Origin of the sequence: Pseudomonas sp. NY15354 (genome assembly GCF_048068075.1) — a bacterium.
In the GTDB taxonomy this organism is placed as follows: domain Bacteria; phylum Pseudomonadota; class Gammaproteobacteria; order Pseudomonadales; family Pseudomonadaceae; genus Aquipseudomonas; species Aquipseudomonas guariconensis_C.
The window spans coordinates 1-54,706 of sequence record NZ_JBLUPV010000026.1 but is presented as its reverse complement, the minus strand read 5'-3'; the positions used below and the strand labels follow the sequence as shown (position 1 = coordinate 54,706).

The window sequence follows — 54,706 nt, the reverse complement described above, 5'->3', positions numbered from 1 at the left end:
GTTGCAGGAGCTGGATAACAACGCCAAGGCCACCGGCTACCAGGACCAGTTGGCGCTGCTACGTGAACGCCTGGCGGACCTCTACCCCTGCACCGTCCAGACCTACGAATGGAAAGCCGATTTCGTGCCTGATCGGCATATCTTCGGCAGTGTCGGCCGCACCCTGGCCACCCTCAGCCGCTACCCGATCGAAAAGGCCGAGCGTCTGCAATTGCCCAATGCCGCGAGCAACGCCCTGACCCGCCTGCAACACCCCCAGCCGGCACTGCTGGTCAGCTACCTGCCGCTTGCCGATGGCGGCCGCCTGGCAGTGCTCAACACCCGGCTCTCGCCCTATCAGCCCGGCAGGGACCTGCAACGGCGTCAGGTCGAGCACGTGGCAAAGGTTCTCGATCGCCTGGAAAGCCAGGGCACGCCCTGGTTGATCGGCGGCGATTTCAATCTCCTGCCCCTGGGCCAGTACCGTCGCCTGCCGCCGCAGCTGCGCGGCGACTACCCCTCCGACAGCGACCTGCACCTGTTGTGGGACAAATACCCGATGATCCCTAGCAACGCCGAAGCCAGTGGCGCTGAGCGCGGCGCCTGGCTCACCCACTTCCCCAACGACCCTGCGGCCATGGGGCCTGACCGCACCCTCGACTACGTGCTGCACAGCCCGCACCTGCAGCGCATTCAAGCCCAGGTACTGCAACAGGACACATTGCAGATCTCAGATCATCTTCCGCTCATGACTACCCTGAAAGTGCCTCATTGACGCGTCCAAAATGGTGAGCGTGAACGCACGGAAAGACCTCCAACTTCGCCCCAGACCGACGCCTGGGTAGTGTTCTGTCCATGGGCCAGGAGCCCATATTCACTCGTCATCACCCGGCAACAATGATGGCCGGATGGCTTGCTCACCGGCTCGACCGGATCACACACAGCGCCTCTAGACATCAGGTTCCTCTGGGCTTGGCCCTCGCCGTGGCTTCGGCAACGAGCGGGTCATCGGGCCAGTAATGCTTGGGATAGCGGCCTTTGAGGTCCTTCCTTACCTCGGCATAGGTGGTACGCCAGAAGTTGGCCAAATCCTGGGTCACCTGGACCGGGCGGCGCGCCGGAGACAGCAGGTGCAGTTTGACCTGCTGGCGGCCTTGGGCAATGCGCGGCGTATCGGCCAGGCCGAACAACTCCTGCAGGCGCACGGCAAGAATCGGCGGGTTCTCGCTGTAGTCCAGGCGAATGCTCGAGCCGGAAGGAACCGTCAGATGCGCAGGAGCAAGTTCCTCCAGGCGCTGGGGCAGCGGCCAGGGCAGCAGGTTGCGCAGAATCGACGGCAAGTCCAGCTGGGCGAAGTGGCCAAGGCGAGACACCTTGCCCAAATACGGCTGCAGCCAGTTTTCCAGGCTCGCGAGCAGGGCCTCGTCGCCCAGATCGGGCCACTCGCTGTGGCCGTCCTTGTCCATGTCCAGCTGACGCAGCAGCGCTACCCGTGCCTGCCATTGGCGCAGCTCGGGCGTCCAGCTCAGCAGGTTCAGGCCCTTGCGTCGCACCAGCCCCAGCAGCGCCTTGGCGCGGGCTTCGTCATCCAGGCCCGGCAACGGTTCGCGACTGAGCACCAGCTCGCCGACCTTGCGCTGGCGCTCGGCGCGCAGCACCTGCTCGCGCTCGTCCCAGTCGAGCACATCGAGCGTTTCCACCTGCTCGGCCAGCACCCCTTCGAACAGGCCCGGATCGAACTCGGTCGCCAAATAGATGCGCTCCTCGCGCTGCCCCTGGCGGCTGCCCAGGTCCGCGATCACCAGCCATGGGCACTTCATCAACGCATCCACCTCGGCGAACAGCGCCGCGCGTCCGTTGGCCAGCCGGTACTCGGCACCGCCCTCGCGGCGCTGCAGGGCGACCCGGTCGGGATAGGCCAGCGCCAGCAATGCCCCCAGCCAGCGTGGATGATCGGCATCGGCGACGGTTGTCCCCGCCTTGCCGCGCAGCAGGCCGCGGTACTGGCGCGCCAGTTGCCGAGCCCGCTGCACGCCCCCCTGACCGCCACGGGCAGCCTTGGTTTCGCCGCTGAGCAAGGCCATCCGGCTGTGCAGGTCGGCGCCGGCCCCGCGCAGAATGTCGCGCTCTCCAAGCAGCGCGGCGACATCGCAAGCCATGTCGGCCAGGCCCAGCGCCTGGCCACGCAACAACAGATGGGCGATGCGCGGGTGCGCAGGCAGTTCGGCCATGGCTTGGCCGTGTTCGCTTAAGTGCTCGCGGCTACCCGGCTTGAACGCGCCCAACCGGGCGAGCAGGTCGCAGGCCTGGGCGTGGGCAGCGCTCGGGGGAGGATCCAGCCAGCGCAGTTGATCGGGCCAGACGCCCCAACGCGCCAGTTGCAGGGCCAGGCCCGCCAAGTCGGCCTGGAGAATCTCAGCACTGCCGTGGGCCGCCAGCTGGTCGTGCTGGGCCTCGGACCACAGCCGGTAGCACACGCCAGGCTCCAGACGCCCGGCACGCCCGGCGCGCTGGGTAGCACTGGCGCGGGAAATGCGCTGGGTCTCCAGACGCGTCATGCCGCTGCCGGGATCGAAGCGCGGGACACGCGCCAGCCCAGCGTCGATGACCACGCGTACGCCGTCGATGGTGAGGCTGGTCTCGGCGATATTGGTGGCCAGCACGACCTTGCGCAGGCCCTGGGGTGCAGGCTCGATGGCGGCGCGCTGGGCATTGAGATCAAGTTCGCCATGCAATGGGCACAGCAACACATCAGAGCGCTCGCCCAACGCTTCTTGCAGAGCCTGGTGGACCCGCCGAATCTCGGCCTGGCCCGGCAGGAACACCAGCAGGCTGCCAGGCTGCTCCGCCAAAGCCTGAAGAACGCAGTCGACTACCCGCGGCTCGACGAACTCGCCTGGCTGATACGGCCGGCTCCAGCGGATATCCACCGGGTGCATGCGCCCTTCGCTGCTCACCACCGGGGCATCGTCGAGCAAGCACGACAACCGTTCGCCCTCGAGGGTGGCGGACATCAGCAGGATCTTCAGCGGCGGCTCGTCGCGCAACAACTCGCGCCCATTGAGGCTCAGCGCCAGCGCCAGGTCCGCATCCAGGCTGCGCTCGTGGAATTCGTCGAAGATCAGCAGACCCACACCCTCCAACGCCGGGTCGGCCTGCAGGCGCCGGGTGAGGATGCCTTCGGTGACCACCTCGATGCGGGTCTTGGGGCCGACCTTGCTGTCCAGGCGGATGCGATAGCCGACGGTTTCCCCGACCTTCTCGCCCAGCTCACTGGCCAGACGCTCGGCCGCCGCCCGGGCCGCCAAACGGCGGGGCTCGAGCATCAGGATGGTCTGCCCGGCCAGCCAAGGCTCATCGAGCAGGGCCAGCGGTACACGGGTGGTCTTGCCAGCGCCAGGCGGGGCTTCGAGCACGGTCTCGTCGCGCTCGCTCAAGGCTTGACGCAGAGCGGGCAGTACGGCATCGATTGGTAATGAAATCATGGTGGTCCTCGAACAATCGTCCGAGTATAACGGCGAACCGAGCCTGCCTTATCATGGTCTTAAACATCAGGCACAGGCGACCGGCCTGGTCCTCGTTGGTCACTTTGCGGAGATCCCAATGCGCATCCCTACCCGCGTCACCGGTGGCGCGCTCATCGTCACCCTGCTCACCCAGCTGACCGCCTGCGGCACGCTGTTCTACCCCGACCGTCGCGGCCAGATCGAAGGCAAGATCGACCCCGTGATCGCCGCCCTGGATGCGGTGGGTCTTCTGTTCTATGTCATCCCCGGCCTGATCGCCTTCGGCGTCGACTTCGCCAGCGGGGCCATCTATTATCCGCCCGGCGTCACCGCCCACATCGACCCGGTCAAGCTCAAACCGGCCATCAATGCCGATGGCCAGGTCGACAAGACCAAGCTGCAAGCTATTCTCGAAAGCGAACTGGGCCAACGCCTGCCGCTGAACGATCCTCGGCTGATCCAGCACCGGGGCAGCGTCGAGCAGTTGGCCGCCTATGGCCTGGTACCGGCCGCCTGATCCAAGGAACGCACCTGCGGCATGACTTCGAGCGCCGAACACCAACGCCTGCTGCGCCTGGCTACCCGGGCGTCCCTGGCAGTCGCCACGATTCTTGTCGTGAGCAAGGCGATCGCCTGGTGGCTGAGTGGGTCGGTGAGCCTGCTGGCCGGCCTGACCGATTCGGCCCTCGACGCTGTCGCCTCCTTCCTCAACTTGCTGGCCGTACACTACGCCCTGCGCCCGGCTGACGACGACCATCGCTTTGGCCACGGCAAGGCCGAGGCCCTGGCCGGCATGGCCCAGGCGCTGTTCATCGGTGTCAGTGCGGTGCTGATCGGCGTGCAGGCGGTCGAGCGCCTGCAATCGCCGCAACCGCTGGGCGGTACAGCGGCCGGTATTGCGGTGATGCTGCTTTCCCTGGTCCTGACCCTGGCCTTGCTCGCCTTCCAGCGCAAGGTCATCCGCGCCACCGGCTCGAACGCGGTGCGCGCCGACTCACTGCACTACCGCTCCGATCTGCTGCTCAACGGCAGCATTCTGCTCGCCTTGCTCCTGGCACGCTTCGGCTGGCCACAACTGGACGCCCTGTTCGGCTTGGGAATCGCCTTGTACATCCTCTGGAGCGCCGTGCAGATCGCCCGCGAGAGCACGGCGATCCTGATGGACAAGGAGCTGCCGGCCGACATCGGCGAGCGCATGCTCGAACTGGTGTGCGCCATCCCTGGGGTCGAGGGCGCCCACGATCTACGCACCCGGGTCTCGGGCAACCGCTGGTTCGTCCAACTGCACCTGGAACTGCCCGGCGATCTGAAGCTGCATGACGCCCATGAACTGTGCGTGCAGGCATCCGCTGCGATCCGCCAGCGCTACCCGCGAGCGGATGTGATGGTGCACGCCGATCCGGTGTAAACCCGTCCCCAGGGCCTTCAGTTCACGCTGTAGCCCCGGGCGCTCAGGCAATCGCCCAGTACGCGATGGTAGGCATCCGCCACATGGGCCGGTGGCGCGAAGGCTGCCGCCGCCGGATCGAAACCAGATTGCTGCACGGCCTGGCGATGACACTCATAGCGGTCCTGGTTTTGCTGCCGAGGCGTTTGCCCGGACAACGGATGGGCTATCACGTCGTAACCGGTACCCAACTGCGGGCCCGGCGCGGGCAGCAGGTTGGGGGGATTGACCACCACATACTCCTGGCTGTCGCTCAGGTATTGGTAATAGGTGTTCGAGACCTGGAAGAACAACGTGCCATCGAACCAGACCTCCTGGGCATAGACCGGCAGGTAGCCGACCCGCGCGCCATAGGGCGGCCTGACCAGCACATACGCGCCGCCTTGTGGGCGATACCAGTAGCCACTGGAGTAGTAATAGTCCTGCCCCTGGTATGGCACCTTCCAATAACGATCCGGGAAGTGGTCGATCCTGTGTCCGGGATGGTATTGCGGACCTGGTCCCCAGCCATCGCCCTGGCCGTCGGGACGCCCAGGCCAGTCGCCACCCGGTCGCTGCCCAGGTCCGCCTGCTTCCCAGTGGTAACCGCCATTGCGCCGGGGGATATCCTGGTAATAGCCCTGGCGCGGTGGCTGGGTCTGGCGCACCTCGTCACGCGCGTTGAGCGGCGAGCGGCCCATGGTCGCGCCGTTGGGGTCCTGCGACGCTGGGCCCTCTCCCGGCCCTTGGGCCCATGCGCCAAGGCTGATGCCCAGGCCCAGCAAACCAACACCTGCCCATTGCCAGATGCGCGACCTCATGTTGTCCTCTCGATGGTAAGAACTGCAGTGGAACTGCATGCAGTCTATCGCGGCCAAGGCCTATGCAGATGAAATTCCGGGCATGAAAAAAGGGAGGCCGTAGGGCCTCCCTTTGGGAATTGTCGTCCGTGCTCGGCGCTTGTGGCACCGGCTCACCTCACATCGTCTTCTGGACGGTGCGTAGCCCGGGGGCCTGGCGGATCCTGTTGGATGGCTGGCCGCGACGGCCTTCCTGAGGCCGGTCGCCGTGGACTGTTGTCCGGGCAGTGATTCTGTTGGTAAAGATACGGGAGGCGACGCGGCAGAGGATTGCGAATATTGCTCAGATAAATAGCACTTGCGCAATTTTTAACCCTGGATCGATAATTCGCAGCAATCCGAACAGAAAAGGCCTTTTCCATGAGCAAGCTCGACCGCTATGACCTGAGCATCCTTGCCGAATTGCAGCGCGACGCCCGCATCTCCAACCAGGAGTTGGCCGAGCGCATCGGCTTGTCCCCCTCCCCTTGCTCACGGCGGGTCAAGCAATTGGAAGACGACGGCTACATTTCGCGCCAGGTGGCCCTGCTGGATCGCAAGAAGCTCGGCCTGAGCCTGACCGCCTATGTACTGATCGGCATGGACCGCCATACCCCCGAGCGCTTCGAGACCTTCGAGGCCGCCATTCGCAGCCTGCCTCAGGTACTGGAATGCAGCCTGGTCACCGGGATGGACGCCGACTACCAATTGAAAGTCGTCGTCCCGGACATGGACCACTACCAGAAACTACTGCTCGGCAGCCTGACCCGCATCGAAGGCGTCACCAGTGTGCGCTCAAGCTTCGTGCTCAACCAGGTGCTGGCCAGCACTGAGCTGCCGTTGACGCATCTGCGCTGACCGTACGCTGTCGCCCCGCGTATAATCGTCGCTCAGCCTGCCTGGAGAACACTGATGGATCCCGCCGTATTCGAAGAGTGGATGATGATCGTCCTGGTGACCGTGCTGATCGGTTTCATGGGGTTCATCGTCTGGGACCTGGCGAAGAAGTCCAAGGCAGGCCGCTTCGGCACCTTGATTTTGTTCTTCGTCCTGGGCCTGGGCGTGCTTGCCTTCATCATCAAGAGCGTGGTGGTGGGGTTCCTCGAAGGGGTCTAGCCCTGCAATGAAGTGAGGGCGCTACGCGCCCATCTTCTAACGAAGTAACTTCGGCGCGACCTCTCGCCAGCATCCCTGCTCCAGCCCATCCAGCGCCCAATCCCCGATCCGTACCCGCACCAACCGCAACGTCGGCAGCCCCACCGCCGCCGTCATGCGCCGTACCTGGCGGTTGCGCCCTTCCCGAATCACCAGCTCCAGCCAATGGGTCGGCACGCTCTTGCGAAACCGCACCGGCGGGTTGCGCGGCCAAAGCGCAGGCTCTTCCAGCCGTCGTGCCTCGGCCGGTAGCGTCGGCCCGTCATTGAGCTCGACCCCATCGCGCAACTGTTGCAACTGCGCCTCGCTCGGCTCCCCCTCCACTTGCACCCAATAGGTCTTGGGCAATTTGTGCTTGGGGTCGGCGATGCGTGCCTGCAGGCGACCGTCGTTGGTCAACAGCAGCAGGCCTTCGCTGTCACGGTCCAGCCGCCCGGCCGGATAAATGCCAGGAATGTCGATGTAGTCCTTAAGGGTCGCGCGCCCCTCACCGTCGCTGAACTGGGTCAACACATCGAACGGCTTGTTGAACAGGATCAGGCGCGGTTCGGCCGGCGGCGCCTTGGGCTGGCGACGCGGGCCTGCGGGCCGCGCCTGTGGACGGCGCGGCTTGGAACGGGGTGGCAGGGACATGGATCCTCAGCGGAACGGCGGCTCATCGAAGCTGCGCAGTTTACGCGAGTGCAGCGAATTGAGCTCGGTGCGCAGCAGGTCCAGGGCCGCGATACCGATCTTCAGGTGCTGGCTGACTGCACGGTTATAGAAGGCATTGGCCGAGCCAGGCAGCTTGATCTCGCTGTGCAGCGGTTTGTCCGAGACGCACAGCAACGTGCCGTAAGGCACCCGCAGACGATACCCCTGGGCGGCGATGGTGCCGCTCTCCATGTCCACCGCCACGGCGCGGGACAGGTTGATCAGCGGTCGTTCCTGGGCCCAGCGCAGCTCCCAGTTGCGGTCGTCGTAGGTCAGCACGGTGCCGGTGCGCAGGCGTTTTTTCAATTGCTCGCCGCGCTCGCCGGTCACCTGCGCCGCGGCCTCCTGCAGCGCCAACTGCACTTCGGCCAAGGCCGGGATCGGAATATTCGGCGGCACCACCCGGTCGAGGATGCCATCGCGACGCATGTAGGCGTGGGCCAGCACGTAGTCGCCAATGGTCTGCGATTGGCGCAGGCCCCCACAGTGGCCAATCATCAGCCAGCAATGCGGACGCAACACGGCCAGGTGGTCGGTGATGTTCTTGGCATTGGACGGGCCGACGCCGATATTGACCAAAGTGATGCCATCGCCATCGGCGGCGATCAGGTGATAGGCCGGCATCTGGTAGCGGTGCCAGACCACGCTGGCCACCAGCGCCTGGGTCTCGTCGTCGTCCATGCCCTTTTCGATGATGACATTGCCCGGCAGGACCATGCGCACGAAGCGCGACTCCTGACGCAGTTGCTCCAGGCCATGGCCGATGAACTGGTCGACGTAGCGGTGGTAGTTGGTCAGCAGGATCCACGGCTGGACATGGCGCCAGTCGCTCCCGGTGTAATGCACCAGGCGGCGCAGGGAGAAGTCCACGCGGGCGGCATCGAACAGCGCCAGCGGCAGGGTTTCGGCGCTGCCCCAGTCGCACAGGCCGTCGGCGATGTTGTCGGTGGCTGCCGACAGGTCGGTGCTGGGGAATACCCGTGCAAGTTCGGCGGCAGTGATGCCGCTGCCCGCCAATTCATCGCCCTGGTCGACCACGTAGGGGTATGGAATGTTCTGTTCGCTGACACCCACTTCCAGGGTCACGGTGTAGTCGTGCATCAGCGGCCGCAGTTGCTCGAGCAGGTAACCGCGAAACGCCGCAGGCTGGGTGATGGTGACGCTGTAGGTACCTGCCACCTGCACCTTGGCATAGGCCCGCGTGGTGGCGGCCACTTCACCATGGCTGTAGTAGGTCAGGCGCAGGGCCGGATAACGAAACAGCGCACGCTGGTCGTCGTCCGGCTCGGTGCGGTCTTTGAGGTAGCGCTTGAGGGCCTGGCTGAGGGCGCCGGTGGCTTGTTCATGCAGGGCCGCCAGACGGTCGACGGCCTGTTCAGGTGTATCAACGACTACAAACGCTTGGCTCACGCTGGATTTCCTGTCTTCTGACATGCATGGCTTCCATCTTGCCTACCTTCTGTTGCAATTACATCCCTGACAATTGCATTCGGCCTCTTCACGGACAAGCCTGCTCCATACCCTCCGAGGAAACGGGTTTAGCTGCGAACAGCCACCCTCAGGCCGACCAGACCGGCGTCGCCCGCGCCACCAGCGCCGCAGCATCGATACCCCGGGGCAACGCCCCATAGACCCGCCCGCCAGCGCCCAACCGGCTGGCCATGAACGCATCGCTGACGGTCGCATTGCCCGCTTCCAGCAACAGCTTGGCCTGCAGGGCGACGGCGATGTCCTCGGTCAGTTGCCGGGCGCGGTACTGGATATCGCCGGTATCGGCGAACGCGCCCTTCAGATTGCCGATATGCGCCGCCAAGCGCGGATCGCCGTGACCGTCGCCAAGCTCGGTGAACAGTGCATCGAGCACGCCCGGCTCCTTGGACAGCGCACGCAGCACATCCAGGCACTGCACATTGCCCGAACCTTCCCAAGTAGAGTTGACCGGCGCCTCGCGGTACAGGCGCGGCAAAATGCTGTCTTCCACATAGCCCGCACCGCCCAGGCATTCGGCAGCTTCGTTGATCATTCCCGGGGCGCGCTTGCAGATCCAATACTTGCCCACGGCGGTCACCAGGCGGGCGAAATGCGCTTGTTGCGGGTCGTCCAGTTGGTCCAACGCCTGGCCCATGCGCAGACTCAACGCCAGTGCCGCCTCGCTTTCCAGCGCCAGGTCGGCCAGCACGTTCTGCATCAATGGCTGTTCGCTCAGCACCCGTCCACCGACCTTGCGATGGGCACAATGGTGCGCGGCCTGGGTCAGCGCCTGTCGCATCAAGGCGCTGGAGCCGACCATGCAATCGAAACGCGTCATGGCCACCATCTCGATGATGGTCGGCACTCCTCGGCCCTCTTCACCGATCATCCACGCCAGGGCACCGCGAAACTCCACTTCGCTGGAGGCATTGGAGCAGTTGCCGAGCTTGTTCTTCAGGCGCTGGATGTAGAACTGGTTGTGCGTGTCGTCGGGGCGATGACGTGGCAGCAGGAAGCAGCTCAACCCTTTGTCGGTCTGGGCGAGGGTCAGGAAGGCATCGCACATCGGCGCGGAGCAGAACCACTTGTGGCCCACCAGTTCATACGCCTGACCGGGGCCCGGCGCACCAACCGGGTAGGCCCGGGTGGTGTTGGCCCGCACATCGGTGCCACCCTGCTTTTCGGTCATGGCCATGCCGAGGGTCACCCCGGCTTTGTGTCGGTCGCCCACGTTACGCGGGTCGTACTCGCGCGCCAGGACCTTGGGCAGCCAGTATTCGGCCAATTCCGGTTGCAGCCGCAAGGCTGGCACCGCAGCGAAGGTCATGGTCAGCGGGCAACCAGTGCCGGCCTCTGCCTGGCTGTGCAGGTAGGTCATCGACGCTCGCGCCACGTGGGCGCCGGGACGCGGCTCGGCCCAGGGCAACGATGGCAATCCATGCTCGACCGCCGTGCGCATCAACTCGTGATAGGCCGGATGGAACGTCACCAGGTCGATGCGGTGGCCATAACGGTCATGGCTGCTGAATTCCGGCTTGTGGGCATTGGCCAGAAAACCCGCAGCCATCAGCGGGCCGCCGGCCAAGGCACCATAGGCGTCGATCCGCGACTCGGCCCAGCCGGCACCGAAGCGCCGGGACCACTCCTGCAGGGGCTGGTCGAGGCGGTACAGGTTGGCGCCGTCGAGCGACGGTGGCTGGTTGGTGACTTCGTGGGTTTCAGCGAACTGGTGCAGGTTCATCGGGGGCTCCCTGGATCCGGTCATGCCTGAAAGCCCCAGTGAAGCACTCCTTCGAAGTCAGTCAAAGTGTCAAAAACGACTAACTCGGCCGTCCTTAGCCGCCCATCGCACCCGAGGCCAACCGGCCGGACGGCCACTGCGCCTGGGCCACGGACAGGTTCAAGGACAACTCGAAGCGGCTGCCCAGCCCCCGGGTCGACTCATGGGCGAGTCGACCGCCGATCAACTCGCCCAACTGACGGCAGATCGAAAGCCCGATGCCCAGGCCGCCGTAACGGCGCGTCATGGAACCATCGACCTGGAAGAAACGCTGATAGAGGATGGCTTGATCCAAGTCGTCGAAACCGATACCGCTGTCGCTGACGGTGAAGGTCAATGCCAGGCTGTCCGGCCCGAGCCTGCGGCCACGCACCTGGATCATCACGCCGCCCTGGTGGGTGAATTTCAGGCCGTTGTCCACCAGACAGGCCAGGCAGCGCAGCAGTTTTTGCGCATCGCCGAGCAACTCGTCGGGCAGCTCCGCCGGGATATCCAGGCTCAGGTACAGGCCTTTGCCCAGGGCACGCCCGGCGAAACCTGCGCGCAGATCCTGCAGCTGCCGGCGCAGGCTGAAGGGCGCGGCATGGGCACGCAGACGACCCGCCTGCAGTTCGGTGAGCACGAGGATGTCATCGACCATGGCCATCATGTCCTGGGCGGACCCGGTGGCGGTGCGGTGATACTGGGCGTGCTCGGCGCTCATCGGCAGGGTATGCATCAACTCCAGCGAGCCGATCACACCGTTCATCGGTGTGCGCAGCTCATGGGTGACCGTCGCCAGGAACTCATCCTTCAGGCGATTGCTTCGGGCCAGTTGCTGGTTTAGCTGCTCCAGGGTGTGGCCGGTATCGCGCAGCGCCTGGGCCTGTTGCTCACGCAAGCTGTTGATGCGGTCGGCCAGGGCCAGGGACAACAACGCCACTTCCAACGCCGATCCCAGCTGGCTGGCATACATGGTCAGGAAGACGTTCGGCAGATAACCGAGCACCATCAGGGTATTGACCAGCCCACCCAAGAGGAACGCCGTCCAGGCGATGATGAACCAGCGCGCCACCCGCACCCCATGCCACCAGGCATAAAGCCCTGCCGTGAAGATGCTCACGGTGAACAGCAGTGCCAGCAGCGTCGCCATGCGCAACGCCAGGCCGTAGGGCATGGTCACAGCCAGCGCCATGACCAGCGCGCCACCGGCCATCAACACCAACAGCAGGCGGTCGAAGCCACGGCTGAGCTTGCCCAACTGCAGGAAATGCCGGGCGAACTGGCAACCGAACAGCCCTGCGGCGCCAATGAACAAAGGCGTGGCGGCATTGGCCCACCAGGGGTTGTCCGGCCAGAAGTACGCGACACCGGCACCGTTGACCGAGATCTGGTAGAGCCCGAACGAAGCGATATAGAGGATGTAATAGAGGTAGCTGACGTCGCGAACGCTGAGGTAGATGAACAGGTTGTACACCAACATCACCAGCAACACGCCGTAGATCATGCCCAGCACATAGAGGCGCGTGGGCTGCTCTTCCATGTAGGCCTCGGTTGACCACAAGGCCAGCGGCGCCTGGATCGAACCCTGGCTCTGCAAACGCAGGTAGGCCGTGATCGCCTGGCCCGGGTTCACAGGCAGCTCGAACAGGTAGTTGTTCTGGCGGATCTGCCGGCTGGCATAGGGCAAGGCGTCGCCGGTACGCTGGACCAGGCGGTAGCTGCCATGGCCATCGGGCAGGTAGAGATCCAGGTGGTCCAGTGGTGGATAGGCCAACTCCAGCAGCCACTGGCGCGAAGGTGCTGTGGGCGGGCTGATGTTGCGCAGGTCGACCTTCAGCCAGAACACCGAGGTGGAATAGCCCGCATTGAGCACGTCTTCATGGTGCTGTCGGAAACGGCTGGCAAAGGCCGGCGAGCTGACCTGGGCAATGCTGGCGCTGCCATCACGGTCCTCGAGGACCTGCATGACTTGGCCCAATGGCAGGTACCGGGTGGCGTTGTCGAAATCGACCGCTCCGGCGAACAAGGGCACACAGCCCAGAAGCATCATCAGCAAGTAGCGCATACAGCCCCAGCATGGCCTGTCCAGTCGCGTCGTGGTGGCCTCCCTTCCCTTTGAGACGACGAATTCCGGCAGCGCCCATTTGTCGAGTTATCCGAGCACTCTAGCATAGCCTTCAGGGAGGGCAATCAGCCACCTCAAATTTCAAAGAAACAGCTCTATTTCAATACTTACAGAGACACAGAACACAAAAAACTGACCACTTGATCAACAAAACCCATCGGCGGGGCGATCCGCCCCAACAGGTTTGGTGGTAAGCTCGCCGACCATGAATACGACCTACAGCTCCCGCCCCGTTGTCCTCTGTCTTTCCGGCCACGACCCCAGTGGCGGTGCCGGCCTGCAGGCAGATATCGAAGCCCTGATCGCCCAAGGCTGTCACGCCGCTCCTACCGTGACCGCCCTGACCGTCCAGGATACCGTCAACGTCTCCGACTTCCGCGTGCTGGACCGCGAGTGGGTCCTGGCACAGGCCAACGCCGTGCTGGCCGACTCCACCGTCGCAGCGGTCAAGCTCGGCATGCTCGGTTCGATCGAAATGGTCGATACCGTCGCCGAATTGCTGAGCGCCCATCCGCACCTGCCGTTGGTCTGCGACCCGGTCCTGCGTGCAGGTGGCGGTGGCCGCCTGGGCAAGGACGAAGTCGGCTATGCGCTGCGCGAACGCCTGCTGCCGCTGGCCACGATCGCCACGCCGAACCTGCCTGAAGCCCGGATCCTGGCCGAACTGCCCGACGGCACCGCGGACGAATGCGCCGAGAAACTTTTGCCGTTCTGTAGACATCTTCTGATTACCGGCGGTCACGGTGACGAGGTGCAAATTCATAACCGCCTTTATAGCCGCGACGGTCAACAGCACACCTGGACCTGCGAACGCCTGCCAGGCAGCTACCATGGCTCCGGTTGCACCCTGGCCAGCGCCCTGGCCGGCCGCCTGGCCCTTGGCGAGCAATTGCAAAGTGCCGTGCGCAGCGCCTTGGACTACACCTGGCGCACCCTGCGCGACGCCGAGCAACTGGGCAAAGGGCAGTTCGTCCCGCGCCGGTTGCCCCTGGACTTCTGCTCCTGATCCACGAGGCCTGACAGATGAAGTTACGCGGTCTGTACGCGATCACCGACAGCCAACTGCTCGCCGGTCGCTTGCTCTCCCACGTCGAGGCTGCCCTCGAAGGTGGCGTTTGCCTGCTGCAGTATCGTGACAAAAGCGACGATGCCACACGCCGCCTGCACGAGGCCGAAGGCCTGCAGAGGCTCTGCGAGCGCTATGGCACGCAACTGATCATCAACGACGACGTCCAACTGGCCGCACACCTGGGCGTTGGCGTGCACTTGGGCCAGACCGACGGCCCCTTGACCCCGGCTCGCACCTTGCTCGGCCGCGATGCCATCATCGGCTCCACCTGCCATGCCCAGCTCGCGCTGGCCGAGCAGGCCGCCAGCGAAGGCGCCAGCTACGTGGCCTTCGGTCGCTTCTTCAATTCGGTGACCAAGCCCGGCGCGCCAGCCGCCGACATCGACCTGCTCGGCCAGGCCCGTGCCCGCGTGCAACTGCCGATCGCAGTGATCGGCGGCATCACCCTCGACAACGCCGCCCCCCTGGTCGCCCATGGCGCCGACCTGCTGGCGGTGATCCACGGCTTGTTCGGTGTCGACAGCGCGCAGGAAGTCACCCGCCGCGCCCGCGCCTTCAACGCCCTGTTCGCTTCCTGATTCGAGAGAAATCCCATGTCCCGTTCCGAATCCCTGTTCGCCCAAGCCCAGAAGCACATCCCTGGTGGTGTGAACTCGCCGGTCCGCGCTTTCCGCAGCGTCGGCGGCACCCCGCTGTTCTTCAAGCACGCCGAAGGCGCCTACGTCGTCGACGAAGACGACAAGCGCTACGTTGACTACGTAGGGTCCTGGGGCCCGATGATCCTGGGTCACGGCCATCCGGACGTCCTGGCTTCGGTGCGCAAGCAACTGGAGCACGGCCTGTCCTACGGCGCCCCGACCGCGATGGAAACCGAGATGGCCGATCTGGTCTGCTCGATCGTGCCGTCCATGGAGATGGTCCGCATGGTCAGCTCCGGAACCGAGGCGACCATGAGCGCCATCCGCCTGGCCCGTGGCTACACCGGCCGCGATGCGATCATCAAGTTCGAAGGCTGCTACCACGGCCACTCCGACAGCCTGCTGGTCAAGGCTGGCTCCGGCCTGCTGACCCAGGGCGTACCCAGCTCGGCCGGTGTGCCGGCGGATTTTGCCAAGCACACCCTGACCCTGCCGTTCAACGACATCGCGGCCGTCGAGAAGACCCTGAGCGAAGTGGGCCAGACCGTCGCCTGCATCATTGTCGAACCCGTCGCCGGCAACATGAACTGCGTACCACCAGCGCCAGGTTTCCTCGAAGGCCTGCGCGAACAGTGCGACAAGCACGGCGTGGTGCTGATCTTCGACGAAGTGATGACCGGTTTCCGCGTTTCCCTGGGCGGCGCCCAAGGCCACTACGGCATCAAGCCGGACCTGTCGACCTTCGGCAAGATCGTCGGCGGCGGCATGCCGGTTGGCTGCTTCGGCGGCAAGCGCGAAATCATGGAGTGCATCGCTCCCCTGGGCCCGGTGTACCAGGCCGGCACCCTGTCGGGTAACCCGTTGGCCATGGCTGCGGGCCTGACCACCCTCAAGCTGATCAGCCGCCCAGGCTTCCACGACGAACTGACCGCCTTCACCACCCGCATGCTCGACGGCCTGCAACAGCGCGCCGATGCCGCGGGCGTACCGTTCGTCACCACCCAGGCGGGCGCCATGTTCGGCCTGTACTTCAGCGGCGCCGACGACATCGTCACCTTCGAGGACGTGATGGGCAGCGACGTGGAACGCTTCAAGCGCTTCTTCCACCTGATGCTCGAGGGCGGCGTGTACCTGGCGCCAAGCGCGTTCGAGGCGGGCTTCACCTCCATCGCCCACGGCGACAAGGAGCTGCAGATCACCCTGGATGCCGCCGAAAAGGCCTTCGCCGCGCTGAAGTGATCGTCAGCCTCTTCGCGGGCAATCCCGCTCCCACCCGTCATGCGTTGAACCTGTGGGAGCGGGGTCATCCCCGAAGACGCCGATCCGGCAATAAATGTGCTGTGCAATCAACCAAGGCTTCTCAATACAGAATTTCGAGTAAAACTTTGTAAGGTAGGCGCTGCTTATCCCATAATGTGCCACCAGAGACATTGGCCGCAGCTTTGCAGAGGTAAGTCGATCCCCATGAACCGCACCGGCCGCGCCCTTACCCTGGGCTGCCTGCTGCTTCTTCAGCCCCTGCTGGCCTTGGCAGAGGGCGGCAACTCGTTGCTGATTCCAGCGACGGGACGCTGCACCCTCAATACACAGCCCGAGGACCTGCAGAACGCCCTGAAGGCTTGCGAACGGACGGCGGAGTCGGGCGATGCCCAGGCGCAATACGAGCTGGGTGAGTTCTACTACAACGGCAACCAGGCCCCCAAGGACCTGAAAAAAGCCGTCAACTGGTTCGAGAAAGCCTCATTGCAAGGCCAGGCCCAGGCGCAATACCGTCTTGGCTCGATGTTCTTCCATGGCGAAGGCGTTCCGGCCAACAACGTGCAGGCCTACATTCTGCTGAAGATGGCGGCGGTCAACGGCGACGAAGACGCCCTGGACCTGGCCGACGAAGTCACCGAGCAGATGCCCCGCGACGAACTCGAACACGCCACCCAGGTGCTCGGCCAGATCTTCCGCAAATACCTGCTGGAACTGCAAAACGCCGAGGGGCGCACGCCCTTCTCCCCCCTGCCCTGACGGGCCGATCTACTTTTCCGGCATCGGCATCGGGAACGGCATCACATTGCCGCCACCCTTGGCCTCGCTGATCTTCGCCGTGCCCAGCCGCTCCACTTCGTCGATGCGCACGATCGAGTGCATCGGCACAAAACTGCGCACCACACCTTCGAACTGCGCCTTGAGCTTCTCCTCGCTGGGGTCGACCACCACCTGGGTGCGCTCGCCGAAGACGAACTCCTCGATTTCAAGAAAGCCCCACAGATCACTCTGGTAGATCTGCTTGGCATACATCTCGAAGACCTGGCCCTGGTTGAGGAAGATCACTTTGTAGATGGCGGGTTCGCGTTTGCTCATGATCGAAGAAGACGACACCTTGGTAGGAAAATGGCCGGCATCATAGCAGACCGTCTGCCCTGTTAAGCACCCGGTGCCGCCTCTATAATGTGCGGCCTTTCAGCACCTGCAGCAGACGATTTGCCATGGCCAAGAAGCTCTACATTGAAACCCACGGTTGCCAGATGAACGAGTACGACAGCTCGCGCATGGTCGACCTGTTGGGCGAACACCAGGCCCTGGAAGTCACCGAGCATCCCGATGATGCCGATGTCATCTTGCTCAACACCTGCTCAATCCGCGAAAAAGCGCAGGACCAGGTGTACTCCAAGCTCGGCCGCTGGCGCGCCCTGAAGGACCGCAACCCGCAGATGGTCATCGCCGTCGGCGGCTGCGTGGCCAGCCAGGAAGGCGAAGCCCTGCGCAAGCGTGCGCCCTACGTCGACGTGGTCTTCGGTCCGCAGACCCTGCACCGCCTGCCGGAAATGATCGACGCCGCGCGCACTACCCGTGAGCCGCAAGTCGATGTGTCGTTCCCGGAAATCGAAAAGTTCGATCACCTGCCCGAGCCCCGCATCGACGGCCCGACCGCCTTCGTCTCGGTCATGGAAGGTTGTAGCAAATACTGCACCTTCTGCGTCGTGCCCTATACCCGCGGCACCGAGGTCAGCCGCCCGTTCGACGACGTGCTGGCCGAGGTCATCCACCTGGCCGAGAACGGCGTACGCGAAATCACCCTGCTGGGCCAGAACGTCAACGGTTATCGCGGCCAGACCCACGATGGCCGCCTGGCGGACCTGGCCGAACTGATCCGCGTGGTGGCGGCGGTCGACGGGATCGAGCGGATCCGCTACACCACCTCGCACCCACTGGAGTTTTCCGACAGCCTGATCCAGGCCCACGCCGAGGTGCCGCAACTGGTCAAGCACCTGCACCTGCCGGTCCAGGCCGGCTCCGACCGCGTGCTGGCGGCCATGAAGCGCAACCACACGATCCTCGAGTACAAGTCCAAGCTGCGCAAACTCAAGGCCGCGGTGCCGGACATCTGCATCAGCTCGGACTTCATCGTCGGTTTCCCCGGCGAGACCGAGAAGGACTTCGAGCAGACCATGAAACTGGTGGCCGAGGTCGGTTTCGACTTTTCGTTCTCGTTCGTCTACAGCGCCCGTCCTGGCACCCCGGCCGCGGAGCTTGCAGACGATACGCCCGACGACATCAAGAAGCAGCGCCTGCAATTGCTGCAGCACCGCATCGACCAGCAGGGCTTCGAGATCAGCCGACGCATGGTCGGCAGCGTCCAGCGCATCCTGGTCACCGACTTCTCCAAGCGCGACCCAGGCAAGCTGCAAGGCCGCACGGAGAATAATCGAATCGTCAACTTCCACTGCGACAATCCCTCGCTGATCGGCCAGCTGGTGGATGTGCGCATCGAAGAGGCCAAGCCGCACTCGCTGGTCGGCTCGCTGATTCAATGACGATCGGTAGTGGTCTATTCGCGGCCCCTCCCGCAGGGGACGCCGCAAACCAGGTAGGCGCGGGCTTACCCGCGATTGGGCCAACACAGATACCCACCCCTTGATCGTTTCAGTGCTTTCGCCACTGCCCTTCAAGGGTTATTCTTGAGTTCACCTCCATTGCCGTCGAGCGGCTAAAAACGACCTTGAACGCACCCATACAACCTCATCGCTTCATCCTCGAACCCTTCGAGGCCCACCGCTTCGCCAACTTGTGCGGCCAGTTCGACGAGCACCTGCGCCTGATCGAACAGCGCCTGGCCATCGAGATCCGCAACCGCGGCAATCAGTTCGAATTGATTGGCGAACCCAAGACCACTTCGGCCGCTGAGCAACTGCTGCGCCGCCTCTATCGCGAAGCCAAGGCTTCCGAGCTCTCGCCGGAAACCGTCCACCTGTACCTGCAGGAATCGACCGTCGAGAACCTCGACAATCCGGCGGTGAACGAGGTCAGCGTCTCGCTGCGCACGCGCAAGGGCAACATCCGCCCGCGCGGGGTCAACCAGCAGCGCTACGTCAAGGAAATCCTGGCCAACGACATCAATTTCGGCATTGGCCCGGCCGGTACCGGCAAGACCTACCTGGCCGTGGCCTGCGCCGTGGATGCCCTGGAACGTGAGCAGGTGCGGCGCATCCTGCTGGTGCGTCCGGCAGTGGAAGCCGGCGAAAAGCTCGGTTTCCTGCCAGGCGACCTGGCCCAGAAGATCGACCCGTACCTGCGCCCGCTGTACGACGCACTGTACGAGATGCTCGGCTTCGAGCACGTGGCCAAGCTGATCGAGCGCCAGGTGATCGAGATCGCCCCGCTGGCCTACATGCGCGGCCGCACCCTGAACAACAGCTTCATCATCCTCGACGAAAGCCAGAACACCACCCTGGAGCAGATGAAGATGTTCCTCACCCGCATCGGCTTCGGCTCGACGGCGGTGATCACCGGCGACATCACCCAGGTCGACCTGCCTCGCGGCACCAAGTCGGGCCTGGCCCACGTGATCGAGGTGCTCAAGGACGTGCCGGGCATCAGCTTCACCCACTTCCAGCCCAAGGATGTGGTCCGCCATCCCTTGGTGCAGCGGATCGTCGAGGCCTACGACCGCTTCGATGCGCGCCAGGCAAAGCCCGAGGTCCCTGGCAAAGATGCTTGAACTCGACCTGCAACGGGCCACGGACGCTGCCGCCCCCGATGACGCTGCCTTCCGCCGCTGGTGCGAACTGGCCCTGCGCCAGCGCACCGCGGACTCGGAAATGACCATTCGCCTGGTCGACGAGCCCGAAGGCCGTGAGCTGAACCACACCTACCGGCACAAGGACTATGCGACCAACGTGCTGTCCTTCCCCGCCGACGTTCCCGATGACCTGCTCGACATCCCGCTGCTGGGTGACCTGGTCATCTGCGTGCCGGTGGTCGAGCGTGAAGCCGCCGAGCAAGGCAAATCGCTCGAAGCCCACTGGGCGCACCTGGTCATCCATGGCTGCCTGCACCTGCTTGGCTACGATCATATCGAGGACGACGAAGCCGAGGAGATGGAAGCCTTGGAACGAACCTTGCTGGCTGAACTGGGTCATCCGGACCCTTACGCCGACGACGAAATCACACAACCTGACCACTGAAAAGGATCACGAGTAACCGCCATGAGCGAAGACCGATCGAGCAATGGGCAGAAGTCCTGGCTGGGTAAATTGACCCAGGCTTTTGCCCATGAGCCGAAAAACCGCCAGGAGCTCCTCGAGCTGCTGCGCGAAGCCCATCAGAACAAGCTGCTCGACAGCGAAGCGCTGACCATCGTCGAAGGTGCCATCCAGGTCGCTGACCTGCAGGTGCGTGACATCATGGTGCCGCGTTCGCAGATGATCAGCATCAAGGCCAGCCAGTCCCCACGTGAGTTCCTGCCAGCGGTGATCGACGCCGCGCACTCGCGCTACCCGGTGATCGGCGAAGGCCACGACGATGTGCTCGGGATCCTCCTGGCCAAGGACCTGCTGCCGCTGATCCTCAAGGAGAACGGCGATACCTTCAACATCAAGGACCTGCTGCGCCCGGCCACCTTCGTGCCGGAGTCCAAGCGTCTGAACGTGTTGCTGCGCGAGTTTCGCGCCAACCACAACCACATGGCCATCGTCATCGACGAATACGGCGGCGTGGCGGGCCTGGTGACCATCGAAGACGTGCTCGAGCAGATCGTCGGCGACATCGAGGACGAGCACGACGTCGAGGAAGACAGCTACATCAAGCCACTGCCCAGTGGCGACTTCCTGATCAAGGCCCTGACCCCGATCGAAAACTTCAACGAGTTCTTCGACTCCGAGTTCTCCGACGATGAGTTCGATACCGTGGGCGGCCTGGTGATGAGCGCCTTCGGTCACCTGCCCAAGCGCAACGAGACCACCGAGATCGGTGCCTACAAGTTCCGTATTCTCAACGCCGACAGCCGGCGGATACACTTGCTGCGCCTGACTCCGATCACCCGTTAAGGACAAACATGCGTTGGATCACCCGCCCCGGCTGGCCCGGTAACCTGCTGGCCTTGGCGGCCGGCGCATCGACCCTCCTGGCCCTGGCGCCGTTCGACATCTGGCCACTGGCGCTGCTGTCCATCGCCCTGCTCTACCTCGGCCTGCGCGAGCTCAGCCCGCGCCAGGCCATGTGGCGTGGCTGGTGGTTCGGTTTCGGCCTGTACGGGGCCGGCACCTGGTGGATCTACGTCAGCATGAACACCTACGGCGGTGCCTCGCCGGTGCTGGCGATCGCGCTGCTGGTAGCCTTCTTCGCCGCCCTTGCGTGGTTCTTCGCCCTGCCCACCTGGCTATGGGCGCGCTGGCTGCGCCGTAATGAGGCCCCTCTGGCCGATGCACTGTGCTTTGCCGCCCTGTGGTTGCTGCAGGAAGCCTTCCGGGGCTGGTTCCTGACCGGTTTCCCGTGGCTGTACGCCGGCTACAGCCAGCTCGATGGCCCGCTGGCCGGCCTGGCACCACTGGGCGGCGTGTGGCTGATCTCGTTTGTTCTGGCACTGAGCGCCGCGCTGTTGTGCAACCTGCACCGCCTGCGTGCGCGCCCTTCGTTCCTGGCCGTGGGCGCGGTCCTGCTGCTGGCCCCCTGGGTGATCGGCATGGGCCTCAAGGGTCATGCCTGGACGCAGCCCGCAGGTGATCCATTGAAGGTCGCAGCCCTGCAGGGCAACGTGGAACAGGAGCTCAAATGGGATCCGGCGCACATCGATGCGCAACTGGCGCTGTACCGTGACATGAGCTTCAGCTCCAAGCCTGTGGACTTGCTGGTCTGGCCGGAAACCGCCGTACCGGTGCTCAAGGACCAGGCCCAGGGCTACATCGACGTGATGGGGCGCTTTGCCGCCGATCGGCACTCGGCGTTGATCACCGGCGTGCCAGTGCGTGAAGTGGTGCATCACCAGCGCCGCTACTACAACGGCATCACCGTGACCGGCGAAGGCGACGGCACCTACCTCAAGCAGAAGCTGGTGCCCTTCGGCGAATACGTCCCGCTGCAGGACATGCTCCGTGGGCTGATCGAGTTCTTCAACCTGCCGATGTCGGACTTCGCACGCGGTCCGGCGGACCAACCTTTGCTGCAAGCCAAGGGCTATCAGGTTGCACCGTTCATCTGCTACGAGGTGGTCTACCCCGAGTTCGCAGCCGGCCTGGCCGCACGCAGCGACTTGCTGCTGACCATCAGCAACGACACCTGGTTCGGCACCTCCATTGGCCCCCTGCAACACCTGCAGATGGCCCAGATGCGTGCCCTCGAGGCCGGACGCTGGATGATTCGCGCCACCAACAATGGCGTCACTGCGTTGATTGACCCCTTCGGCAAGATCACTGCGCAAGTTCCGCAGTTCCAGCAGGCAGTCCTTTATGGGGAGGTGGTGCCGATGCAGCAACTGACGCCGTACCTGCAGTGGCGCTCCTGGCCGCTGGCAATCCTCTGCACGCTGCTGCTGGGCTGGGCGCTGCTGGCGAGCCGGATCGCCAAGACCGTGTGAACCTTCCGGGGCCGCGTTGCGGCCCCGCATGCGATCAGTAGAACAACCGATACCCCACCAATCCTACCGCCTCGTTGAGCAACTGCCCGCTGCGCCACACCGCCCGGCTATCGGGCAGCAAGCCGGCGAACGGTTGCCCATGGTCCTTGCCCAGGAACCCGACCGGCGCCGCCACCACCTCGAACCCCGCCTGCTCGAAGCTCCAGCGCGAGCGCTGCATGTGCCAGGCCTGGGTCACCAGCACCACCCGGCGCACGCCCTGGGGTTGCACCAGTCGCGCGCTGAGCTGGGCGTTCTCCCAGGTGGTGCGGCTGGCCTGCTCCATCCAGCGTACGTCTACACCGAAGTCCGCCTTCATGCGATCGGCCATCAACTGTGCCTCGCTCGGCGGCGCGCCGTAGTGCAGCCCACCCGTGGTCAACAGCGGAAGCCCGGACGCCTTGGCCAACTGCGCCGCGTACCGCATGCGCTCCAACGCTGTGCCGGTCGGCTGGTCCTCTCCTTCCCAGGCCGGATCGCCACGCTCACGCCCGGCGCCCAGCACCACGATCGCATCGGCGCGTCCCGCCAGCGTCGCCCATTGCGCCATTGGCAGCGGCGCCTCGGTCTCCAGTTGCCGGGCCGCCTGTTGCACCACCAGCGGCAGGCTCATCAGCCACAGGCCACCCAGGCCCAGGAAAAAGCACAATGCCGCCAAGCGCGGGCGCCGCGTGCGCAGCCACCAGGCCGCCAGCAAGAGCAGAAACAGCACGCCCGGGGGCAGCAACCATTGTTTGATGAAGTAGCGAAGCGGCATGCACGGTCCTCCTGGAAAGGTGTGCAGCCTAAGAGGATCGGCGCCGGGCAACAAGTGCGCGTCCGGCGCCGATCATGAGCAGTTTAAGTTGAGTACCGGCGCACGACGGTCTGCGCCTGGAATCCAGAACGGCTAGCGGGACAGCGTCCGGGATCTCGCCGTGGTGGCGGGGCGTTTCTTGTCCTTGAGCCAGACGATCTTCGCCGAAGTCGGCTCCGGTTGCTGGTAAGCACCGGCGCTGGCGAAACGACCTTCCGGGAGGGTTTCCAGGTAGGCCTTGATCACTTCGAACTCGGCGTGGCTCAGCCCACGCAGTTCCAGTTCAGCTGGCATCTCGTCGCGTAATCGTACTGAGGTCCTGGCCACTTCGAGTGCCAGGCCCAGGCGGTCGATCAAGCGTTCGTATAGCTCCGGTTTGATTGCGGGTAGCTGCGACTCTCCCATCCGTTCACCTCATTGAAGATAAGAATATCTCCCCCAAAGATGAGCTTAGCGTCACTATGAAAAGCAGCCCGGTGCCGCGACCAACGGCCCCAGCGCCGCATTCAAGGTTTCCCACGATGCGCGGCGCTCATGTATGCTACGGCGTTCACTCCAACGACACCGCAGTGCCGGACGCAGCGAGGTTCCGCTGCCTGGAAACAGGGTCCTTATCTCTCTCAGCACAAAGTAGCCATGCACGAACAATACACGCCCCGTGATATCGAAGCCGCCGCCCAGACCTTCTGGGACGAGCAACAATCGTTCGCTGTTACCGAACAGCCAGGCAAGGACACCTACTACTGCCTGTCGATGTTCCCGTATCCGAGCGGCAAGCTACACATGGGCCACGTGCGCAACTACACCATCGGTGACGTGATCGCCCGCTATCAGCGCATGCTGGGCAAGAACGTCCTGCAGCCGATGGGCTGGGACGCCTTCGGCATGCCGGCCGAAAACGCCGCGATGAAGAACAACGTCGCCCCGGCCAAGTGGACGTACGAAAACATCGACTACATGAAGACCCAGCTCAAGAGCCTGGGGCTTGCCATCGACTGGTCGCGAGAAGTCACCACCTGCAAGCCGGACTACTACCGCTGGGAGCAGTGGCTGTTCACCCGCCTGTTCGAAAAAGGCGTCATCTACCGCAAGAACGGCACCGTGAACTGGGACCCGGCCGACCAGACCGTCCTGGCCAACGAGCAGGTCATCGATGGCCGTGGCTGGCGTTCGGGCGCGCTGATCGAGAAGCGCGAAATCCCGATGTACTACTTCCGCATCACCGACTACGCCGACGAGCTGCTGGAAAGCCTCGACGAGTTGCCGGGCTGGCCTGAGCAGGTCAAGACCATGCAGCGCAACTGGATCGGCAAATCCCGCGGCATGGAAGTGCAGTTCCCGTACGACCAGGCGAGCATCGGCCATGAAGGCACCCTGAAGGTCTTCACCACCCGTCCGGACACCCTGATGGGCGCGACCTATGTCGCCGTCGCCGCCGAGCACCCGCTGGCCACCCAGGCCGCCCAGGGTAACCCGGCGCTGCAGGCGTTCATCGACGAATGCAAGAGCGGCAGCGTCGCCGAGGCCGACATGGCCACCCAGGAGAAGAAGGGCATGCCCACTTCCCTGTTCGTCGAACACCCGCTGACCGGCGAGAAGCTGCCGGTCTGGGTCGCCAACTACGTGCTGATGCACTACGGCGATGGCGCCGTGATGGCCGTTCCGGCCCACGATGAGCGCGACTTCGAGTTCGCCCACAAGTACAACCTGCCGCTCAAGGCCGTGGTACGCACCAGCGCCGGCGACGACGTCGGCAGCGAGTGGCTGGCCGCCTATGGCGAGCACGGCCAACTGATCAACTCCGGTGAGTTCGACGGCCTGGACTTCGCAGGCGCCTTCGACGCCATCGAAGCCGCGCTGATCCGCAAGGAACTGGGCAAATCGCGCACCCAGTTCCGCCTGCGCGACTGGGGCATCAGCCGCCAGCGCTACTGGGGCTGCCCGATCCCGATCATCCACTGCCCGTCCTGCGGCGACGTGCCAGTGCCAGAAGACCAACTGCCGGTCACCCTGCCCGAGAACGTGGTGCCGGACGGCGCTGGCTCGCCGCTGGCGCGCATGCCTGAATTCTACGAATGCAGCTGCCCGAAATGCGGCGCCGCGGCCAAGCGTGAAACCGACACCATGGACACCTTCGTCGAGTCGTCCTGGTACTTCGCGCGCTACGCCTCGCCGAACTACGAAGGTGGCATGGTCGACCCGAAAGCGGCCAACCACTGGTTGCCGGTCGATCAGTACATCGGCGGTATCGAACACGCCATCCTGCACCTGCTGTACGCGCGCTTCTTCCACAAGCTGATGCGCGACGAAGGCCTGGTCACTTCCAACGAGCCGTTCAAGAACCTGCTGACCCAGGGCATGGTGGTCGCCGAGACCTACTACCGCACCGCCAGCAACGGCGGCAAGGACTGGTTCAACCCGGCCGACGTCGAGGTCGAGCGTGACGCCAAGGCCAAGATCATCGGCGCCCGCCTGAAGACCGACGGCCAGCCGGTGGAAATCGGCGGCACCGAGAAGATGTCCAAGTCCAAGAACAACGGCGTGGACCCACAGGCCATGATCGATGCCTACGGCGCCGACACCTGCCGTCTGTTCATGATGTTCGCCTCGCCACCCGACATGAGCCTGGAGTGGTCCGACTCCGGCGTCGAGGGTGCCAGTCGCTTCCTGCGCCGCGTCTGGCGCCTGGCTCAGGCCCACGTGAGCCAGGGCCTACCGGGCAAGCTGGACGTCGCTGCACTGGACGATGCGCAGAAGGCCATCCGCCGCGCTATCCACGCTGCCATCAAGCAGGCCAGCACCGACGTGGGCCAGTTCCACAAGTTCAACACCGCCATCGCCCAGGTGATGACCGTGATGAACGTGCTGGAAAAAGCCCCGCAAGCCACCGAGCAGGACCGCGCCCTGCTGCAGGAAGGCCTGGAGGCCGTGACCCTGCTGCTGGCCCCGATCACGCCGCACATCAGCCATGAGCTGTGGAAGCACCTGGGTCACGCCCAGGCCGTGATCGATGCCACCTGGCCGAGCGTCGATGAAAGCGCCCTGGTGCAAGACAGCATCACCCTGGTGGTCCAGGTCAACGGCAAGCTGCGTGGCCAGGTCGAAATGCCTGCCAGCGCCAGCCGTGAAGAGATCGAAGCCGCCGCCCGCAGCAACGAGAACGTCCTGCGCTTCATCGATGGTCTGACCATCCGCAAGGTCATCGTGGTACCGGGCAAGCTGGTCAACATCGTCGCCAACTGATGGCAACGCCCGCCCGCGCAGATCGCGGGCGGGCGGAATCGGCCCACAAGGGAGCTACAACATGATCAAACGCAATCTGCTGGTAATAGGCCTGGCCGTCGTGCTCAGCGCCTGCGGTTTCCAGCTGCGCGGCACCGGCACCACCGAGCTGAGCATCAAGGAAATGGACCTGCGCGCGCGCAACGCCTATGGCGAGACCGTGACCGAGCTGCGCGAAACCCTTCAGCGCAACGGCGTCAATGTCCATGCCGGCGCCCCCTATCGCCTGGTGCTGACCGACGAGCAGCAAACCCAGCGCGCCGCCACCTACAGCGGCGGCAACCGGTCGGTCGAATACGAACTCACCACCGTACTCAACTACAGCATGCTGGGCCTGAACGACATCCCGCTGCTGAGCGACAAAGTCGAAGTGCGCAAGATCTACGTGCATGACGGCGACAACATCACCGGCTCCGACCAGGAAGCCACTCAGGCACGCGAGGAAATGCGCCGCGACCTGATCCAGGCCATGCTCGTTCGCCTGCAAATGCTGACCCCCGCCCACCTGGACGACCTGCAGCGCGAAGCGGAAGAACGCGCCAAGGCCGAAGCCCAGGCCCAGGAGGCAGCTCGCCGCCAGCAGGACGAGACGCCGCAGCAATCTCCAATGGAAGTACCGGCCAACTGACCGAGGCCGAACGGGGCACCCTCGGGTGCCCCCGCATCCACCATGAAGCTCTCCCCCGCCCAACTCAACAAACACCTGCAAGGTGCCCTGGCCCCGGTCTACGTGGTCAGCGGCGACGATCCGTTGCTGTGCCAGGAAGCCGCGGACGCCATCCGTACCGCGGCTCGCCAGCAGGGCTTCGACGAACGCCAGGTGTTCAGTGCCGACGCCAACTTCGACTGGGGCACCCTGCTCCAGGCCGGCGCCAGCCTCTCATTGTTCGCCCAGCGGCGCCTGCTAGAGCTGCGCCTGCCTTCAGGCAAGCCTGGCGACAAAGGTGCCGCCGCGCTGATGGAGTACTGCGCCAACCCCGCCGAGGACACCTTGCTGCTGGTCAGCCTGCCCAAGCTCGACGCCAGCGCGCAGAAGACCAAATGGGGCAAAGCGCTGATCGAAGGCCAGCACTGCCAGTTCATCCAGATCTGGCCGGTCGACGCCCAGCAACTGCCACAGTGGATCAACCAGCGGCTGTCCCAGGCCGGGCTGTCCGCCCAACGAGATGCGGTCGACCTGATCGCCGCGCGGGTCGAAGGCAACCTGCTGGCCGCTGCCCAGGAGATCGAAAAGCTCAAGTTGTTGGCCGAAGGCAACCAAATCACGGTAGAAACCGTGCAGGCGGCGGTCGCTGATAGCGCGCGCTTCGACGTGTTCGGGCTGGTCGATGCCATCCTCAACGGCGAAGCGGCCCACGCCCTGCGCATGCTGGAAGGTCTGCGCGGCGAAGGGGTCGAACCACCGGTGATCCTCTGGGCCCTGGCCCGTGAATTGCGCCTGCTGGCAGGGCTTGCCCAGCAGTTCAGCCAAGGCGTGCCGCTGGACAAGGCCTTTAGCCAGGCGCGACCGCCTGTGTGGGACAAACGTCGACCTCTGGTCAGCAAAGCTCTCCAACGTCTGTCCGCGCAGCGTTGGGCGCAGTTACTCCAGGACGCCCAACGCATCGATGCCCAGATCAAGGGCCAGGCCGAAGGCTCGCCCTGGACAGGCCTTACGCGGTTGTCTTTGCTGATGGCCGGGCAGCGTCTGGCGTTGCCTGCCGAGTAGGTTTGCCCGCGCAATCCCTGTAGGAACTGGCGAAGCCTGCGATGCGCTGCCCAACAGCCACAGCCACCAGAGCTGCAAGCCATACATACAATCAATTGGCTCCTACCCCGCCCTGGTCTTACAGTGCGCCCCGACATCCACCCAACCGGGGTATCCGCCATGAGCAAGAAGCCGAAAAAGCACGGCCCTAACAAGGCCAAGTCCATCATTGCCCAGCCACTGTTTCGATGCCGCCAGGAACGACCGAACAAGGGCAAAGGCAGCTACCGCCGCGAAGCCTTCCAATCGAGAGATTGGGAGGCTTCTTGCTTTTTGGCCGCATGAAGGCAGGAACCCCCCAGTCATGATATGGTCGGCACCTGAACCGCAATTCTGGATCTGTGCATGCCCTTTCGTCTGTCCCTGCGTTGGCCCTCTCGCCAGCTGATCGCAGCCTCCAGCTTTATCCTGCTCGTCGCCTGCGCGGAAAAACCCACCGCCGCCGACGCCTTGCCGCTGGCCCCCGCGCAGCCTGCGCCGAACGTGACCCTGCCGGGCACCACGCCTGACACCAGCAATGAAATCCAGCCCCTGCAAACCTTCGCCCAATGGCAGGCAGGCTTCCGCCAGCAGGCGCTGCAGGCCGGCATCAGCGCCAGCACCTTCGATCGCGCCTTCCTCGGCGTCACGCCCGACATGGACGTGATCAAGGCCGACCGCAGCCAACCCGAATTCGCCCGCCCGGTCTGGGAATACCTCGACGGCGCCCTGTCGCCGCTGCGTGTGCGCAACGGCAAGAAGCTGCTCGAGCAACATGCCGAGCTGTTGTCGCGCATCGAACAGCGCTATGGCGTGGACCGCCAGGTGCTGGTATCGGTCTGGGGCATGGAAAGCAACTTCGGTCAGTTCCAGGGCAACAAATCGGTGATCCGCTCCCTGGCCACCCTGGCCTACGAAGGCCGTCGCCCGACCTTCGCCCAGGACCAGTTGATTGCCGCCCTGCAGATCCTGCAAAACGGCGACATCCAACCCGAGGCCATGCGCGGCTCCTGGGCCGGCGCCATGGGCCAGACCCAGTTCATCCCCACCACCTACAACACCCACGCAGTCGACTTCGACGGCGATGGTCGCCGCGATATCTGGAACAGCACCGCGGACGCCCTGGCCTCCACGGCCCACTATCTGCAAAGCTCGGGCTGGAAACGCGGCCAGCCGTGGGGCTTCGAAGTGCAGGTGCCCGCAGGCTTCGACTACTGGTTGGCCGATGGTGCGCAGCGAAAGAGCGTCAGCGAATGGCTGCAATTGGGCGTGAAGCTGCCAGCCGGTACCCAACTGCCCGCAGGCAGCAACCAGTTGTCCGCCGCCCTGCTGCTGCCGGCGGGGGCGCGTGGCCCGGCGTTCCTGGTGCTGGACAACTTCCGGGCGATCCTGAAGTACAACAATTCCTCGTCCTATGCCCTGGCGGTGAGCCTGCTAGGTGATCGCTTCTATGGTTGGGGCTTCATCGCCGGCAGTTGGCCCAAGGACGACCTGCCGCTGAGCCGCAGCGAGCGCATCGAGCTGCAGGATCTGCTCAACGCCAGTGGCCACGAGGCTGGCAATGCCGATGGCATCATCGGCGCCAATACCCGCAAGGCCATCCGCAATGCCCAGCAGGCGCTGGGTTGGCCCGCCGATGGGTATCCGACCCATAAGTTGCTCGACAGTCTGCGTCGCCCCTGAACGGGCAGACATAGCCCTGTAGAGTCGGGCTCGTCCGCGAATCGGTAGGTGAATGAACCGCCGCATTCGCGGGTAAACCCGCCCCCCACAGGCTCTAGGCAAGTCTCAAGGCCAGCGCGAACAGGCCTTATCGCTCAAATAACACCTGCTCCAATGACAGCTGCATCGCCTGACTGTCCAACCTCACCCTGGCCCCCAGTGGCAGGCACAGGTTGGGGTCACAATGCCCACTGCGCCAACCCGCCAGCACCGGAATACCCAAGGGCCCGAAGATATCCTTGAGCAGCGGCGTCATGGCCGGCACGGTAATTCCGGCAAAATCGCCCACCAGCACACCGCGAATCCCCTCCAGCTTGCCAGCCAGGCGCAACTGGGTCAGCAGCCGGTCAACGCGGTACAGCGGCTCGTTGACGTCCTCGATGAACAAGATGCAGCCCTGGCTGTCGATTTCGCCCACCGTCCCCAAGGTCGCACACAGCACCGACAGGTTGCCGCCCAGCAAACGCCCGCTGGCCACACCAGGGCTCACGCAGGTCAATGGGTAGGCCTCGGGATGGACCAAGACGTCCCCGTCCCGCACCTTGCCGCCCAGTTGATCGAACAGCGAACTGACGGTCGGCTCCTGCTTCGCGCCGAGCAGATCGGCATTGAGCATGCCGCCATGGAAGGTGATGAGCCCAGCGTGGCGCTGCAGCGCCGTGTGCAGGGCAGTGATGTCGCTGTAGCCAATCAGTGGTTTGCGATGGCGGCGAATCAGGTCGAAATCAAGGCGATCCAGCAAGCGCATGCTGCCGTAACCGCCGCGCATGCACAGGATGGCGTCGATTTCAGGGTCGGCAAACGCCCTATGCAGGTCATCCAGACGCTGCTGGTCTGGGCCGGCGAGGTAGCCCTCGGCCTGGCTGACGCCCGGGAACAAGCGGCACTGGTAGCCGCGACTGGCAAACCATTGGCTTGCCTTGCGCGCATCCAGCCTGGCCGGGCCTGCCGGGGCGACGATGGCAAAACAGGCATTGCGGGGCAGCGCCGTGGGCAGATACGCATCTGGGGTTTCAACGCAGTTCATCGAACAGTTCCTTGCAGGTAAGGGCCAGGCCCCCAGAAACAAAAATGCCGATGCCGCCTCCCGGCGCGCATCGGCATCGATCACTCAGCCAGGCTCAGAGCTTGATCTTGGCTTCGTGGGCTTGCTGGTCGGCGTGGTACGACGAACGCACCAGCGGGCCGGAGGCGACGTTCTTGAAGCCCATCTTGTAACCTTCCTCGGCGAACCAGGCGAAGGTGTCCGGATGCACGAAACGTTGCACCGGCAAGTGGCTGCGCGACGGCTGCAGGTACTGGCCCAGGGTCAGCATGTCGATGTCGTGCTCGCGCATGCGGTGCATCACTTCGATGACCTCTTCGTCGGTCTCGCCCAGGCCGAGCATCAGGCCCGACTTGGTCGGCACATGCGGGACCATCTGCTTGAACTTCTGCAGCAGGTCCAGCGACCAATCGTAGTCCGACCCCGGACGCGCGGCCTTGTACAGACGCGGTACGGTCTCGAGGTTGTGGTTGAACACATCCGGCGGCTCCTGGGCGGTGATTTCCAGGGCAACGTCCATGCGACCACGGTAGTCCGGCACCAGGGTCTCCAGCTGAATGCCAGGCGACAGGGCGCGGATCTCGCGGATGCAGTCGGCGAAGTGCTGGGCACCGCCGTCACGCAGGTCGTCGCGGTCCACCGAGGTGATGACCACGTACTTCAGGCGCAGGTCCGCGATGGCCACTGCCAGGTTCTTCGGCTCGTCGAGGTCCAATGGCTTCGGCCGGCCGTGGCCGACGTCACAGAATGGGCAGCGACGGGTGCAGATGTCACCCATGATCATGAAGGTCGCGGTGCCGCCGGAGAAACACTCGCCCAGGTTCGGGCAGGACGCTTCTTCACACACGCTGTGCAGCTTGTGCTTGCGCAGCAGTTGCTTGATGCGGTCGACTTCCGGGGAGACCGGGATGCGCACGCGGATCCAGTCTGGCTTCTTCGGCAGTTCTTCGGTGGGGATGATCTTGACCGGGATACGCGCGACCTTCTCGGCACCGCGCAGCTTCACGCCTGCTTCGACTTTCTTTGGCGCGGGGCGCGCGGCGGCGTCCTGGGTGGGTACCGGGTTCGGCACGGCTTCTTGCACAGTTGTTGTCATATTCAGTCGATTCCGCCCGTGAGGGTCGTCTGCTCAGCGTAGTCGAGGTGCTTGACCAGCTGTCCGCGCAGCCTTGTCCTGACCTCGGAGAGTTCGATCGGACCTGCCAGGTCACGCAGCTGGGTCATTGCCAGCCCCGCATACCCACAGGGGTTGATTCGGCGGAATGGCGCAAGGTCCATGTCCACGTTCAGGGCAAGGCCGTGGAAAGAACGGCCATTGCGGATTCGAAGGCCGAGGGAGGCGATCTTCGCCCCGTCGACATACACGCCAGGCGCATCGGGCTTGGCCACTGCCTGGACGTCGTAGCTGGCCAGCAGGTCGATCAGGCTGCGCTCGATCCGACTGACCAGCTCGCGCACACCAAACCCCAGGCGACGCACATCCAGCAACAGGTAGGCCACCAGTTGGCCGGGGCCATGGTAGGTCACCTGCCCACCACGGTCGGTCTGCACCACCGGGATGTCGCCGGGGACCAACAGGTGCTCGGCCTTGCCGGCCTGGCCCTGGGTAAAGACCGAGGGGTGCTCGACCAGCCAGATTTCATCCTGGCTGTCCGGACCGCGTTGCTCGGTAAAGCGCCGCATGGCCTCCAGCACCGGTTCATAGGGCTGCAGGCCAAGATCGCGAAAACCGAGGCAGGAAGGCATCAGAGCACCATTTTCACGATGCCGGTCGCGCGCAGGGCGCTGTTGATATCGTGCAGCTGGTTCTCGCTTTCGGCAACGATGTGCAACTGCACCGTGGTGTACTTGCCTTCCTTGCTCTGGCGTTCGGCCAGGGTGGACAGATCGACCTTGGCATATTTGCTCAGGATCTCGATCACGGTGTCCTTGAAACCGACCACGGTATCGCCGATTACCTTGATCGGGTAATCGTCGCAGGGGAATTCGATCTTGTGCGACTTGACGTCAGGTTCGCTCATGGCGGAAACGGCCTCGTAAGCCGTGGCAACAACAACGCCCCCGCAGGATACGCGGGGGCGTGCAGGTCACGTATCAGTTGAACAACCCGTAGAAGAACAGACGGATGCTATCCCACATACGGCGGAAGAAACCACCTTCCTCGACGCCGTCGAGGGCGATGAGGTCAGCGCTGTGAACCACTTTTTCATCCAGTTTGACTTCAACTTTACCGATCACGTCACCTTTGGCGATGGGGGCGGTCAGTTGCGGATTCATGGTCATCGAAGCCTGCAGGCGCTTCAATTGGCCTTTAGGCATAGTCAGGGTCAGGTCGTTGGCCAGACCGGCCTTCACTTGGCTGGTGGCGCCTTTCCAGACCGGGGACTGGGTCAGCTCGGTGCCCTTCTGGTAGAAGGTCTGGGTTTCGAAGAAGCGGAAACCGTAGGTCAGCAGCTTCTGGGTCTCGGCGGCGCGGGACTGCTCGCTGTTGGTGCCGAACACCACGGCGATCAGGCGCTGGCCGTCGCGAACGGCCGAAGCCACCATGCAGTAGCCGGCTTCGTCGGTGTGGCCAGTCTTCAGGCCATCGACGGTCTTGTCACGCCACAGCAGCAGGTTGCGGTTGGGCTGCTTGATGTTGTTCCAGTAGAACTCTTTCTGCGAGTAGATCGCATAGTGGGCCGGATCTTCGTCGATGATCGCGCGCGCCAGCAGGGCCATGTCGTGGGCCGAGGAGTAGTGCTCCGGGTTCGGCAGGCCGGTGGGGTTCATGAAGTGGCTGTTGCTCATGCCCAGATCGGCGGCGGTCTTGTTCATCATGTCGGCGAAGGCGTCTTCGCTGCCGGCGATGTGCTCGGCCAGGGCGACAGAGGCGTCGTTGCCCGACTGGATGATGATGCCGTGCAGCAGGTCGCTGACGCTGACCTGGCTGCCAACCTTGATGAACATGCGCGAACCACCGGTGCGCCAGGCATTCTCGCTGACGGTGACCGGGTCGTTCTCGCCGATCTGGCCACGACGGATATCCAGGGTGGCGATGTAGGCAGTCATCAGCTTGGTCAGGCTGGCCGGCGGCAGGCGTTCGTCACCGTTGTTCTCGACCAGCACGTTGCCGCTGGACGCATCCATGAGTACATAGGACTTGGCGGCCAGTTGTGGTGGTGCTGGCATCATCTGCTCCGCTGCGAAGGCAGCAGGCATGATCATCAGCAGAACGGGCAGGCAAAGTCGTTTGGCAAGGTTGGTGATGTTCATCCGTCTCTCGAAAATCGCTAATGGTCTGATGTTCCCTGGGACACATCGTGTGCCCAGCGCCAGTCAGGCTGGTTTTTGCGGCCATGGGCCAGGCCCGCAAAATGCGGCTTTGTGTCGCGGCGGGCAAAAGCCGACATTGTACATGGGAGCGCCCGGCAATTCATGACAAAACCGACAGCTTGAGTGGCAAGCTTCAAGCCACAAGGAGCCGGCGCCGGAGTCCCCCCTCAGCTTGCCGCTCGTAGCTTGCCACTCAGATGAATCAGTCGGCAGTGACCAGCTTGGCCTGCCCCAGGTTGGCCAGGCGAATGCTGTCCTGGGCCTGCTGGATCTCGCCCTGGCTGTTGATCGGCCCCAGACGCACACGGTGCAGGGTCTGTTGGTTGCGCACGATGGAGCTGATGAACACTGGCGCGCTGACCATGGTGCTCAGCTTGGCGCGCAACAGTTCGGCGGCATCCGGGTTGGCGAAGGCGCCTACCTGCAGGAAGCTGCCACCATTGCCGGCAGGCACATTGTTGCCGCCCACCTGCACCGGCACCACCGGCGCTGCGTGTTGCTGCGGCGGCGGGGTCCATTGCTCGACACGGCCGGTGCTGGCAGGAATCGCCTGGGTCTGGGCGACCTGTGGCTCCTTGAGCATCATCGGCGGTTGCTGGCCACGCTGGGCCCACCACTGCTGCGGATCGATGCCTTCGACGCGCACGTGCGCCGTGCCGATCTCGGCGTAGCCGAGCTTCTTCGCCGCGGCGTACGAAAGGTCGATGATGCGGTCGGAATAGAACGGGCCCCGGTCGTTGACGCGCAGGATCACACTACGGCCGTTGGCCAGGTTGGTCACCCGCACGTAGGCTGGCAGCGGCAAGGTCTTGTGCGCTGCGCTCATGCCGTACAGGTCGTAAAGCTCGCCGTTGGCGGTGTTCTGGCCGTGGAACTTGGTGCCGTACCACGACGCCGTACCCTCGGCGCGGTAGTTGCGCGAGTCCTGCATCGGGTAGTAGGTCTTGCCCAATACCGTGTAGGGGTTGGCCTTGTAGGCGCCGGTGTGCACGGTCGGGGTAGCGTCGGGAATCTTGTTCACGTCCACGTCCCACCAAGGCGCGCCGTCCTTGTGGGCACGGTTGATATCAAGGCCTGGCTGGGCGCGCACGACATTGCCGCCCTGCGGGGTCGGGCGGCTCGACGAGCAGCTGACCAGCAGCATGCCGACCGTCAGGCAGGTCAGCAGTTTGAAGGTGTTGGAAGAGAGATTTGCGCGCATTACTTGACGCCCCGTGCTTGAACCAGCTGTTCCGATAGCTGATGCACCGCCATGGCGTACATCACGCTGCGGTTGTAACGCGTGATCGCGTAGAAGTTCTTAAGGCCCATCCAGTACTCGGGGCCGTTGTCGCCCTCCAGACGGAAAGCGGTAACCGCCAGATCATCGCGCAGCGCATCATGACTCGACCAACCCAGGGCTCGCAACTCCCCTACGGTCTTGACCGGCTCGATACCGGTGGTCAGGCCTTCGTCGGCGCGCTCGCCGAGCACCAGCGCGCGGCTGACCACCGGCTCGCCAGCCACCCAGCCGTGGCGCTTGAAGTAACTGGCGACGCTGCCGATGGCATCGGTGGGGTTGTTCCAGATGTTGATATGGCCGTCGCCGTCGAAATCCACGGCATAGCTGCGAAAGCTGCTGGGCATGAACTGCGGCAGGCCCATGGCCCCGGCGTAAGACCCCTTGAGGGTCAGCGGGTCGAGTTGCTCTTCACGGGCCAGCAGGAGGAACTCTCGCAGTTCCTTGCGGAAGAATTCCGACCGAGGCGGGTAATCGAAGCCCAGGGTCGACAAGGCATCGATCACCCGGTAACTGCCGGTATTGCGCCCGAAAAAGGTTTCGACGCCAATGATCGCGACGATCACCTGGGCCGGTACGCCGTACTCCTGCTCGGCGCGGGCCAGCGCCTCTTCGTGCTGGCGCCAGAAGTCCACCCCACGGGCGATGCGCGCGTCGGTGATGAACATCGGGCGGTATTCCTTCCACGGTTTGACCCGCTCGGCCGGCCGCGAGATCGCATCGAGAATCGACTGCTTGCGCTGTACCTCACGGAACACGCCCATCAATTGCTCGCCGGCGAAGCCGTAGTCGCGGGTCATTTCGCCGACGAACTCGGCCACCTGGGGCGAGCCATCATAGTCGCCGGCATTGGCCTGCTGGACTGCGCCGAACAAACCCATCGCGCCAATCCACGGCGCACAACGGGCAGCCCAGCCACGCACTACTTGCATGAAATTCTTCACCTTATTCAAACCTGTGCAATCCATTTGCGGTGCGTATGGATCGACATCAAAACGCCAAACGCTGACAGCAGCGTCACCAACGAAGTTCCGCCATAGCTAATGAAGGGCAGCGGCACGCCAACCACGGGCAGAAGGCCACTGACCATACCGATATTGACGAATACATAGACAAAGAACGTCATGGTCAAGCTGCCAGCCAGCAGCTTGCCGAACAACGTCTGGGCCTGGGCGGTGATCACCAGCCCGCGGCCAATCAGCAACAGATAGATCAGCAGCAACAGGCAGATGCCGACCAGGCCGAACTCCTCGCCAAGCACCGCGATGATGAAGTCGGTGTGGCTTTCCGGGAGGAAGTCCAGATGCGACTGGGTGCCCAGCAGCCAGCCCTTGCCGAACACACCGCCCGAGCCAATCGCCGCCTTGGATTGGATGATGTTCCAGCCCGTGCCCAGCGGATCGCTCTCCGGGTCGAGGAAGGTCAGCACCCGTTGCTTCTGGTAGTCGTGCATGACGAAGAACCACATCGCCACCGCCACCGGCACCGCCGCGGCGACCACACTGATGATCCAGCGCCAGCGCAGCCCCCCCATGAACAACACGAAAGCGCCCGAGGCCAGGATCAGCAGCGCCGTCCCCAGGTCCGGCTGGCGCACGATGAGAATGAACGGCACGCCGATCAGTACCAGGCTGATCGCCACATGCTTGAGGTGCGGCGGCAAGGTGCGCTTGGACAGGTACCAGGCGATGGTCGCCGGCATGATGATCTTCATGAACTCCGAAGGCTGGAAGCGGATGACCCCCGGGATGTTGATCCAGCGCGTGGCACCCATGGCGTTGTGCCCCATGACGTCCACCACCACCAGCAACAGCACCCCGACCACATAGGCCAGGGGCACCCAGCGCGCCATGAAGCGTGGCTCGAGCTGGGCGATGACGAACATCGACACCAGGCCGATGCCGAACGATGTCGCCTGCTTGAGCAGCAGGTCCCAGTTCTTGCCACTTGCCGAATAGAGGACGAACAGGCTGCCGGCCGCCAGGGTCAGCAGGATCACCAACAAAGGGCCGTCGACATGGATGCGCTGCAGGAAGCTGGCGCGGCGACGCATCACGTCCTCGCTGGAGAGCATGCGATCGAAATTGTTCTTCACTGGGCCGATTCCTGGACAACGGTGGCAGGCGCGAACTCGGGTTTGAGCCGGCCGTTCTCGTCGAGCAGCCAGGCGTCCATCACCTGACGCACGACAGGCGCTGCGACGCCGGAGCCGGACTCACCGTTCTCGACCATCACCGAGACCACGATCTTCGGATCGTCGGCGGGGGCGAAGGCGACGAACAAGGCGTGGTCGCGGTGGCGCTCTTGGAGTTTGTTGCGGTCATATTTCTCGCCTTGCTTGATCGCCACCACCTGGGCGGTGCCGCTCTTGCCGGCGATGCGGTACTGGGAGCCCAGCGCGGCCTTGCGCGCAGTACCCCGGGCGCCGTGCATCACCTGCTCCATGCCGTGGGTGACCTTGGCCCAGTCGGACTTGTCACGCAGGACGATGTCTTCCATCGGGTTCTCATCCACCGGTGGCTTGCCTTCGATGGTCTTGGCCAGGTGCGGGCGGTTCCACTTGCCCTTGTTGGCGATCAACGCCGTGGCCTGGGCCAGTTGCAGCGGCGTGGCCTGCATGTAGCCCTGGCCGATACCGAGGATCAGGGTCTCGCCAGGGAACCAAGCCTGGCGGCGGGTGGCGCGCTTCCATTCGCGCGACGGCATCAACCCAGGGGACTCCTCGAACATGTCGAGGGACACCTTCTGGCCGATGCCGAACTTGTTCATGTAGCTGGACAGCCGATCGATCCCCATCTTGTGGGCAAGATCGTAGAAGTAGGTGTCGTTGGAGCGCATGATCGCGGTGTCCAGGTCGACCCAGCCGTCACCGGTCCGGTTCCAGTTACGGTACTTGTGGTCGTAGTTGGGCAACTGGTAGTAGCCCGGGTCGAACACGCGGCTGCTCGAGGTCACCACGCCACTGTCCAGGCCAGCGATGGCCACTGCCGGCTTGATGGTCGAGCCGGGCGGATAGAGCCCGCGCAGAACGCGGTTGAACAGCGGCCGGTCGATCGAATCGCGCAGCTCGGCATAGGCCTTGAAGCTGATGCCGGTGACGAACAGATTGGGGTCGAAGCTCGGCTGGCTGACCATGGCCAGCACCTCGCCCGTGCGCGGGTCCAGCGCCACCAGTGCACCCCGGCGCCCACCCAGCGCCGCCTCGGCGGCTTCCTGCAGTTTGATGTCCAGGCTCAGGACGATGTCCTTGCCTGGCTCCGGGTCGGTGCGTTTGAGCACCCGCAGGACCCGACCTCGGGCGTTGGTCTCGACTTCCTCGTAGCCCACCTGTCCGTGCAGTTCGGCTTCGTAGAACCGCTCGATGCCGGTCTTGCCGATATGGTGGGTGCCGCTGTAGTTGACCGGATCGAGGCTCTTGAGCTCCTTCTCGTTGATCCGACCCACATACCCCACCGAATGGGCAAAATGCGCACCCTGCGGGTAATGGCGCACCAGCTGCGCCGCCACGTCCACGCCCGGCAGACGGAACTGGTTCACCGCGATGCGGGCGATCTGCTCCTCGTTGAGCTCGAACAGGATCGGCACCGGCTCGAATGGCCTGCGCCCCTGCTTCATGCGCTTCTCGAACAGGGCCCGGTCATCGGGGGTCAGCTCCAGCACCTCGACGATGGTGTCCAGCACCTGGCGCCAGTCTCCTGAGCGCTCGCGGGTCATGGTCAGGCTGAAGCTGGGACGGTTGTCGGCGACGATCACCCCGTTGCGGTCGAAAATCAGCCCTCGGGTCGGCGGGATCGGCTGCACGTGCACCCGGTTGTTTTCCGAAAGCGTGGAGTGGTAGTCGTACTGGATGACCTGCAGGTAGTACAGCCGGGCGATCAAGACGCACACCAGCAGCACGACCGCCACCGCGCCGACCACGACGCGGCTGCGCACCAGGCGGGCGTCTTTCTCATGGTCCTTCAGACGAATCGGCTGCGACATCGGACGGGCTTACAGGCTCATTTGTGGTAAGGGTGCCCGGACAGTACGGTCCAGGCGCGATAGATCTGCTCGCCGATCAGTATCCTTACCAACGGGTGCGGCAGGGTCAGAGGCGACAGCGACCAACGCTGCTCGCTGCGTGCGCAGACCTCCGGCGCCAGGCCTTCCGGGCCTCCCACCATGAGATTGACCGTACGCGCATCCAGGCGCCAACGGTCCAGCTCACCCGCCAGTTGCTCGGTACTCCAGGGCTTGCCATGGACCTCGAGGGTGACAATGCGTTCCCCGGGCTGAACCTTGGCCAGCATGGCCTCACCCTCCTGGCGAATCAGGCGGGCGACATCGGCATTCTTGCCACGGGTGTTCAGCGGAATCTCCACCAGCTCCAACGACAGCTCCGGGGGCAGGCGCTTGGCATATTCATGCCAGCCTTCCTCGACCCAGCGGGGCATGCGCGAGCCGACCGCAATCAGGCGCAGGCGCACGGCGCGTCCTCAGCTCCGGTCCTTGAGGTTTTCGGAATAGCTGTGGGCATTTTCCGGGCTGTGGTGCTTGCCGTCGGCGGAGCGGCTCTGCTCGGCACCCAGCCACAGGCGCTCGAGGTCGTAGAACTGACGCGCAGCGGCAGTCATCATGTGCACGATGACGTCGTTGAGGTCCAGCAGGACCCAGTCGCTATCGCCCTTGCCTTCTTCGCCCAGCGGCTGCACGCCCTGGAGCTTGACGATTTCGCGGACCTTCTCGGCCATCGCGTTGATCTGCCGGTTGGAGGTACCGGTGGCGATGATCATGTAGTCGGTCAGGCTGTGTTTTTCACGCACGTCGATGACCTGGATGTCCTGGGCCTTGACGTCTTCCAAAGCCGATTTGGCCAGGTTGACCAGCTCTTCGCCGTTGATTTTCTGCTTGCTCATAAGAAACTCGTTCAATTCATGAATGAGGCGCCTGGTGGCGCCGTCAGTGCGACGCACGGTAAAGGTCGTGCGCCTCGATATAGGCCAGTACTGCGTCCGGCACCAGGAACCGTACCGACTTGCCGCTGGCCAGCAGCTGTCGGATCTGCGTGGCGGACACCGCGAGCGGCGTCTGCCAGACGAACGAAATGTGCCCCGCCGGGCCGGACATGGCGGTGGGATCGCTCTCCGAGCGCGCAGCCAGCAGGTTGCGCAGCTCGTCAGGGGGTTCGACATCGGCATCCGGGCGTTGCAGCACCAGGATGTGACAGTGTTGCAAAAGCTCTTCCCAGCGATGCCAGCTGGGCAGGCCGCAGAACGCGTCCCAACCCAGCACCAGGAACAACTGGTCGTCAACGCCCAGTTCGGCGCGGATCGACTCCAATGTATCGATGGTGTACGACGGTTTGTCCCGTGCAAGCTCCCGGGCATCCACGCTCAACCGCTCGACCCCGGCCACGGCGCAGCGCACCATGGCCAGGCGGTCCTGCGGTGCCACCTGCGGGGTATCGCGGTGCGGCGGCCGGGCGTTGGGCAACAGGCGCAGCTCATCCAACGCCATGAACTCGGCCACTTCCAGCGCGCTGCGCAGGTGACCGATGTGCACGGGATCGAAGGTGCCGCCGAGAATGCCGATGCGCCGGACTGCCTGGGCCTTGCTCAACTCAGCAGGACTCCTGGCCGCGCAGTTGGCCGTCACCGATCACCACGTACTTCTCGCAGGTCAGCCCTTCCAGACCGACCGGGCCGCGGGCGTGCAGCTTGTCGGTGGAGATGCCGATTTCCGCGCCCAAGCCGTACTCGAAACCATCGGCAAAGCAGGTCGGGGTGTTGAGCATCACCGAAGCCGAGTCGACCTCGGCCATGAAGCGCCGGGCCTGGCCTTGATGCTCGGTGATGATCGAATCGGTGTGGTGCGAGCCGTAGTGGTTGATGTGCTCGATGGCCGTGTCCAGGCCATCGACGACGCGGATCGACAGGATCGCGTCGAGGTATTCGGTGTGCCAGTCGTCTTCGCTGGCCGGATTGGCGGCGATGATCGCCCGGGTGCGTTCGCAGCCGCGCAGTTCGACACCCTTCTCCTGGAAGCGGCGGGCCATTTCCGGCAGAAATGCCTCGGCGACACCGGCATCCACCAGCAACGTCTCCATGGCGCCGCAAATGCCATAGCGGTAGGTCTTGGCGTTGAACGCGACGCGCCAGGCCTTGTCCAGATCGGCATGCTGGTCGACATAGACGTGGCAGATGCCGTCCAGGTGCTTGATCACCGGTACCCGGGCGTCACGGCTGATGCGCTCGATCAGCCCACGACCGCCACGCGGCACGATGACGTCGACGAACTCAGGCATGCTGATCAGCGCGCCCACGGCCGCACGGTCGGTGGTTTCGACCACCTGGACCACGGCCGCCGGCAAGCCGGCCTCGGCCAGGCCGCGCTGGATGCAGGCGGCGATGGCGCGGTTGGAGTGAATGGCTTCGGAGCCGCCACGCAGGATGGTGGCGTTGCCGGACTTCAGGCACAGGCTGGCGGCGTCGATGGTCACGTTCGGGCGCGACTCGTAGATGATCCCGATCACACCGAGCGGCACGCGCATCTTGCCGACCTGGATGCCCGACGGGCGGTAGCTCATGTCACGGATGGCGCCGACCGGATCCGGCAGGCTGGCCACCTGGCGCAGGCCGGTGATCATGCCGTCGATGCGCGCCGGGGTCAGGGCCAGACGATCCAGCAAGGCTGGCTCCAGGCCATTGGCGCGGCCATTGGCCAGGTCCTGTTCATTGGCTGCGGTCAACTCGGCGCGGGCGGCGTCCAGGGCGTCTGCGGCGGCCTGCAGGGCGCGGTTCTTCTGCGCGGTGCTGGCACGGCCGATCACGCGCGAGGCCTCACGGGCGGCGCGACCCAGGCGGGTCATGTAGTCAAGAACGGACTCAGTCATGGGCTCGGTGTCTTGGCGAAGGGGAAATCGGCTGATTATAACTGGCACGCTCGGGTACGCCCAGCGGCGGGTGGCGGATGGTCGAAAATGAACGACAGGATCTGTAGGAAAGATGTAACCACCCATATCGAATTTCCATCGAGCGGTTCGCGGACATACCCGCCCCTACAGAAAACAGCGCACGATTATGGCAGCTGGTTTACCCACGAAAAGAGCACCAGGCCCCTCGGTTCAGTCTCGATTAAGCCATTAATTGCTATCATCTGCGCCCCGACCACCACGAGCCGACAGCATGCCAGACACCGCCCCCTGCCCGGCCCGCGCCCTGCCGGACAGCTTTTTCGACCGTGACGCCCAGGCCTTGGCGCGGGACCTTCTGGGCAAGGTGATCCGTCATCGCCAGGGCAATCTCTGGCTCGCGGCACGCATCATCGAGACCGAGGCCTACTACCTCACCGACAAAGGCAGCCACGCCTCGCTCGGCTACACGGAAAAACGCAAGGCGCTGTTCCTCGATGGCGGGCACATCTACATGTACTACGCCCGCGGCGGCGACTCGCTGAACTTCAGCGCCCACGGCCCGGGCAACGCCGTGCTGATAAAGTCCGCCTACCCATGGGTCGATGCCATTTCCGACGCTAACAGCCTGGCGCAGATGCAACTGAACAACCCCGATGCCAGCGGCAACCTGCGCCCGGCCGAGCGCCTCTGCGCGGGGCAGACGCTGCTGTGTCGAGCCCTGGGCCTGAAGGTGCCGAACTGGGACGCCAAGCGCTTCGACCCTGAGCGACTGTATGTCGAAGACTGCGGCGCCAAGGTTTCGCAAGTGATCCAGACCACCCGCCTGGGCATCCCCCATGGCCGCGACGAACACCTCCCCTACCGCTTCGTCGATGCCGAGTACGCGCGCTTCTGCACACGGAACCCGCTGCGCCGGGGCCAAGTCGAAGGGCGTGATTTTTCCATCCTGAAACAAGGAAGCTGATTCCATGGGCCAATGGCTCGACAGCCTGACCGGCTGGCTCAGCGCCAACCCTCAGTGGCTTGGCCTGGCGATTTTCCTGGTGGCCTGCGTGGAGTGCCTGGCCATTGCCGGCATCATCGTGCCGGGCACCGTTTTGCTGTTCGCGGTGGCCGTGCTGGCCGGCAGCGGCGCCTTCAGCCTCGGCGAGACGTTGCTGCTGGGCTTTCTCGGCGGGCTGCTGGGGGACGCGGTGTCCTACACGCTCGGCAAACGCTTTCATCAGAACATTCGGCGCCTGCCGTTGCTGCGCCATCATCCGGAATGGATCGGCAGTGCCGAGGCCTACTTCCAGCGGTATGGCATCGCCAGCCTGCTGGTAGGGCGCTTCATCGGCCCGCTGCGGCCGATGCTGCCCATGGTCGCGGGCATGTTCGACATGCCGCTGCCGCGCTTCATTGCCGTCAGCCTGCTGGCCGGCGCAGGCTGGTCAGTGGCCTACCTGCTGCCAGGCTGGGCCACCGGAGCGGCCATGCGCCTTCCCTTGCCGGAAGGGTTCTGGCTGGATGCGGGCATCATCGCTGGCACACTGGCGGTGCTGATTGGCCTTAGCCTCAACAGCAGTCTGCGTGATCAGCGCAACGGCACGCGCCTGATCGCCGGCCTGAGCTTTGTCGCCCTGGCGGGCATATTCCTTGGCTGGCCGTATCTACATGAATTCGACCAGGGGATCATGACGCTGGTCCAGGAGCACCGTAGCCAGGCAGTCGATGGCGCCGTGGTACTGGTCACCCGTTTGGGGGATTTTCGTACACAGTTGTTCCTGGGCGGTTTGCTTACCGGGCTGTTGCTGCTGGCGCGCCAATGGCGTCACGCCCTGTTCGCAGGCGGCGCACTGATGGGCACGGCAATCGCCAACGGCACGCTGAAATGGCTGTTCGCCCGGACACGCCCTGAAGTGCTGACCGACCCACTGACCAGCTACAGCATGCCCAGCGGCCACAGTTCGGCGTCGTTTGCGTTCTTCCTGGTGCTGGCGGTGCTGGCCGGACGCGGCCAGCCGCCGCGCATGCGCTTGACCTGGGTGATGCTGGGCTGTCTGCCAGCGCTGGCGATTGCCTTGTCGCGGGTGTATCTGGGCGCCCACTGGCCGACCGATATCCTGGCCGGTGCGCTGCTGGCGTGTTGCGTCTGCGCGCTCAGCCTGACCCTGGTGCAACATCGCCAGCCGTTGCGGGCCCTACCGTTGCGGGTGTGGTGGCTGGTGCTGCCGGCCTGCGTGGCACTGCTGGCGTTCTTCGCCCTGCACGCCCTGCCCCAGGCGCTGTTGCGCTACAAATATTGAGACGCGACCACTTCGGTGTGCTCGCGGCCGCATTCGCGGGGCAACCCGTTCCTACAGGTCTTGCACTGTTTTCTGTGGGAGCGGGTTTGCCCGCGAATACAACGGCGCGCGCTGCACCGAACAGATCAAGCGAACAGCTCGCCCTGGATGCGCTCCAGCAGGTTCTGGATGGCCTCGAGCCGCAACTGCGGTGAGTCGATGGCCAAAAGATCGAGCTTGTCCTCTTCCATGAAGGGCAACAGATAGCCCAGCTGGTTGGCCAGAGACTGGCACCCATCCACGGCCCGCGGCATGTCCAGCGCCGCGACCATCGGATGCTCACCCAAGGCCTGCAACAGCGCCAGCAGGTCGTCGTCCCGCTCGGACAACGCACTGTCCGCCAGCTCCGGCAGCCAGTGCACGTCGCCAACCATCAGTTGGTCCTTTTGCACTTCGGTCTGCTCCAGGCGAAAACGCCGCACGCCTTCCACCCGAATGCCCAGCAAGCCATTCTCCTGCTGCACGAAATCGCGGATCAGCGCCTCGCAGCCGACCGAGGCTACCACCGGCGGTGCCTTGCCGACCTGCTCGCCTTCGAGGATGCACACCACGCCAAATCCACCGCCCTGTTTCATGCAACGGCTGATCATGTCCAGGTAGCGCGCCTCGAAGATCTGTAGATCAAGCAAGCAGCCGGGAAACAGCACGGTATCGAGGGGAAACAGCGGTAGCGTCATCTTCATTCCTCACGCCAGCAGGCTGACCGCCAATGGCAGGAACACTGCCGTGGCCACGCCCATCAGGCTCATCGCCAACGCGGCGAAGGCGCCGCATTCGTCACTTTCCTGCAAGGCTACCGAGGTGCCCACCGCATGGGCGGTGACGCCCAGGGACATGCCGCGCGCCTCGGGGCTGGACACGCCGAAGCGGGTCAGCAATGCCGGGCCGAAGATGGCCCCGATCACCCCGGTGATCAGCACGAACACTGCAGCCAGGGCCGCCACGCCGCCAATCTGCTCGGCCACCAGCATGGCAATGGGCGAAGTCACCGACTTGGGCGCCATCGTCATCAGGATCATGTGCTCGGCCCCGAACCACCAGCCCAGCGCCAGGCACGCCACGGTCGCGAACAGGCCCCCGAGTACCAGCGTAGTAAATGTCGGCCAGAACAGCTGACGGATCCGTCGCAGGTTCAGGTAGAGCGGCACCGCCAAGGCCACGGTGGCCGGCCCCAGGAGGATGTAGAGAATCTCGGTGCTCTTGCGATATTCGGTGTAATCGATCCCGCACGCCAGCAGCACGCCGATGACCAGCACCATCGACATCAGCACCGGCTGCAGGAAGATCCAGCGGGTTTTCTCGTAGGCCGCCAACACCACCTGGTAAGCCCCCAGGGTGATGCCGATGCCGAACAGAGGGTGGTGGACGACCGCATCGAGCGCACCTTGCCAGTCGAGCATCATGGCTGCTCCTTGTGCTTGCCTTGCCGGTTGATGAGCTTTTGCATCAGCACGCCCACGAACACCAGCGTCACCAGGCAGGAGATCACCAACGCACCGGCGATGGCCCAGAAGTCCGCCGCGATGTCCTTGGCATAGACCATCACCCCCACCGCCGGTGGCACCAGCAGCAACGGCAGGTACCGCAGCAGGCTGCCGGACGCCTCGCTCAGTGGCTTGCCCACCTCACCGCGCACCATCAGCGACACCAGCAACAACAGCAGGCCAATGATCGGCCCCGGCAAGATCGGCACGAACAGATGGTTGATCGCCGTACCCAGCAACTGAAACAGCACCAGCCAGGTCAAACCACGCAACAGCATAAGGATCTCCTCCAGGCAGTGCGGCCATTATAAGCATGCGCCCCGCCGCCCTAGTAAGCCGATTTGCGGCGAAAAGATGACAACTTGACTGTAACGGGGCCGCCGTGATGATCTTGCACCGCCGTACCAAAATCGAGCAGCAAGACAACCTGGAGAGTCGCGATGCCCTATGTACCTGTTAGCGCGTTATCGCAGTATGTCGGCAAGGAACTGGGACGTTCCGAGTGGCTGAAGATCGATCAGCAGCGCATCAACCTGTTCGCCGAAGCCACCGGCGATTTTCAGTTCATCCATGTCGACCCCGACAAGGCCGCCAAGACCCCCTTTGGCAGTACCATCGCCCACGGCTTCCTGACCCTGTCGCTGATTCCCAAGTTGATGGAGGACATTCTCGTCCTGCCCGAGGGTCTGAAAATGGCACTCAACTACGGCCTGGACAGCGTGCGCTTCATCCAGCCGGTGAAGGTCGACAGCCGGGTGCGCCTGAAAGTCGAACTGGCCGACGCCACCGAGAAGAAACCCGGGCAGTGGCTGCTCAAGATCACCGCCACGCTGGAAATCGAAGGCGAGGAAAAACCGGCCTACATCGCTGAGCCATTGTCGCTCTGCTTCATCTGACGCCGGGCCATCTGCCAGCCCCTCTCGGGTGACGCGCTCCCACAGGTGCACCGTTTCTGTCGAGAGCACCGCAGAACCTTTGAGAGCGGTTTTACCCGAGAAGGGGCCGCACAAGCCATAGGCGTGCGGCGCCCAGTACCTCAGCCGACGCATTCTGCGGCATACTCGATGCATCGTTTGCCCGGAATCCGCCATGCGTGCACTGCTGCCCTTCACCTTGATCCTGCTGCTCGCCGCCTGTGGCGAAGGCGAGCCCTTGTCGCCACCGGACGCCCGCCTACCCGACGGTGGCCGCTACCGGGGCCAGGTGGTCGACGGCCTGCTGCAGGGCGAGGGGCGCATCGATTACCCCAATGGCAGCTGGTACGCCGGTACCTTCCTGAACGGCCAGTGGCATGGCCAGGGCGAGTGGCATGGCAGCAATGGCGAGGTCTACCGGGGCCAGTTCGTCGAAGGCTTGTTCCACGGTCTGGGCGACCTGACCACGCCGGGCAGTCACTACGCAGGGACCTTCAAACATGGCCGGCGCGACGGCGAAGGCACCCTCAAGCAAAACGACCAGACCTACCGCGGCCAGTTCACCAACGACCAATACGAAGGCGCCGGTGAACTGGAGCTGGCCGACGGCAGCCGCTACCAGGGCTTGTTCGCCAAAGGCAAACCCAATGGCGCCGGGGTGCGCAGCGATGCCAGCGGCAATCAGTTCAGTGGCCATTTCGTCGACGGCCTGCTCCAGGGTGCCGGCACCTACGACAGCGTCGAGGGCGAGCAGTACATCGGCGAGTTCAAGGACAACCGCCTCGAAGGCCGCGGTCGCTACGAAAATGCCGAGGGTGACGTATGGATCGGCGACTTCAAGGACGGCACCCTCGAGGGCCAGGGCGAGATGCTGGGCAGCGATGGCAGCCGCTACAAAGGCGGTTTTCGTGACTGGCAGTTCAGCGGCAAGGGCCACCTGCAGTTGGCCGACGGCAGCCAGTACGTCGGCAGCTTCGACAACGACGCCTACCAAGGTCACGGCCGGCTGATCCAGGCCAACGGCAACATTCAAGGCGGCTACTGGGTCAAAGGCGTACGGGTACGCGACGAGAAGAACAAACTGCTCCCCGACCCGTTGGACCTGGCTCTGCTCAACCAGGGACGTCTGCTGGAACAGGCGCTGGCCGGTGTGCCCCCTTCCCAATCGCCCATCCAGCTGTACAGCCTGGTTGTGGCAGGCGACGGCCAGCAGAGCGTGTTCCTGCGTGAAGCCGACTACGTCAGCAACATGCTCAAGATCCGCTTCGGCGCCCTCGGCCAGGTCACCCTGGTCAATCACCGCGACCACATGGCCGACCGTCCCATGGCCACTCGCGAGAACCTTACCCGCGCCGCGCGTACCCTGGCCGAGCGCAGCGGCCCTGAAGACCTGATCTTCATCTACCTCACCAGCCACGGCAGCCACGACCATCAACTGGTGCTCGACCAGCCCCGCCTGCAACTGGCCGACCTGTCCGCCGACGAGCTGGCCAGCGCCTTGGCCCCGCTCAAGCACCGCGACAAGGTGATAGTCATCTCGGCCTGTTATTCCGGTGGCTACATCGCACCGCTCAAGGACGACCGCACCCTGGTCATGACCGCGGCGCGCCCCGACCGGGTGTCCTTCGGCTGCTCGGAAGAAGCCGACTTCACCTACTTTGGCGACGCTTTGTTCGCCGAGGCGCTGAATCAGACCGACGACCTGAAACAGGCCTTCGAACTGGCACGCGCCAGTGTTGCCGAACGTGAAAGAAGGGAAGGTTTCGAAGCCTCCGAGCCGCAGCTCTGGGCACCGCCTGCAGTGCTTGCACACTGGCAGAGCCTGCGCCGGCAACAGGCCGAGGAAGCCTTGCGCAATGAAGCCCAACCAGCGACGGGGGTCCAGGCAAAAACGCCTGAGGCCCACTAAGCTGAGTGGTAACGAAGGGAGAGACATCATGTACTTGACGCCTCAGCATGTCCTGCTTGCCGGAGCCACAGGTCTTACAGGTGAACACCTGCTCGACCGCCTGCTCAACGAGCCCACCATCAGCCGGGTACTGGCGCCGACCCGCCGCCCGCTGGCCGAACACCCACACCTGGAAAACCCCGTGGGTGACCCGGCCGTGTTTCTCCCGCAACTGGCCGGTCGCGTCGATATCGCCTTCTGCTGCCTGGGCACCACGCTCAAGCAGGCAGGTTCGGAAACCGCGTTCCGCGCCGTGGACCTGGACATGGTGGTGGCCTTCAGCAAGCGCGCCCGGGAAATGGGCGCCCGTCACCTGCTGGTGGTCAGCGCCCTGGGCGCCGACCCCAAATCGTCGATTTTCTACAACCGGGTCAAGGGCGAGATGGAAGAAGCGCTCAAGGCCCAGGACTGGCCACAACTGACCATCGTACGGCCCTCGCTGCTGCTGGGTGAGCGTGTGGAGCCACGGGCAAGCGAACGCATCGCCGCTCCCTTCGCCCGCCTGATTCCAGGCAAGTACCGGGGCATCGAAGCCTGCACCCTGGCCCGGGCGCTGTGGCGTCTGGCTTTGGAAGAAGAGGACGGCATCCGGATCGTCGAGTCCGACGAGTTGCGCAAGCTGGGCAAGAAATAACGCTGACCTGTTATCGCCTATTCGCGGGTAAACCCGCTCCCACCTGATCTGCGCAAGCCTCTGGGAGCGGGTTTACCCGTGAAAGGGACGTTACAGTCCGCCCGTGGCGTTGAAGCCAACCCCCGCCGCCGTGAGCAGCGACAACGGCAACAACAAGGTATCGAGCAACGCGCTACCCGGCAGGTCCAGCCCCGGGTAAGCCGGTGCCTGGGCGCCAAACCGGTCCTCAGGACAACAGCCGCCGTTCATCACATACAGGTCCAGCCGCGTCCCGGCGTACACCAAAGGCGCGCCGGGCTTGTTGGCATCCAGGGTGCGTACGGTCGCACAGCCACCGAGCAAGACCAACATCAGCCCCCCAACCAGCAATCGGCTCAATCGTCGGCCCCGAAATGATGCTCACCCCAGCGCGGCAGCATGTCCTGGGGAATGTTCAGCAGATTGAGGATGCGCGCCACGACAAAATCGACCAGATCGTCGATGGTCTGAGGCTGGTGATAGAAGCCCGGCGCCGCCGGCAGGATCACCGCGCCCATCTGCGACAGCTTGAGCATGTTTTCCAGATGGATGGTCGAGAACGGCGCCTCGCGCGGTACCAGGATCAATTGGCGCCGCTCCTTGAGTGTCACGTCCGCTGCACGCTCGATCAGGTTGTTGCAGGCACCGGTAGCGATAGCCGACAAGGTTCCGGTGGAGCACGGCACCACGACCATCGCCGCAGGTGCGCCGGAGCCGGAGGCCACCGGCGCCATCCAGTCTTCCTTGCCGTAGACGCGGATCTGCCCGTCGGCAGCGCCTGTGTATTCGGTAAGGAAGGTCTGCATCGCCTGAGGCTTGGCCGGCAACACCACGTCGGTCTCGGTGGACATCACCAGTTGCGCAGCCTTGGAGATGAGAAAATGCACCTCCCGGTCCTCGCGCACCAGGCAATCGAGCAGGCGCAGACCATATTGCGCCCCAGAGGCGCCAGTCATGGCCAGGGTGATGCGCTCCGGCCCGCTCACTTGAGGGCCTCGGCCAGTTTGCCGTGCAGGCCGCCGAAGCCGCCGTTGCTCATGATCACCACGTGGGTGCCGGGACGCGCCTGGCCCTTGACCCGCTCGATGATCGCTTCGAGGCTGTCGGCCACCACCGAGGGTACCTTGCACTGCGCAGCAGTGGCCGCCAGATCCCAACCCAGGTTGGGCGGGGCGTACCAGATCACCTGGTCGGCGTGCTCGACGCTGTCCGGCAGGCCATCACGGTGGGCACCCAGCTTCATGGAGTTGGAGCGCGGCTCGATCACCGCGATCACCGGCGCCTCGCCGACGCGCTTGCGCAACCCGTCAAGGGTCGTGGCGATGGCGGTCGGATGGTGGGCGAAGTCGTCATAGATGGTCACACCTTGAACCTCGGCGACCTTCTCCATCCGCCGCTTGACGCTCTTGAAGGCACTCAGGCCTTCAATGGCCATGGCCGGCGCCACACCCACGTGACGCGCCGCCGCCAAGGTCGCCAGCGCGTTGGCCACGTTGTGCTGGCCCGTCAGCGCCCATTCGACAACCCCCTGGGCCACGCCTTCGAACAGCACTTCGAAGTGCGAGCCATCGGCGCTCAGCAGGCGCGCCTGCCATTGCCCGCCTTCGCCGGTGGTTTGCACCGGGGTCCAGCACCCCATGCCGATGACACGCTCAAGGGCCTGCTCGGTGGTGGGGTGGATGATCAGGCCTTCGCTGGGAATGGTCCGCACCAGGTGGTGGAACTGCCGCTCGATGGATGCCAGGTCAGGGAAGATGTCCGCATGATCGAACTCAAGGTTGTTGAGGATCGCCGTGCGGGGGTGGTAGTGGACGAACTTCGAGCGCTTGTCGAAGAAGGCGCTGTCGTATTCGTCGGCCTCGACCACGAAGAACGGCGTGCCGCCCAGGCGCGCCGACACCGAGAAGTTCTGTGGTACGCCACCGATCAAAAAGCCCGGGCTCATGCCCGCATGTTCCAGCACCCAGGCCAGCATGCTGCTGGTGGTGGTCTTGCCATGGGTCCCGGCCACCGCCAGCACCCAGCGGCCCTGCAGCACGTGGTCGGCCAGCCACTGCGGGCCGGAGACATAGGGCAGGCCCTTGTTCAGCACGTATTCCACGGCCGGGTTACCCCGAGACATGGCGTTGCCGATCACCACCAGATCAGGCGCCGGCTCCAGCTGAGCCGGGTCATACCCTTGGGTCAACTGGATGCCTTGGGCCTCCAGCTGAGTGCTCATGGGGGGATAGACGTTGGCGTCGGAGCCGGTGACCCGATGGCCCAGCTCCTTGGCCAACACCGCCAGCGAACCCATGAAAGTGCCGCAAATACCGAGAATGTGAATGTGCATGGTCGACCTCGCAAAACTTCGGGGCAGGTTAGCCCAGGGCGAGGGAAATCGCACTCGCTGTTTCGTTCAGCCTGCCCTGGCGATGCCGTGTTTGCGCAGTTTTCGATACAAGGTATTGCGGCTGATGCCCAGATGCTCGGCGACCTGGGTCATGTGCCAGCGTTTTTCCTCCAGCACCGCCAGCAGGGCATCCCGTTCGGCCTCCTCAAGTGTCGCGGGGTCTCTGTAGGCACGGGCTTGTCCCGCGATTGCACTAGCCCGGTCGATGGAGTCGGCCCTGTTGGCACAACCGTTGAGCAAGCCTGCGTCCACAGCGTTCGCGGATGTCCTGACGATGGCGGGAAGGTCGGAATACTCGATGCGGTTGTCTTCACACAGCGCGACCAGCGTGCGCAGCACATTGCGCATCTGCCGTACGTTGCCCGGCCAGGCAAAGTCCAACAATGCCTGGCGAGCGAGCGGTGCGAGGTCGACAGCCTGCCCATTGGCTTCCTGGCGCAGCAGGAAGTCGAGCAGTTGAGCCTTGTCGCTGCGCTCGCGCAACGCCGGCAGTGTCACTTCCAGGCCATTGAGCCGGTAATACAGATCCTCGCGGAAACTCCCCTCCCTCACCCGTGCCAGCAGGTCACGGTGAGTAGCACTGATGATGCGCACATCCACCGCCTGGGGCTCACCACCGATCGGTACCACCTGGCGCTCCTCCAGCACCCGCAGCAGGCGGGTCTGCAGAGCCAGTGGCATGTCGCCGATCTCATCGAGCATCAAGGTGCCACCGTCGGCCTGCAACAACTTGCCACGCATGCCTTCCTTGCGTGCCCCGGTGAAACTGCCGCCGCGATAGCCGAACAGTTCGCTCTCGATCAGGCTTTCCGGAATCGACGCACAGTTGATCGCCACGAACGGCTTGCTACGGCGCTGACTGGCCTGATGCACGGCCTGGGCGAACGCCTCCTTGCCGCATCCGGTCTCGCCGCACAGCAGCAGCGGCACATCACGCTCGAACACCCGCACGGCGCGGCGCAAGTCCTGCTCCAACGCGGGATCGACCACGCAGATACCGGTGGGAATGTCACGCCGGGCCTCGGGCAGGCTCGCCGGCACCGCCCAAGTGGATGCCCGAGCCTGGCCACGCAGGCTGGCGAACACCTGCCGACCATCACGGGTATACAGCGGCCAGGCCGTGGTGCCCTGGGGTGTGGCGCGACTGAACAGCTCGTCATGGCCACAGGCGAAGAACATCCCCACCGGCTTGCCGAGCATGCCTGCGCGAATGGTACCCAGCAGGTTCAGCGCGCTCTGGTTGACCGCGCAGATCCGGCCGTCGCCATCGAACGCCACCAGCCCTTCGCTGAACAGCCCGACCGACTCGGCCTGCAGGTGGAAACGCAGTAGCCACTGATGTTCGAAATGACGCAGGAAATAACAGCTCTCGATCATTTTCGCCGACAGGTTGACCAGCGCCATGGTGTGGAACTGGCTCTGTCGCGAGACCTCCGGGCGCGCCGAGGAGACATCGAGTACCGCGAGCAATTCGCCATGGGGATCGAACACCGGGCTCGCCGAGCAGGTCAGGCCGGTGTGACGGCCGCGGAAGTGCTCGCCTTGATGAATGGTCAGGGCCTGGCGCTCGACCAGGCAGGTGCCGATGCCATTGGTGCCTTCACGCGCCTCGCTCCAGTCGGCGCCCAGCCATAGCCCGGCACGCTCGAAGATGCGCCGCTCGGTGGGGGCGGTCACGCAGTTGAGGATCACGCCGCGGGCATCGGTCAGCAGCACGGCATGGCCGGCGCCGGAAAGCTGCTGGTGCAGGCTGTTCATCTCGGTGTCGGCGATTTGCAGCACCTGGTGCAGGCGTTCGCGGCTTTCCAGCAACCGGCCATGCTCGAGCACCACAGGCGCATGGGCCTGGGCCGGGTCCAGGTGGTAGTCCTCCAGGCAGCGAAGCCAGGAGCGTGCGATCGAAGGGTCGCTGCCGGGCCCGCTGGCCTGGCCGTTGGCAACCGTGAGCACCTGGTGCGCATGGCGGCTGAACGAGTTGCTCTGCATTGTTGTTCTTCTCCGCAGATAGAGCGTTGCGCCAGCATCCTCCACCTGTCAGCGCATTGCAACGACACGCTGACCACTGAGTCATACGCTGTACCGGAGGCGGTACAAAATGTCACAGCAGGCGTGCCACTGCTGCCACAGCCGCGACCGATCACCCCACACAGCACAAGGCAGACCCCTTGATTTACAAGGGGCTCACGGCACTGGCCCGACCTTTGCTCTACGCTTTTCAACTCCGCAACAAACACAATAGCCAGGAGACACACCATGCGTTACGCACATCCGGGTACCGAAGGCGCGAAAATTTCCTTCAAGAGCCGCTATGGCAACTACATCGGCGGTGAGTTCGTTCCTCCGGTCAAGGGTGAATACTTCACCAACACCTCCCCGGTGAACGGCCAGCCG

55 protein-coding genes (1 of these 55 cut by a window edge) are annotated in these 54,706 nt (G+C 64.2%); 25 read left to right on the top strand and 30 right to left on the bottom strand.

Annotated features, from left to right (window positions below; genetic code table 11):
• On the top strand, positions 1-754 hold the 3' portion of the coding sequence (locus tag ACNFCH_RS20360; RefSeq protein WP_337159266.1) for an endonuclease/exonuclease/phosphatase family protein. 320 nt of this gene lie to the left of the window's left edge; 754 of the gene's 1,074 nt are visible here — the last part of the coding sequence; its start codon lies beyond the left edge, outside the window; its stop codon occupies positions 752-754.
• Between the two features lie 181 nt (positions 755-935).
• Here the strand turns inward: ACNFCH_RS20360 and hrpB are convergent, their stop codons facing one another.
• Positions 936-3,464, bottom strand: a complete 2,529-nt coding sequence (hrpB, locus tag ACNFCH_RS20355; RefSeq protein WP_416743501.1) for an ATP-dependent helicase HrpB — start codon at positions 3,462-3,464, stop codon at positions 936-938.
• A gap of 118 nt (positions 3,465-3,582) precedes the next feature.
• On the opposite strand from hrpB, the gene ACNFCH_RS20350 reads away from it, so the two are divergent.
• Positions 3,583-4,002: a polyribonucleotide nucleotidyltransferase gene (locus tag ACNFCH_RS20350; protein WP_416743499.1), complete on the top strand. Its 420-nt coding sequence runs from the start codon at positions 3,583-3,585 to the stop codon at positions 4,000-4,002.
• Positions 4,003-4,023: 21 nt separating this feature from the next.
• Positions 4,024-4,893 (top strand): cation diffusion facilitator family transporter, encoded by an 870-nt coding sequence (locus tag ACNFCH_RS20345; RefSeq protein ID WP_337159269.1) that lies wholly within the window; start codon positions 4,024-4,026, stop codon positions 4,891-4,893.
• Positions 4,894-4,910: 17 nt separating this feature from the next.
• Here the strand turns inward: ACNFCH_RS20345 and ACNFCH_RS20340 are convergent, their stop codons facing one another.
• Complete coding sequence (locus tag ACNFCH_RS20340) at positions 4,911-5,732, bottom strand: DUF6515 family protein (protein ID WP_337159270.1); 822 nt, start codon at positions 5,730-5,732, stop codon at positions 4,911-4,913.
• A gap of 399 nt (positions 5,733-6,131) precedes the next feature.
• On the opposite strand from ACNFCH_RS20340, the gene ACNFCH_RS20335 reads away from it, so the two are divergent.
• Positions 6,132-6,608: an Lrp/AsnC family transcriptional regulator gene (locus ACNFCH_RS20335; protein ID WP_011535815.1), complete on the top strand. Its 477-nt coding sequence runs from the start codon at positions 6,132-6,134 to the stop codon at positions 6,606-6,608.
• A gap of 54 nt (positions 6,609-6,662) precedes the next feature.
• A complete protein-coding gene (locus ACNFCH_RS20330) occupies positions 6,663-6,866 on the top strand; it encodes a DUF2788 domain-containing protein (RefSeq protein ID WP_023378567.1) in 204 nt (67 codons plus the stop codon).
• A gap of 36 nt (positions 6,867-6,902) precedes the next feature.
• On the opposite strand, the gene ACNFCH_RS20325 is transcribed toward ACNFCH_RS20330, so the two are convergent.
• From ACNFCH_RS20325 to ACNFCH_RS20310, 4 genes are all read right to left on the bottom strand, one after another.
• A complete protein-coding gene (locus ACNFCH_RS20325; protein ID WP_416743496.1) occupies positions 6,903-7,538 on the bottom strand; it encodes a pseudouridine synthase in 636 nt (211 codons plus the stop codon).
• A gap of 6 nt (positions 7,539-7,544) precedes the next feature.
• A complete protein-coding gene (amn, locus tag ACNFCH_RS20320; protein ID WP_416743494.1) occupies positions 7,545-9,032 on the bottom strand; it encodes an AMP nucleosidase in 1,488 nt (495 codons plus the stop codon).
• 124 nt (positions 9,033-9,156) lie between these two features.
• Positions 9,157-10,809, bottom strand: a complete 1,653-nt coding sequence (locus tag ACNFCH_RS20315; RefSeq protein ID WP_416743492.1) for an acyl-CoA dehydrogenase family protein — start codon at positions 10,807-10,809, stop codon at positions 9,157-9,159.
• Between the two features lie 94 nt (positions 10,810-10,903).
• Positions 10,904-12,895: a 7TM diverse intracellular signaling domain-containing protein gene (locus tag ACNFCH_RS20310; RefSeq protein WP_337159274.1), complete on the bottom strand. Its 1,992-nt coding sequence runs from the start codon at positions 12,893-12,895 to the stop codon at positions 10,904-10,906.
• A 265-nt stretch (positions 12,896-13,160) separates the two neighbouring features.
• Between ACNFCH_RS20310 and ACNFCH_RS20305 the strand changes: the two genes are divergently transcribed.
• The 4 genes from ACNFCH_RS20305 (at position 13,161) to ACNFCH_RS20290 (ending at position 16,678) form a co-directional block, all read left to right on the top strand.
• Complete coding sequence (locus tag ACNFCH_RS20305; protein WP_337159275.1) at positions 13,161-13,961, top strand: hydroxymethylpyrimidine/phosphomethylpyrimidine kinase; 801 nt, start codon at positions 13,161-13,163, stop codon at positions 13,959-13,961.
• 17 nt (positions 13,962-13,978) lie between these two features.
• Positions 13,979-14,602, top strand: coding sequence for a thiamine phosphate synthase (gene thiE, locus ACNFCH_RS20300; protein WP_337159276.1), 624 nt, complete (start codon positions 13,979-13,981; stop codon positions 14,600-14,602).
• Positions 14,603-14,617: 15 nt separating this feature from the next.
• Positions 14,618-15,901, top strand: coding sequence for a glutamate-1-semialdehyde 2,1-aminomutase (hemL, locus tag ACNFCH_RS20295; RefSeq protein ID WP_337159277.1), 1,284 nt, complete (start codon positions 14,618-14,620; stop codon positions 15,899-15,901).
• Between the two features lie 225 nt (positions 15,902-16,126).
• A complete protein-coding gene (locus tag ACNFCH_RS20290) occupies positions 16,127-16,678 on the top strand; it encodes a tetratricopeptide repeat protein (protein ID WP_070092197.1) in 552 nt (183 codons plus the stop codon).
• Between the two features lie 9 nt (positions 16,679-16,687).
• Here ACNFCH_RS20290 and ACNFCH_RS20285 read toward each other — a convergent pair whose 3' ends face one another.
• Entirely contained in the window at positions 16,688-17,014 is a 327-nt protein-coding gene (locus ACNFCH_RS20285; RefSeq protein WP_043211213.1) for a DUF1820 family protein, read from the bottom strand.
• Positions 17,015-17,139: 125 nt separating this feature from the next.
• Between ACNFCH_RS20285 and miaB the strand changes: the two genes are divergently transcribed.
• The 5 genes from miaB (at position 17,140) to lnt (ending at position 22,505) form a co-directional block, all read left to right on the top strand.
• A complete protein-coding gene (gene miaB / locus ACNFCH_RS20280) occupies positions 17,140-18,468 on the top strand; it encodes a tRNA (N6-isopentenyl adenosine(37)-C2)-methylthiotransferase MiaB (protein WP_337159279.1) in 1,329 nt (442 codons plus the stop codon).
• 185 nt (positions 18,469-18,653) lie between these two features.
• Entirely contained in the window at positions 18,654-19,652 is a 999-nt protein-coding gene (locus tag ACNFCH_RS20275; protein WP_043211210.1) for a PhoH family protein, read from the top strand.
• Positions 19,645-20,118: an rRNA maturation RNase YbeY gene (ybeY, locus tag ACNFCH_RS20270; protein WP_416743487.1), complete on the top strand. Its 474-nt coding sequence runs from the start codon at positions 19,645-19,647 to the stop codon at positions 20,116-20,118. The genes ACNFCH_RS20275 and ybeY overlap by 8 nt, the downstream gene beginning before the upstream one ends.
• A 21-nt stretch (positions 20,119-20,139) precedes the next feature.
• Complete coding sequence (locus ACNFCH_RS20265) at positions 20,140-20,979, top strand: HlyC/CorC family transporter (RefSeq protein ID WP_070092193.1); 840 nt, start codon at positions 20,140-20,142, stop codon at positions 20,977-20,979.
• A gap of 8 nt (positions 20,980-20,987) precedes the next feature.
• Entirely contained in the window at positions 20,988-22,505 is a 1,518-nt protein-coding gene (gene lnt, locus ACNFCH_RS20260; RefSeq protein WP_337159280.1) for an apolipoprotein N-acyltransferase, read from the top strand.
• Positions 22,506-22,539: 34 nt separating this feature from the next.
• Here the strand turns inward: lnt and ACNFCH_RS20255 are convergent, their stop codons facing one another.
• Complete coding sequence (locus ACNFCH_RS20255; RefSeq protein ID WP_337159281.1) at positions 22,540-23,301, bottom strand: YdcF family protein; 762 nt, start codon at positions 23,299-23,301, stop codon at positions 22,540-22,542.
• Positions 23,302-23,433: 132 nt separating this feature from the next.
• Positions 23,434-23,745, bottom strand: coding sequence for a hypothetical protein (locus tag ACNFCH_RS20250; protein ID WP_043211202.1), 312 nt, complete (start codon positions 23,743-23,745; stop codon positions 23,434-23,436).
• Positions 23,746-23,976: 231 nt separating this feature from the next.
• On the opposite strand from ACNFCH_RS20250, the gene leuS reads away from it, so the two are divergent.
• The 4 genes from leuS to arfA all read left to right on the top strand — a co-directional run bounded on the left by leuS (position 23,977) and on the right by arfA (position 28,654).
• Entirely contained in the window at positions 23,977-26,583 is a 2,607-nt protein-coding gene (gene leuS, locus ACNFCH_RS20245) for a leucine--tRNA ligase (protein WP_337159282.1), read from the top strand.
• Between the two features lie 61 nt (positions 26,584-26,644).
• A complete protein-coding gene (gene lptE / locus ACNFCH_RS20240) occupies positions 26,645-27,250 on the top strand; it encodes an LPS assembly lipoprotein LptE (protein ID WP_337159283.1) in 606 nt (201 codons plus the stop codon).
• 42 nt (positions 27,251-27,292) lie between these two features.
• Entirely contained in the window at positions 27,293-28,330 is a 1,038-nt protein-coding gene (gene holA / locus ACNFCH_RS20235) for a DNA polymerase III subunit delta (protein WP_337159284.1), read from the top strand.
• A 159-nt stretch (positions 28,331-28,489) separates the two neighbouring features.
• Positions 28,490-28,654 (top strand): alternative ribosome rescue factor ArfA, encoded by a 165-nt coding sequence (gene arfA / locus ACNFCH_RS20230; protein ID WP_043211193.1) that lies wholly within the window; start codon positions 28,490-28,492, stop codon positions 28,652-28,654.
• A 17-nt stretch (positions 28,655-28,671) separates the two neighbouring features.
• On the opposite strand, the gene ACNFCH_RS20225 is transcribed toward arfA, so the two are convergent.
• Positions 28,672-28,869 carry a YadA-like family protein gene (locus ACNFCH_RS20225; RefSeq protein ID WP_349814578.1) on the bottom strand — a complete coding sequence of 66 codons (198 nt, stop codon included), beginning with the start codon at positions 28,867-28,869 and terminating at the stop codon, positions 28,672-28,674.
• Here ACNFCH_RS20225 and ACNFCH_RS20220 point away from each other — a divergent pair.
• The gene (locus tag ACNFCH_RS20220; RefSeq protein ID WP_416743515.1) at positions 28,775-30,031 is read left to right on the top strand and encodes a lytic murein transglycosylase; all 1,257 of its coding nucleotides are present in this window, start codon (positions 28,775-28,777) and stop codon (positions 30,029-30,031) included. The genes ACNFCH_RS20225 and ACNFCH_RS20220 overlap by 95 nt on opposite strands.
• Positions 30,032-30,158: 127 nt before the next feature.
• Here ACNFCH_RS20220 and ACNFCH_RS20215 read toward each other — a convergent pair whose 3' ends face one another.
• From ACNFCH_RS20215 to ACNFCH_RS20155, 13 genes are all read right to left on the bottom strand, one after another.
• Positions 30,159-31,097, bottom strand: a complete 939-nt coding sequence (locus ACNFCH_RS20215) for a S66 peptidase family protein (protein ID WP_416743482.1) — start codon at positions 31,095-31,097, stop codon at positions 30,159-30,161.
• Between the two features lie 94 nt (positions 31,098-31,191).
• Positions 31,192-32,211 carry a lipoyl synthase gene (gene lipA, locus ACNFCH_RS20210; protein WP_043211188.1) on the bottom strand — a complete coding sequence of 340 codons (1,020 nt, stop codon included), beginning with the start codon at positions 32,209-32,211 and terminating at the stop codon, positions 31,192-31,194.
• Positions 32,212-32,213: 2 nt separating this feature from the next.
• Positions 32,214-32,861, bottom strand: coding sequence for a lipoyl(octanoyl) transferase LipB (gene lipB / locus ACNFCH_RS20205; RefSeq protein ID WP_337159287.1), 648 nt, complete (start codon positions 32,859-32,861; stop codon positions 32,214-32,216).
• The gene (locus tag ACNFCH_RS20200) at positions 32,861-33,136 is read right to left on the bottom strand and encodes a DUF493 domain-containing protein (protein ID WP_043211184.1); all 276 of its coding nucleotides are present in this window, start codon (positions 33,134-33,136) and stop codon (positions 32,861-32,863) included. The genes lipB and ACNFCH_RS20200 overlap by 1 nt, the downstream gene beginning before the upstream one ends.
• A 73-nt stretch (positions 33,137-33,209) precedes the next feature.
• Positions 33,210-34,370 carry a D-alanyl-D-alanine carboxypeptidase family protein gene (locus ACNFCH_RS20195; protein ID WP_043211181.1) on the bottom strand — a complete coding sequence of 387 codons (1,161 nt, stop codon included), beginning with the start codon at positions 34,368-34,370 and terminating at the stop codon, positions 33,210-33,212.
• Between the two features lie 262 nt (positions 34,371-34,632).
• Positions 34,633-35,631: a septal ring lytic transglycosylase RlpA family protein gene (locus ACNFCH_RS20190; RefSeq protein WP_337159288.1), complete on the bottom strand. Its 999-nt coding sequence runs from the start codon at positions 35,629-35,631 to the stop codon at positions 34,633-34,635.
• Positions 35,631-36,653, bottom strand: a complete 1,023-nt coding sequence (gene mltB / locus ACNFCH_RS20185) for a lytic murein transglycosylase B (RefSeq protein ID WP_196164621.1) — start codon at positions 36,651-36,653, stop codon at positions 35,631-35,633. The genes ACNFCH_RS20190 and mltB overlap by 1 nt, the downstream gene beginning before the upstream one ends.
• Before the next feature lie 5 nt (positions 36,654-36,658).
• On the bottom strand, positions 36,659-37,762 hold the full coding sequence (gene rodA / locus ACNFCH_RS20180; RefSeq protein ID WP_070092279.1) for a rod shape-determining protein RodA: 1,104 nt from the start codon (positions 37,760-37,762) through the stop codon (positions 36,659-36,661).
• A gap of 38 nt (positions 37,763-37,800) precedes the next feature.
• Entirely contained in the window at positions 37,801-39,690 is a 1,890-nt protein-coding gene (gene mrdA / locus ACNFCH_RS20175; RefSeq protein WP_337159290.1) for a penicillin-binding protein 2, read from the bottom strand.
• Between the two features lie 17 nt (positions 39,691-39,707).
• Positions 39,708-40,175, bottom strand: coding sequence for a 23S rRNA (pseudouridine(1915)-N(3))-methyltransferase RlmH (gene rlmH, locus ACNFCH_RS20170; RefSeq protein ID WP_070092181.1), 468 nt, complete (start codon positions 40,173-40,175; stop codon positions 39,708-39,710).
• A 9-nt stretch (positions 40,176-40,184) separates the two neighbouring features.
• Positions 40,185-40,604 carry a ribosome silencing factor gene (rsfS, locus tag ACNFCH_RS20165; RefSeq protein ID WP_196164623.1) on the bottom strand — a complete coding sequence of 140 codons (420 nt, stop codon included), beginning with the start codon at positions 40,602-40,604 and terminating at the stop codon, positions 40,185-40,187.
• Between the two features lie 43 nt (positions 40,605-40,647).
• Positions 40,648-41,307, bottom strand: coding sequence for a nicotinate-nucleotide adenylyltransferase (gene nadD, locus ACNFCH_RS20160; protein WP_337159291.1), 660 nt, complete (start codon positions 41,305-41,307; stop codon positions 40,648-40,650).
• 1 nt (position 41,308) lies between these two features.
• The gene (locus ACNFCH_RS20155; protein WP_337159292.1) at positions 41,309-42,580 is read right to left on the bottom strand and encodes a glutamate-5-semialdehyde dehydrogenase; all 1,272 of its coding nucleotides are present in this window, start codon (positions 42,578-42,580) and stop codon (positions 41,309-41,311) included.
• Between the two features lie 292 nt (positions 42,581-42,872).
• Between ACNFCH_RS20155 and ACNFCH_RS20150 the strand changes: the two genes are divergently transcribed.
• Entirely contained in the window at positions 42,873-43,565 is a 693-nt protein-coding gene (locus tag ACNFCH_RS20150; RefSeq protein ID WP_416743476.1) for a DNA-3-methyladenine glycosylase, read from the top strand.
• Positions 43,566-43,569: 4 nt separating this feature from the next.
• Complete coding sequence (locus ACNFCH_RS20145) at positions 43,570-44,886, top strand: bifunctional DedA family/phosphatase PAP2 family protein (RefSeq protein WP_416743474.1); 1,317 nt, start codon at positions 43,570-43,572, stop codon at positions 44,884-44,886.
• Positions 44,887-45,011: 125 nt separating this feature from the next.
• Here ACNFCH_RS20145 and ACNFCH_RS20140 read toward each other — a convergent pair whose 3' ends face one another.
• The 3 genes from ACNFCH_RS20140 to ACNFCH_RS20130 are packed head-to-tail and all read right to left on the bottom strand — an operon-like array spanning position 45,012 to position 46,687.
• The gene (locus ACNFCH_RS20140) at positions 45,012-45,602 is read right to left on the bottom strand and encodes an LON peptidase substrate-binding domain-containing protein (protein ID WP_196164627.1); all 591 of its coding nucleotides are present in this window, start codon (positions 45,600-45,602) and stop codon (positions 45,012-45,014) included.
• Between the two features lie 9 nt (positions 45,603-45,611).
• Positions 45,612-46,328: an LrgB family protein gene (locus ACNFCH_RS20135; protein WP_416743472.1), complete on the bottom strand. Its 717-nt coding sequence runs from the start codon at positions 46,326-46,328 to the stop codon at positions 45,612-45,614.
• On the bottom strand, positions 46,325-46,687 hold the full coding sequence (locus ACNFCH_RS20130) for a CidA/LrgA family protein (protein ID WP_070092174.1): 363 nt from the start codon (positions 46,685-46,687) through the stop codon (positions 46,325-46,327). Before ACNFCH_RS20130 ends, ACNFCH_RS20135 begins: the two co-directional genes overlap by 4 nt.
• A gap of 162 nt (positions 46,688-46,849) precedes the next feature.
• Between ACNFCH_RS20130 and ACNFCH_RS20125 the strand changes: the two genes are divergently transcribed.
• From ACNFCH_RS20125 to ACNFCH_RS20115, 3 genes are all read left to right on the top strand, one after another.
• The gene (locus tag ACNFCH_RS20125) at positions 46,850-47,305 is read left to right on the top strand and encodes a MaoC family dehydratase (RefSeq protein WP_070092173.1); all 456 of its coding nucleotides are present in this window, start codon (positions 46,850-46,852) and stop codon (positions 47,303-47,305) included.
• A gap of 193 nt (positions 47,306-47,498) precedes the next feature.
• A complete protein-coding gene (locus ACNFCH_RS20120; RefSeq protein ID WP_337159296.1) occupies positions 47,499-49,232 on the top strand; it encodes a C13 family peptidase in 1,734 nt (577 codons plus the stop codon).
• 28 nt (positions 49,233-49,260) lie between these two features.
• Positions 49,261-49,905 (top strand): oxidoreductase, encoded by a 645-nt coding sequence (locus ACNFCH_RS20115; protein ID WP_196164632.1) that lies wholly within the window; start codon positions 49,261-49,263, stop codon positions 49,903-49,905.
• Between the two features lie 90 nt (positions 49,906-49,995).
• On the opposite strand, the gene ACNFCH_RS20110 is transcribed toward ACNFCH_RS20115, so the two are convergent.
• The 4 genes from ACNFCH_RS20110 to ACNFCH_RS20095 form a co-directional block, all read right to left on the bottom strand.
• Entirely contained in the window at positions 49,996-50,283 is a 288-nt protein-coding gene (locus tag ACNFCH_RS20110; protein WP_337159297.1) for a YceK/YidQ family lipoprotein, read from the bottom strand.
• A complete protein-coding gene (gene ubiX, locus ACNFCH_RS20105; protein ID WP_043211143.1) occupies positions 50,280-50,909 on the bottom strand; it encodes a flavin prenyltransferase UbiX in 630 nt (209 codons plus the stop codon). Before ubiX ends, ACNFCH_RS20110 begins: the two co-directional genes overlap by 4 nt.
• Positions 50,906-52,255, bottom strand: a complete 1,350-nt coding sequence (mpl, locus tag ACNFCH_RS20100) for a UDP-N-acetylmuramate:L-alanyl-gamma-D-glutamyl-meso-diaminopimelate ligase (RefSeq protein WP_070092169.1) — start codon at positions 52,253-52,255, stop codon at positions 50,906-50,908. The genes ubiX and mpl overlap by 4 nt, the downstream gene beginning before the upstream one ends.
• Before the next feature lie 66 nt (positions 52,256-52,321).
• A complete protein-coding gene (locus ACNFCH_RS20095; protein ID WP_337159298.1) occupies positions 52,322-54,301 on the bottom strand; it encodes a sigma-54-dependent Fis family transcriptional regulator in 1,980 nt (659 codons plus the stop codon).
• Positions 54,302-54,568: 267 nt separating this feature from the next.
• On the opposite strand from ACNFCH_RS20095, the gene ACNFCH_RS20090 reads away from it, so the two are divergent.
• A partial coding sequence (locus ACNFCH_RS20090; RefSeq protein ID WP_337159300.1) for a hypothetical protein occupies positions 54,569-54,706 on the top strand: 138 nt, incomplete at its 3' end.

Excerpts from the sequence above, each read along its gene's own strand:
- lipB (WP_337159287.1), bottom strand. The coding sequence starts at position 32,861 with ATGCCTTCCTGCCTCGGTTTTCGCGATCTTGGCCTGCAGCCCTATGAA.
- ACNFCH_RS20115 (WP_196164632.1), top strand. The coding sequence starts at position 49,261 with ATGTACTTGACGCCTCAGCATGTCCTGCTTGCCGGAGCCACAGGTCTT.
- ACNFCH_RS20195 (WP_043211181.1), bottom strand. The coding sequence starts at position 34,370 with ATGAACATCACCAACCTTGCCAAACGACTTTGCCTGCCCGTTCTGCTG.
- amn (WP_416743494.1), bottom strand. The coding sequence starts at position 9,032 with ATGTCAGAAGACAGGAAATCCAGCGTGAGCCAAGCGTTTGTAGTCGTT.
- ACNFCH_RS20350 (WP_416743499.1), top strand. The coding sequence starts at position 3,583 with ATGCGCATCCCTACCCGCGTCACCGGTGGCGCGCTCATCGTCACCCTG.
- ACNFCH_RS20285 (WP_043211213.1), bottom strand. The coding sequence starts at position 17,014 with ATGAGCAAACGCGAACCCGCCATCTACAAAGTGATCTTCCTCAACCAG.
- lipA (WP_043211188.1), bottom strand. The coding sequence starts at position 32,211 with ATGACAACAACTGTGCAAGAAGCCGTGCCGAACCCGGTACCCACCCAG.
- ACNFCH_RS20125 (WP_070092173.1), top strand. The coding sequence starts at position 46,850 with ATGCCCTATGTACCTGTTAGCGCGTTATCGCAGTATGTCGGCAAGGAA.
- lnt (WP_337159280.1), top strand. The coding sequence starts at position 20,988 with ATGCGTTGGATCACCCGCCCCGGCTGGCCCGGTAACCTGCTGGCCTTG.
- hemL (WP_337159277.1), top strand. The coding sequence starts at position 14,618 with ATGTCCCGTTCCGAATCCCTGTTCGCCCAAGCCCAGAAGCACATCCCT.
- ACNFCH_RS20345 (WP_337159269.1), top strand. The coding sequence starts at position 4,024 with ATGACTTCGAGCGCCGAACACCAACGCCTGCTGCGCCTGGCTACCCGG.
- ACNFCH_RS20340 (WP_337159270.1), bottom strand. The coding sequence starts at position 5,732 with ATGAGGTCGCGCATCTGGCAATGGGCAGGTGTTGGTTTGCTGGGCCTG.
- ACNFCH_RS20250 (WP_043211202.1), bottom strand. The coding sequence starts at position 23,745 with ATGGGAGAGTCGCAGCTACCCGCAATCAAACCGGAGCTATACGAACGC.
- rsfS (WP_196164623.1), bottom strand. The coding sequence starts at position 40,604 with ATGAGCAAGCAGAAAATCAACGGCGAAGAGCTGGTCAACCTGGCCAAA.
- ACNFCH_RS20150 (WP_416743476.1), top strand. The coding sequence starts at position 42,873 with ATGCCAGACACCGCCCCCTGCCCGGCCCGCGCCCTGCCGGACAGCTTT.
- ACNFCH_RS20140 (WP_196164627.1), bottom strand. The coding sequence starts at position 45,602 with ATGACGCTACCGCTGTTTCCCCTCGATACCGTGCTGTTTCCCGGCTGC.
- lptE (WP_337159283.1), top strand. The coding sequence starts at position 26,645 with ATGATCAAACGCAATCTGCTGGTAATAGGCCTGGCCGTCGTGCTCAGC.
- ACNFCH_RS20305 (WP_337159275.1), top strand. The coding sequence starts at position 13,161 with ATGAATACGACCTACAGCTCCCGCCCCGTTGTCCTCTGTCTTTCCGGC.
- ACNFCH_RS20095 (WP_337159298.1), bottom strand. The coding sequence starts at position 54,301 with ATGCAGAGCAACTCGTTCAGCCGCCATGCGCACCAGGTGCTCACGGTT.
- hrpB (WP_416743501.1), bottom strand. The coding sequence starts at position 3,464 with ATGATTTCATTACCAATCGATGCCGTACTGCCCGCTCTGCGTCAAGCC.
- mpl (WP_070092169.1), bottom strand. The coding sequence starts at position 52,255 with ATGCACATTCACATTCTCGGTATTTGCGGCACTTTCATGGGTTCGCTG.
- ACNFCH_RS20135 (WP_416743472.1), bottom strand. The coding sequence starts at position 46,328 with ATGATGCTCGACTGGCAAGGTGCGCTCGATGCGGTCGTCCACCACCCT.
- ACNFCH_RS20335 (WP_011535815.1), top strand. The coding sequence starts at position 6,132 with ATGAGCAAGCTCGACCGCTATGACCTGAGCATCCTTGCCGAATTGCAG.
- ACNFCH_RS20310 (WP_337159274.1), bottom strand. The coding sequence starts at position 12,895 with ATGCGCTACTTGCTGATGATGCTTCTGGGCTGTGTGCCCTTGTTCGCC.
- miaB (WP_337159279.1), top strand. The coding sequence starts at position 17,140 with ATGGCCAAGAAGCTCTACATTGAAACCCACGGTTGCCAGATGAACGAG.
- leuS (WP_337159282.1), top strand. The coding sequence starts at position 23,977 with ATGCACGAACAATACACGCCCCGTGATATCGAAGCCGCCGCCCAGACC.
- ACNFCH_RS20215 (WP_416743482.1), bottom strand. The coding sequence starts at position 31,097 with ATGAACTGCGTTGAAACCCCAGATGCGTATCTGCCCACGGCGCTGCCC.
- rodA (WP_070092279.1), bottom strand. The coding sequence starts at position 37,762 with ATGCGTCGCCGCGCCAGCTTCCTGCAGCGCATCCATGTCGACGGCCCT.
- ACNFCH_RS20290 (WP_070092197.1), top strand. The coding sequence starts at position 16,127 with ATGAACCGCACCGGCCGCGCCCTTACCCTGGGCTGCCTGCTGCTTCTT.
- arfA (WP_043211193.1), top strand. The coding sequence starts at position 28,490 with ATGAGCAAGAAGCCGAAAAAGCACGGCCCTAACAAGGCCAAGTCCATC.
- ACNFCH_RS20155 (WP_337159292.1), bottom strand. The coding sequence starts at position 42,580 with ATGACTGAGTCCGTTCTTGACTACATGACCCGCCTGGGTCGCGCCGCC.
- ACNFCH_RS20330 (WP_023378567.1), top strand. The coding sequence starts at position 6,663 with ATGGATCCCGCCGTATTCGAAGAGTGGATGATGATCGTCCTGGTGACC.
- holA (WP_337159284.1), top strand. The coding sequence starts at position 27,293 with ATGAAGCTCTCCCCCGCCCAACTCAACAAACACCTGCAAGGTGCCCTG.
- ACNFCH_RS20200 (WP_043211184.1), bottom strand. The coding sequence starts at position 33,136 with ATGAGCGAACCTGACGTCAAGTCGCACAAGATCGAATTCCCCTGCGAC.
- thiE (WP_337159276.1), top strand. The coding sequence starts at position 13,979 with ATGAAGTTACGCGGTCTGTACGCGATCACCGACAGCCAACTGCTCGCC.
- mrdA (WP_337159290.1), bottom strand. The coding sequence starts at position 39,690 with ATGTCGCAGCCGATTCGTCTGAAGGACCATGAGAAAGACGCCCGCCTG.
- ACNFCH_RS20265 (WP_070092193.1), top strand. The coding sequence starts at position 20,140 with ATGAGCGAAGACCGATCGAGCAATGGGCAGAAGTCCTGGCTGGGTAAA.
- ybeY (WP_416743487.1), top strand. The coding sequence starts at position 19,645 with ATGCTTGAACTCGACCTGCAACGGGCCACGGACGCTGCCGCCCCCGAT.
- ACNFCH_RS20325 (WP_416743496.1), bottom strand. The coding sequence starts at position 7,538 with ATGTCCCTGCCACCCCGTTCCAAGCCGCGCCGTCCACAGGCGCGGCCC.
- ACNFCH_RS20120 (WP_337159296.1), top strand. The coding sequence starts at position 47,499 with ATGCGTGCACTGCTGCCCTTCACCTTGATCCTGCTGCTCGCCGCCTGT.
- ACNFCH_RS20315 (WP_416743492.1), bottom strand. The coding sequence starts at position 10,809 with ATGAACCTGCACCAGTTCGCTGAAACCCACGAAGTCACCAACCAGCCA.
- ACNFCH_RS20130 (WP_070092174.1), bottom strand. The coding sequence starts at position 46,687 with ATGCTGTTGCGTGGTTTGACCTGGCTGGTGCTGTTTCAGTTGCTGGGT.
- ACNFCH_RS20190 (WP_337159288.1), bottom strand. The coding sequence starts at position 35,631 with ATGCGCGCAAATCTCTCTTCCAACACCTTCAAACTGCTGACCTGCCTG.
- ACNFCH_RS20255 (WP_337159281.1), bottom strand. The coding sequence starts at position 23,301 with ATGCCGCTTCGCTACTTCATCAAACAATGGTTGCTGCCCCCGGGCGTG.
- ACNFCH_RS20145 (WP_416743474.1), top strand. The coding sequence starts at position 43,570 with ATGGGCCAATGGCTCGACAGCCTGACCGGCTGGCTCAGCGCCAACCCT.